The organism is Streptomyces reniochalinae, assembly GCF_003323735.1.
Classification (GTDB): Bacteria; Actinomycetota; Actinomycetes; order Streptomycetales; family Streptomycetaceae; genus Streptomyces; species Streptomyces reniochalinae.
This window is the reverse complement of the sequence record NZ_QOIM01000036.1, coordinates 224329-281418: the sequence shown is the minus strand read 5'-3', so window position 1 is coordinate 281418 and position 57090 is coordinate 224329. Positions and strand designations below refer to the sequence as shown.

Sequence of the window (57090 nt, the reverse complement as noted above, 5' to 3'; positions counted from 1 at the left end):
GTAGGTGAGGCCCGAGTAGTCGCAGGGCCGGCCGGCGCTTGCCGCCTTCCACGCCTCGAATGCCTGCTCGGGGGTGTCCCAGGCGGGGAGCGGGTGTCCGTCCTTGTCGGCGAATCCCATACGGCGTGCGTAGTCGGTCCAGATGGCCTGGTCGCCGCGGGCCTGGCCGGGCGGTTCGACGGCCTTCTCCTGGAGGTGCACCGTGCGGTCCACGTTGGTGAACGTACCGGTCTTCTCCGCCCACAGCGCCGCCGGCAGCACCACGTCCGCCAGCTCGGTGGTCTCCGTGCGGTAGCCGTCGGAGACCACGACGAAGCACTGGTCGCCGGAGAGGATGCGGCGGGTGCGGGCGAGGTCGGTCTGGGACACGGCCGGGTTCGTGCCGGCGATCCACAGGAATCCGATCGACCCCTGCTCGGCGAAGCGGAGGATGGCGTTGGCGTCGGTGGGTGCGGACCAGTGCGGGATCACCAGCGGGTCCACGTTCCACAGGTCGGCCAGCTCGCGCACGTGGTCGGGGTTGTCCCAGTTGCGGAAGCCGGGCAGAGCGGGCCCGCATCCTGCCTCCCGGTTGTTCTCCGCCGAGGGCTGGCCGTTCATTTGAAGGATCCCTGCGCCGGGGCGGCCGAGCATGCCTCGCAGCAGGTGGAGGTTGTTGACCTGGCAGGAGGCCGCGGTGGCCTGGTGGGACTGGTAGAAGCCCATCGAGCAGGTGGAGACCACCCGCTCGCCGGTGCCGAAGATCTCTGCTGCCGCCCGGATGTCGCGCGCGGGCACTCCGCAGATCTCTGCCGCCCACTCAGGGGTCGCGTCCCGGGTGAGGCGGTCGAGCGCGTCGAAGCCCACCGTGTGCGCCCGCACGTAGTCCTCGTTCACCCAGCCGCGAGCGATCAGCTCGTGCACCAGGGCGTTCATCAGCGCGAGGTTGGTGCCGTTGCGGACGGGCAGGTGAACCGTGGCACGTTCGGCCACTTTGGTGCGCCGCGGGTCCACACACACCAGCCGAGGTGGGTCGGCGGCGTCGAGGCGGTCGAGCATACGGGTCCACAGCACACTCTGCGTCTCGGCGACGTTGTGCCCGAACAGGAACAGCGCGTCGCAGCTGTCGACGTCGGTGTAGGAGCCGGGCTGGCCGTCGGAGCCGAAGGACTCCTGGAAGGCGGAGGCAGCGGTGGCCGTGCACAGGCGGGTGTTGCCGTCCATGTGCGGGGTGCCGATCCCCGCCTTCCCGATGACGCAGAGCGTGTAGTACTCCTCTACCATCAGCTGCCCGGAGGTGTAGAAGGCGTGGCTGAGCGGGCCCTTGGTCTCCAGCAGTGACCGGGAGCGCTCCACCACCGCCGCCATGGCCGTTTCCCAGTCGGTCTCCACCAGCCGTCCGCCCTCGCGGATCAGCGGGGTGGTCAGCCGGTCGTGCTGCTGGCCCTGCCATCCGTACAGGCCCTTCGGGCCGAGCCGCCCGTGGTTGACGCGGTCTTCGGCCCGCCCCCGCACACCGACCATCTGCCCGTCCTTGACGGCCACTTCGAGGCCGCACCCGTTCGAGCACAGCAGGCAGGCGCCCCGTACCCACTCCTCCACGTCGGCCTCGGTGACTCCGTCGGCGAGGTACTGGTCCACTCGCCGGGGCCACGAGGTTCCCGAGGTGAAGGGGGTACGCGGCCCCCAGATGTCCACGACACGCTCGCTGCTCATGTTCCACCGTCCCTTTCATCTCGCTGCTGCGAAAGGTCACCATCGACTGCCCGCCTACCGCGCAGCGACCCGTTCGCAGCGCCTTTCGACGGCTGTGCCCGCCCCCTCACCGGTCCTGGTGTGCCTCGTGCTGTGCCGGGGCGGCTTCTTCCTTTCTCGGGAACAGGAGCGCTCTGCCCATGGCGACGGCTACGGCAGCCCATGCGGCGAGGCCGATCCACACCTCCACCCGGGCGATGTCGACCATGAAGTCCATGCCCGTCACACGGCCGTAACTCGCGCTGGCCGCGCCGTACATGCCGAGGGGGAAGACCATGCTCCACAGCGTGGGCTCGTATCCCACCCGCTCCCGCTCGATCAGGTGGCGCCGCACGCCGAACGACAGCAGGAACGGAATCCACCACGTGCCGAAGGCCCACAGCAGGAACGCCAGCCCGGAGATCACCTGCCGGGTCTCCGTCATGACCGGCAGGGAGGCGGGCAGCGCGAGGAGGCCGGCCGCGGCGAGCACGCTGATGGCCGTGGCGCCCATGTAGACCCAGTAGGTCGGGCTCAGCGCGTGCGGGGTGACCGGGTCGTCGAGGAGGCGGACGGTGACGAGGCCGACCAGCATCAGGTACAGCACCACCCCGATCCCCCAGAACGCGACGGCCAGCGGGGCGAAGGCCGCCGTCAGACCGGGTTCGGCCGCGGCGAGGGCGGCGGTCACGCCGGCCAGCGACTGCGTGCCGACCACCCACATGAACCAGCTGCCGTTCGTTCTCGGCAGCACCGGTCTCCGGCGGCGTCCTACCACCATGGCACCGGGGATCGCGTAGGTGAGCACCAGCCAGACCGGAACACTCGCCGCGGCGAGGGCTGCGGTGGCCAGCGTGTGACCGTCGAGAGCCAGCCGGCTGGCCAGCACGTTGGGAGCGGCTACGAGGGAGAAGTAGCCGAACGCCCGCCCGGGATCCCGGGTATCCGCCCGTACCCGCCCGGGAAAGGCGACCGCACGCCATACATAGGCCACCACGAGCAGGACGAAGGCGAGGGCGGCCACGGCCAGGAGGATGTCGGAGAGCACCTGCCAGTCGAAGGCTGCGAGCCCGGTGGAGACGATGCCGGTCGCCATCACCAAGGCGGCGTAGGCCGGGTGCAGGTCCGCGACTCCCCGGCTCAGGCGAGTCCTCATCGGGAGGCCACCACCGACTCCGGTGGTGTCACCCCGGGTGCGGTCTCACCACGGCGCGGCCGACGCGCTGTGCAGGTGCCGACGACGTAGCCCCTCCGGACGTCCGCGAGGGCCCGCGTCCTGGGAAGCACCACAGTCAATGGTCGTCTCCCTGCTGTTCAAAGCGTTGCCACGCGCTCGTAGGCCGGCGCGTGGCGGCAGTCGCTGCGCGGAGTCGGTTCGCTGCCGCATGAGGACATCCCCACAGGCCGGCACAGGTGGAACGCCCCTCTTGTCTACGCGTCGAGGGCGTAAATCCCCAGCGCATCCCTTCGTGTCGTCACCCGTCCGGCCGGTCACCTCGCCGAACGGCCCGCATGTGCCGCGGTCGCGGCGACAGCCGTGCGGATCCAGGTGCACCAGGGCGGATCCAGGTGACACACGCGCGGTCCAGATGCACCGGGGGCGAGGCGACACCAGGGCCGGTCCACGTGGCACACGGGCGGTGCGGGTGACACACGGGCGGACCCAGCGGCCCGGTGGTCCCCGCCAGAGCGCCGGAGCCCCAGCCTGCTCCGTCAGGCCCCGCTCGGAGGGGGAAGAGCGTGCTTCACCTCTGAGGCATCACGACCGCGCTCGCCCGGTCGACGCCGCAGCGGTGCCGGTGCCGTACTGGCACGTGGGGCCGTGGCGAGTTGCTGGTGCCGCTGCTTTCGCGCCTGACACTCAGGACGGCTGGAGCTCGTCGAAGAGGGCGAGGGCTTCGGCCGGGTCCAGGTTCCTGTGCCAGTCCAGTGGCACGCGGAACTGCGCGTACACCTTGACGTGGCCACCGCTGTTCCGCTGGGCGACGAGTGCGCGGTTCACGCCGTACACGGCCACGGAACCGTCGCCGACCAGTTGGCCAAGGCCGTGTACGACGGCACGGAGGTGGACGCCGAGACCTCCTTTTCGACCGGATCGGACTGGATCCTCGATTCCGTCGCGGCCGGACTCACGTGCCCGCCGACGTAACGCGCGGCCCCCGCGCGATGTGAGCGAAGGCGGGGGCGGCGCCTCACGGGCCGCGCGGTTGTGCGCCACGAGCCGCTTCATGGCTCTGACGTCGCCGTCGGGGTGCCGTGTGGGCTTCGAGACCGCCGGCACGCACTCATGGAGACCACTGCTGGTGGGGGCGTGGTGCCGCCCCGACGACGGGGCTCCGGGCGCTGGCAGCTGCCCGGCGGCACGACCGAGCCACCCGCCGAGGGCGGCCGACTTGACACGGCGAGCTGGCCCGGAAGTCCGCCAGGAGAGGTGGAGCCGGAGAAGCGGGAGCTCGCGGGTCGACCACACGCGGCACAATAAGTCCCATGCCAGACGTATCCGTTCGACTCGCAGGCGCCGCCGACCGCCCCGTCGTGGAGCGGCTCTGGCTGATGTTCAGCCATGACATGTCGGAGTTCGTCGGCCGGTTGCCCCACGCCGACGGAACCTTCCGCAGCGACCGGCTCCACAAAGCCTTCTTGGAGCCGGACTGGGCGCCCTACCTCCTCACGAGTGGTGACAGTCCTGCCGGCTTCGCGTTCGTCCGCGGTCTGAGTTCCCCGACGCGGGTGCTGAACAGCTTCTTCGTGGTGCGCGGCGCACGCCGAACGGGCATCGGGCTGCGCGCTGTTCAGGAGGTCGTGGCCATGCACCCGGGCCCGTGGGAGGTCGCGTTCCAGGAGGCCAACGACTCCGCTGTGCGCTTCTGGCGTCGCGTCGCCACGGAGATCGCAGGCGAGGCATGGTCACAGGAACGCAGACCGGTGCCAGGCCGGCCCGACGTGCCTCCTGACGTCTGGATCTCGTTCAACACCCCCGCGCACTGACTGACGACTGAGTCGCGAAGCAGGGGAAACCGCCGAGCACATTCGGGGGCACTCGCCGGCCCGGCCATACCCGGCCGGGCCGCGATGACGGGCTCGGCCGCCAGTCCCGGGACAGCGGTCGAGCCGATGTGTTCCAGTTCCGGGAACAGTCCGGGTGCCGCTGCCCGCACTGCGCCGATCGCGGCAGCGGTCTGCCGGGGCCGGCTCGGGTCGTAGTCGGCCACACGGATGCCACTGGGCTCTGACACGGCCGTCACCGTGGTCAAGGCCCGCCGCGATGTCCAACGGAGTGTGCCCGCGGGGCACGCCAGACGCCGTACCGGGCGCTGATCGCCGGTGAGGCAGCGGGTCGGCGGCTCTTCTGGGTAGGAATCCGCTCCTCGGTGGGAAGAAGGAAGAGGGGCCCGGGTTCCGCCGGGTGCTGGTACCGCCATCGTCCGTCCGTGGCCGTTCCCGTCCGCTCCGTCGCCCCCACAGGGGAACCGTTGCGCTCCACAGGGGGAACCATGCGCATCACGACCGTCCTCGCCTTACTCGTCGCCTTGCTCGGGGGTACCTTCATCGCCTCGCATGCCGCCTCTGCGGCTGCCCTATGCGGCCCCGCGCAAGCGTCCAACGCCACGGGGACCCCCGCAGGAGCTGGAGCGGGCGCCCTCACTCCGGCCCGTACCTTCGCCGTTTCGGGAACTTCGGGTGCTTCGAGCGGCAGCGTCGGCAGTCTGAGCAGCGCGGGCGGCCGCTATGTCACGAGCGGTATGGACGGCATGAGCGGCACGAGCGGGATGACCAGCACGACCAGCGTGGGCGGCATGAACAGCATGGGCGGTACGAGCAGCGCGGGCAGTACGAGTGGTGCCACTGGCGAGGGCTCCAGCAGCGGCTCAGGGGGCGCACGCGGCTGGTCCGCCGGCTCGTGGATCACGTCTGCCGTGGTTGCCGGCGTCGCGCTGCTCTTCCTCGCCGGACCCCGACTCGTCGCCCTGCTGGTGCACCCTCTGCGACGCACGAAGCGCGCACGGCGCCACAGGCAGTGACCCCCAAGGCGCGGATCTGTGTGCCGTCGTTGCCGACGTTCTCGAGGATGGCGGGGAACCACGAGCTCTCTCCGTGAGGCACGGCGTCGAGCGGACGGCGATCATCGGGGGCGTGTGCGTCGCGTGGGAAACGACGAGACCTCCGAACCAGGTGGCTCGAAGGCACGTCAGGTGCAGCGCTGGAGCGGCTGGGGGCTTATGCGGTGGCGTGGCCATGGCCGGGCAGCTCGACGCGCTTGATCTCGCGGACGATGACGAGGTAGCTGACCACGGCCATGGCCGCGCAGGCGCTGACGAAGGCGAGGGCCAGGTCGAAGGAGCCGGTGGCGTCGAGGAGCCAGCCGATGACGAGCGGTGTGACGATGCCGGCGACGGCGCCGAAGGTGTTGAAGACACCGCCGGCCAGGCCCGCGATCTGCTTGGGGGCGACATCGGACATGACAGCCCAGCCGAGCGCGCCCATCCCCTTGCCGAAGAAGGACAGGGACATGATCAGAACGACGAGCCAGGAGGCGGTCACGTAGTTGCAGATGATGATGCTGGTCGACAGCAACAGGCCGGTGACGATGGGGATCTTGCGGGCGGCGGTCAGGCTGACGCCCCGCCGGGCCAGACGGTCGGAGAGCCAGCCGCCCAGGATGCCGCCGACGAATCCGCACAGGGCGGGCAGCGAGGAGACGAACCCGGCTTCGAGGATGCTCATGCCGCGCTCCTGCACCAGGTACACCGGGAACCAGGTCAGGAAGAACCAGGTGATGGTGTTGATGAAGTACTGGCCGATGAAGACGCCGAGGGTGATGCGGTTCCTCAGCAGCGTCCCGATGTGCCGCAGATTCTGCTTGTCCGCCGTGGCTTCCTCGGCTCGCGCCTCCTCCTGGGCGGTGGGGGCGTCCAGGTCGACCAGTGCGCCGCCGGAGGAGATGTGGTCGAGTTCGCTCTTCCGGATGCGGGGGTGGCTGCGGGGAGCGTAGATGACCTTCGTCCACACCAGGGCAAGGACCACTCCGATGCCGCCGATGACCGTGAAGACGTGCTCCCAGCCCATGGCGGTGACGAGCCATCCCATCAGCGGGGCGAAGGCGACGGTGGCGAAGTACTGGGCGGAGTTGAACAAGGCGGAGGCGAAGCCCCGTTCCTTGGTGGGGAACCAGGCGGCGACGATGCGCGAGTTGCCGGGGAACGAGGGTGCTTCGGCGAAGCCGACAGCGAAACGGAGGACGAACAGCAAGGCGACCGCGGCTCCGGTGAAGAAGCCGATGGCGCCCTGCAGCATGGTGAAGACCGACCAGACGAACAGGGCCAGGCCGTAGACCTTCTTCGACCCGAACCGGTCCAGTAGCCAGCCGCCGGGTATCTGGGCGATGAGGTAGGACCAGGAGAAGGCGGAGAAGAGTACGCCCAGCTCGCCGGAGCTGATGTGCAGGTCCTCCTGCATGGAGTCGCCTGCGATGGAGAGGGTGGAGCGGTCCGCGTAATTGATCGTGGTGACGACGAAGAGCATGGCCAGGATCAGGTGTCTGATGTGACCTGTCCTGGCGGTCGCGGTGGGGATGGCGGTCGTCGGCTCGTCCTGCCGGTCGACAGCGGGCATGATCGGATCTCCTAGACCTGGGTGATGCGGCTGCGCCGCCGCGTGTGGTCCGCGCCACACAACCGGTGGCTGAGTTGACCGTAGGGACCCTCACGATGCACGTCCATGTCCAATTTTGTTGGTTGCAATACAGTGCTTGAATGACGCCTTCGTGACGCGCGTATGCCGGGCACATGTCGGGTGGGGATGTTCTGACCGCTCGCCGGAGACCGCGGGAGTGCGGCACATGCTCTTCCTGAATGAGCGCATCCAAAACTTATGTTGGACGTAAATCGTGACCGCGCCTAGCGTCGAACCCGTCGCACATGGCGCACCACGGCCGCTCACCGTTCCACGGCGGCGGAGCGCCAGGAGTACACCCACCTCACCGTGCGTCATCCGGCACCGTACTGCCACGATCCGCACCGGCCCGCACGATTCCGCACCCGCCGACCCCAGGGACACGAAGTGGTGACCACGACGAACACGACCTCTGATGCCGCGCGTACCGAGGGCGAGGCGACACTCGACAGGATCGCCTGGTTGCGTCTGTCCTCGGTGACGCTGCCGCTGGCGACCCCGATCAGCGACGCGAAGGTCTTCACCGGCCGGCAGAGGCCGATGACCGAGGTGGCGTTCCTGTTCGTGGAGCTGGCGACCGAGCAGGGGCACGAAGGTACGGGCTTCAGTTACTCCAAGCGGGCCGGCGGTCCCGGTCAGTTCGCCCACGCCAAGGAGGTCGCCGAGGCGCTGATCGGCGAGGACCCCAGCGACATCGGGAAGATCTGGACCAAGCTCGTGTGGGCCGGTGCCTCCGTGGGCCGCAGCGGCCTGGCCACCCAGGCCATCGCGGCCTTCGATGTCGCCCTGTGGGACCTCAAGGCCAAGCGGGCCGGACTGCCGCTGGCCAAACTGTTGGGCGCCCACCGTGACTCCGTGCGCTGCTACAACACCTCCGGCGGCTTCCTGCACGCCCCCACCGAGCAGGTGCTGGACAACGCCGAGGCGGCCCTGGCCAGCGGAATCGGCGGGATCAAGCTCAAGGTCGGTCACCCCGACGGGAAGTACGACCTCGCCCGCCTGACCGCGGTACGCGAGCACATCGGTGACGAGGTGCCGCTGATGGTCGACGCCAACCAGCAGTGGGACCGGCCCACCGCCCAGCGTATGGGCCGTGCCATGGAGGAGTACGGCCTCGCCTGGATCGAGGAGCCTCTCGACGCCTACGACGCCAAGGGGCACGCCGCCTTGGCGGCCTCTCTCGACACCCCGGTCGCCACCGGCGAGATGCTCGCCAGCGTCGCCGAGCACGTCGAGCTCATCCGCCACGACGCCGCCGACATCATCCAGCCCGACGCGCCTCGCATCGGCGGCATCACACAGTTCCTCAAGCTGGCTGCCCTGGCCGAACACCACCAGTTGCAGCTCGCGCCCCACTTCGCCATGGAAATCCACCTCCATCTCGCCGCGGCCTACCCCATCGAGCCCTGGGTGGAGCACTTCGACTGGCTGGAGCCCCTGTTCAACGAACACCTGGAGATCCGCGACGGTCGGATGCACGTCTCTTCCCGGCCCGGCCTCGGCTTCACCCTCAGCGAGCAGGCTCGCGCCTGGACCGTCGCCACCCACGAGTCCGGCACACGCCCCTGACATGCCGCCGTCGGCCAGGGAGCGACGGCCGGCGCTCGGCGTCACCGAGCCCCGGCGCGGACAAGTCCGGCAACGGGCGGCGGGACCCCTACGCGGGCACCGGGCCTCTCCGGCCCCCGGTCGGACCGCCGGTCCCCCACGCCGTCTCGCGCAACCTCCGTCTCGCGCGGCCCCCGCCTCGCGCAACAGACACACACACTCGCCAACTACAGGAGACGCAGTCCCATGACGTCCTTCACCCCGGCAGAACTCGGCCGCCGTATCGGCTCAGGGCTGCTGTCCTTCCCGGTGACCCACTTCAAGGACGACCTGTCCTTCGACGAGGACACCTACCGCCGGAACATCGTCCGTCTCGGCCGGTACGACGTCGGCGGGCTCTTCGCCGCAGGCGGCACCGGCGAGTTCTTCTCCCTCACACCCGACGAGGTCGAACGGGTCGTCACCGCCGCCACCGACAGCGCCCCCGACGGCACCCCGATCCTGGCCCCGGCCGGCTACGGGACCGCCACCGCGGTCGAGTTCGCTGCCGCGGCCGAACGCTCCGGCGCCGACGGCATCCTGCTCTTCCCTCCCTACCTCACCGAAGCCGGCCAGGAAGGGCTGGCCCAGCACGTCGAGGCGGTGTGCCGCGCCACGTCCCTGGGTGTCGTCATCTACAGCCGCGCCAACGCGGTGTACCGCGCCGACACCGTCGCCCGTCTCGCCGACAGCTGCCCCAACCTGATCGGCTACAAGGACGGCGTCGGCGACATCGACACCGTGACCCGCATCCACGCCCGCCTCGGCGACCGTCTCACCTACATCGGCGGGCTGCCGACCGCTGAAACGTACGCACTGCCGTACCTTCAGCTGGGTGTGACGACCTACTCCTCGGCCATCTTCAACTTCCTGCCCGATTTCGCCCTCGACTTCTACGCGGCCGTACGCGAACTGCGCCAGGTCGATGTGACCCGCATGCTGTCCGACTTCGTGCTGCCCTACACCGAGATCCGCAATCGCCAGGCCGGTTACGCGGTCAGCATCGTCAAGGCCGGCATGGCCGCCACCGGACACGCCGCGGGCCCGGTCCGGCCCCCGCTCACCGACCTCACCCCGCAGGAGTTCGACGAGCTCTCGGCCCTGATCGACAAGCTGCCCGGCACGACAGCCTGACTCTGACCTTGTTCCCACGTGGAGGTGGCGGGCCCGGGTGACCCGGCGCTCTGCTGGGGGGCCGCCGCCGGCCGGGCGCCGCCGGGCACCCGGCCGCGCTCACCGACGAGCGGCCAGCACCGCCGCGAGGCCCTCTTGCAGGTCTTTGACGAAGTGCTCGGGGACCTCCAGCGACGGGAAGTGTCCTCCGGCTTCGGGCGACCTCCATCGGACGATCTGCCGGTACCGCTCCTGTGCCCAGGCGCGCGGCGACTTCTCGATGTCGCGGGGGTACATGGTGATCGCCGAGGGGACGTCGACCCGCAGTTCCGGGTCGAGCGAGTTGTGGCTCTCGTAGTAGATGCGAGCCGACGACGCGCCGGTCCGCGTCAGCCAGTACAGGGTGACGTCGTCGAGAATCCGGTCCCTGGATATCGTCTCGAACGGGCTGTCCTCGGTATCTGTCCACTCGGCGAACTTGTCGAGGATCCAGGCGAGGAGCCCGACGGGCGAGTCGACGAGCGAGTAGCCGATGGTCTGCGGCCGGGTCGCCTGCTGCTTCGCGTATGCCGCGCGGTGGCGCCAGAAATGGCGGGTCTGCTCGGTCCATTCGCGCTCGCCCGTCGTCAGCCCGTCCGTTGTCAAGCCGGGCGGTGCCTCCGCGAACGTGGTGTGGATGCCGAGGACGTGCGCCGGGAACCTGCCGCCGAGAACCGTGGTGATGTTGCCTCCCCAGTCGCCGCCGTGGGCCACGAACTCGCCGTAGCCGAGCCTGTCCATCAGTTCCACCCACGCGCCCGCGATCTTCTCGGTGCCCCACCCGGTCGTGCTCGGTTTGTCGCTGTAGCCGAAGCCCGGGAGCGAGGGGATGACGACGTGGAACGCCGGCGCTTCCGCGTTTTTCGGATCTGCCAGCTCGTCCACTACGTCGATGAACTCGGCGATGCTGCCTGGCCAGCCGTGGGTCAGGATCAGTGGAGTGGCATCCGCGCGCGCCGACCGGCGGTGCAGAAAGTGGATTCCCAGGTCCTCGATGGTCGTGCGGAACTGGCCGATCTTGTTGAGGCGCTCTTCGAACGACCGCCAGTCGTACCCGGTACGCCAGTAGTCCACGACCTCGACCAGGTCGGCGAGAGGAACGCCCTGCCCCCAACGGCGAGGGCCGGGCCCGGCGCGGTGCACCGTCTCCGCCTCGGGCAGCCGCGCCGCGGCCAATCGTGCGCGCAGGTCTTCGAAGTCGGCGTCGGTCGCGTGGGCTTCGAAAGCTTGCACGTCACTGGTGGGGCGGGGCATGAGACCTCCTGGCCGTCGCGGAACCGGTCACGACCCATCGCGAACCGGCTTTGCCGGTTCTAGCAGGTTGTCGAGCCATGCCGCAACCGCCTAAGGTGGTTCCATGCGTGATGGGTTTCCTGACTTCCGCCTCGGCAACGTGCTGGCGACCAGCTTCACGGGGACTCTCTCGGAGCGTCAGGGCAACGCCGTGGAGCGCATCCCCACGCCGCAACGGCTGGTCGACTGGCTGGTGGTCAACGGCCTCGCCGTCGACTCCTGCACCCCTGTCCAACTCGACCTCGCCCGGGAGCTGAGGGAGTCGATTCACGCCGCCGCGACAGCGGCCGCGCTCCAGGAGGCTCTCCCCGCGTCCGCGCTCCAGGTCATCAACGACCGCAGCGCCCAGGGCCGGGCCGCGGCGATCCTGACGGCGGAGGGCGAGCGGCACTGGCGGCTCGGCTCCGCTTCCCGCGTGGAAGACGCCCTCGGCGTGATCGCCGCCGACGCGATCAGCGTCGTCGCGGGCGAACGGGACGGGAAACTGGCCTTGTGCGCCTCACCGACCTGCCGGGCCGCCTTCTTCGACACCAGCCAGAGCCGCACCCGCAAATGGTGTGACATGAACACCTGCGGGAACCGCCAGAAGAAGGCGCGATTCCAGGCGAACCAGCGCAGAGGCGCCAGGCCAGCAGGGTGACCGCAGGCCCTTGGCGGACCGGATCACCGGGTGCCGTCGGCCGACCGCGGCGGGTCGGCGTCCTCCTTCTCGAAGGAGGACAGCGTGGTGTCGTAGTCGGTCGGGACGTCGTACATGGGCGTCATCCAGTGGAAGAAGTTGTCGCCCCGCTCGCGCAGCAGGTGATACAGGCGGTGCGTCAACTCCGTGCGCACACCGCTCAGTTCCGGATGCTCGTACCGGTTGAGGAGTTCGTCCGGGTCGGTTTCGAGATCGTAGAGCTCGTTGTGCGACTCGGGGTTGACGACGAGCTTGTAGCGCCGCGTGCGCAGCATGCGTTGCGGGTACGGGAAGTGGTGGCCGTGGTACTCGGCCAGGTGGTGCTCGTCCCATGCGGGGTGCTCGCCGCGCGCCAGCGGCAGGAGGCTGCGGCTGTCGACGGCCGGGGCGGGGTCGCTGCCGGAGAGCTCCAGGATCGTCGCCGTGAAGTCGGTCAGCGAGACGAACTCGTCGCGCACCTGTCCCGCCGGCGCGCCCGGCACCCGCAGCAGTCCCGGGATGCGGTAGATGTCCTCGTACATGGCCGGGCCCTTGTCGTGCAGCCGGTGGGCGCCGGTGAACTCACCGTGGTCGGCGGTGAAGCACACCGCGGTGCGCTCGTCGAGGCCCAACTCCCGTACACAGTCGAGGATGCGGCCGATCTGTTCGTCGATGAGGGTGACGTAGCCCCAGTAGACGGCGATCAGTTTGCGGCTGTCCTCGATCGGCATGGTGTCGAACGCCCACAGCTTGCTGTAGTTGCTCTGGACGGGCGGCTTGCCCGCGAACGTCTCCCCCACCGACGCCGGCAGCTCGACCAACTCCGGGTCGTACAGGTCGAAGTACGCGTCGGGGAGGATGTACGGCAGGTGGGGGCCGAAGAAGTGGGTGGCGAGGAAGAAGGGGTCGCCGTCTTTGCCGCTCTCGCCCTCGGCGAACCGGTGGAGCATCTCGATGGTGCGGCTGGCCAGATAGTGCTCGAAGGTCGCTTCGACGGGCTGGTGGAGCCGGGCCGCGAGGAGGTTCCCGGGGCTCCCGTTGGGGGTGGTGCCACGCATCCGGTCGCTGATGGCGTAACCGGGGAGGTCGTTTTCTTCGAGGTAGGCCAGGTAGTCGGGGTGGTCGACGGGGTTGTGCCAGCCCGCGAGGTCAGGACCTTCGAAGCCGTAGTCGGCGGCGGTACGCCTCACGCCGCCGTGCCACTTGCCCAGCAGACCGAGGTTGTAGCCCCGGCTGCGCAGTTGCCCGGCGAAGGTGAACTGGTCGTCGGCGAGGTCTTCCAGGTACCCCACGTTGCGCTCGTAGTTGGCGAGGAGTTTGTGCCGGAAAGGCGCGGCTCCGGTGAGCAGGCTGGCCCGGGCGGGCGTGCAGATGGCCGTGGGGGTGTAGCAGCTGTCGAAACGGGTGCCCCGCGCGGCCAGGCGGTCCAGGTTCGGCGTGCGCACGTGCGGGTTGCCGTAGGCGCCGAGGGTGTCGACCCGGTGCTGGTCGGTCATGAGGAAGAGCATGTTGGTACGCACTGCGGTGCCTTTCCGGTCGTTCGAGTGCGGTCCGGTCGAGACCGGGATCACGACGCGGCGGTGGCCGAGGCCGCGTCCGCCACGCCCGGGGCCGGTGCGCCTCGCATCGCATAGCCGGCGAGCAGGGGCGACTCGTGGAAGACGAGAGCGAGCGCGCCGAGCGCCCCGGCCTTGTCGGCCAGGACGGCCGGGACGAAGCGCACACCGCGGTTGACCCGCGCGGCCGTGTAGCGGCGGAAGGCGGCTTCGGCCGGGTCGAGGAAGAGTGGGCCCAGTTCCGCGACCTCACCGCCCAGGACGACGCGCTGCGGGTTCGCCGTGCTGCACGCGGCCGCGAGGGCCCGGCCAACGGCGCGCGCAGCGCGTTCGAGGGCCGCGCACTCCCGCTCCTCGCCGGCTGCCAGCGCCTCGGTGAACCGGCTCCAGCTGCGCCGGCCCGCGGCCCGCAGCAGCGCGGGCACGGACGCGGCCTGCTCCAGGCAGCCGTGCCCCCCGCACCAGCAGCGGGCGCCCTCGGCGTCGACGCTGATGTGGCCGATCTCGCCCGCCGCACCCTGGGCGCCCCGGAAGAGCCGTCCCTGCGCGACGAGTCCGCCGCCGACGCCGTACGACAGCGTCACGTGCAGCGCGTCACCCGCGCCGCGCGCGGCGCCCCAGATGGCCTCGCCGAGCGCGGCCAGGCGCGTGTTGTTGTCGGCGAGCACGGGGACGCCGAGGGATTCGGCGACGCGGTCCGCGACGGACTGCCGGTGCCGGGGCACCCCTGGCGCCATGTCGCCGGCAGGCCCCGCGCTCCCGCCTGTCGTCTCCCCGGGACCCGGCGTGCCGATGCCCACACCGCTGAGACCCGCGAGGTCGATGCCCTCACGTTCGGCGAGGTCGCGGAGCAGGGCGAGGGCGGCGTCGGCCTGCTCGCGGGCGCTGCCGCGCTTCGGCCAGTGGACACCGCCGGAAGCGGTGACCTCGTGCGCCGCGTTGGCGACCGCGATCCTGAGACGCTCGCGGCCCATCTCGATGCCGACAGCCTGCGCCGAGCTCGGGTTGAGCGTGAGCCGGTGCACGGGCCGGCCACGGCCTGCGGGGGCTCCGCCCGTGCAAGCGGGCTCCTCCAGCAGCACGTTGTCGGCGAGGAGCCGGCCCACGATGCCGGACAGGGTGGTACGGGAGAGTCCCGTGGCCGTGGCCACGTCGGCCCTGCTGCTCGGGCCCTTCCGACGGAGGACCTCGAGTACGCGCTCCATGTTTCCGTAGCGCAACTGACGCAGCACGGTGGGGTTCTTGACCACTGCCATGGCACCCATGCTGCCCAGGCCCCCTATTTTCGTCAACACTTCGACACAAGCCTGTGAACTGGTTACCGACCTCTTGATTTTCGACGAGGACTTGACGCTAATGAGGCGCAGCCGTCAAGCAAGGGAGCCCGTCATGCCTGCCGCCACCCCGGCCACGACGCACAACCCACCCGACGCACGCGCCCGGTCCCGCCGCACCTTCCTGCTGTATCTGTGCGGAGCGTTCGGCGGGCTGCTGTCCGGATACGACATGGGCATCGTCGCCGGGGCCCAGCTGTTCCTCACGCGCGACCTCGGTCTGAGCTCCTGGATGCAGGGGGCGTTCGTCAGCTCGCTGATGATCGGCGCCATCGCCGGCTGCTTCGGCGCCGGACCGGCCACCGACCGCTGGGGGCGCCGCCCGGTGATGCTGGCGACCGCGGTGCTCTTCGGCGCGGGTGCGCTGGGCATGGCCCTGGCCACCGGCCCGTGGACACTGATCGCTTTCCGTGTCGCGACCGGAGTCGGTGTCGGCGCCGCCTCCGCGGTGATCCCCAGCTACCTCTCCGAGCTGGCGCCGACGCGTATCCGCGGCCGGGTGTCCACGCTCAACCAGATGATGATCGCGATAGGCATCTTCGTCTCGTACCTGACCTCGTACGCGCTCTCGGGCGCGGGCGCGTGGCGGTGGATGCTCGGCCTCGCCGTCGTGCCCGCGGTGGTGCTCTTCGTCGGGATGTGGCCCCAGCCGGAGACGCCGCGCTGGCTCGTGACGAAGGGCAGGGAGGACGAGGCGCGCACCGTGTTGCTGCGGCTGCACAAGCCCGCCGAGGCCGAGGCCGCGCTCCGCGACATCCACGCCGCCGCGCAGACCGAACGCCACTCGCGCGGCCGCGTACGGGAGCTGTTCGCGACCCGCCAGGTGCGCCGCGGTCTCGGCATCGCGGTCGCCATGGCCGTCATCCAGCAGGTCATCGGCTCCAACACGATCGTGTTCTACGCGCCGACGATCCTCAAGGCGGCCGGGTTCGAGGACTCGGCCGCGCTGCTCAACAGCGTCGGACTCGGCATCCTGTCGATCTGCACGACCTTCGTCACCGGACGTCTTGTCGACCGCGTCGGCCGCAAGCCCCTGCTGCTGACCGGGCTCGTCCTGATGGTGATCAGCATGAGCACCCTGTGCGCGGTCTTCTCGCTCGGCCTGCTCGACCAGACCGCCGGCAAGGTGGCCGCCGTCGCCAGTCTGGCGGTCTTCAAGGTCGCGTACTCGCTGAGCTGGGCACCGCTGCTGTGGGTGATGCTGCCCGAGCTCTTCCCGCTCCGGGTGCGCAGCGTGGGTGTCAGCGTCGGCTCCGGCACCAACTGGGCCGCGAACTTCGCCGTCTCGCTGGTCTTTCCCACCCTCCTCGCGGCAGGCGCGGGTGCTGCGTTCGCCCTCTTCAGCGGCGTCTGCGTGCTGGCCTTCGCGTTCACGGCCGTCTACATCCGGGAGACTGCGGGCCGCTCCCTCGAGGCCCTGGAGCGGGCGGCGAGCTGACAACAGCCTGAGTCCGGACCGGGAGTCGGAGCGCTCGGCTGGTCCCGGGCGGGACAAGACCTGGGCGGTCGTCTCCCCGCCGCCACGCCGGGTGCTGTCCGCGTCCGCGAAGGTGAAGCGGCGTGCGTGCAACCGCGAGGGGGCCGGGAGAAGTCAGAGACGAGAGAAGGAATGGAACGTGCGGGGCATCGGACCCTGAGCTGCCCCGCCACAACCGCCAACGCGCTTTTGGAGAACTTGTGACCGAGCGAACCGGCCTCCGTCAGCATTCCCTCCGTCGGCGGAACGGCCGTATCGCCGTCGCCGCCGCGGCGACCGTGATCGTCGCCGCCGCGGTGCCGCTGGCCTGGGACGGCGTCACCGGTTCGTCGAGCGATCCGGCCGCAGCGCACAGTCAGGCCGGCCCCGCGAAGACCGCGCCGCAAGCCGACTTCGACAACGACGGGAACGCCGATCTGGTGGCACTCAGCGACTTCGCCGACCACCTGGCCGTGAACTACGGCTCCGACGACGCGGGCAGAACCGGGCGACGCCAGTTGATCGGTCAGAAGGTCACCGGCACCCCGTCCAAGAGGGGCGACGGTGTCGGTTTCGGCGAGCACGCCGTGACACGCGACCTGGACGGCGACGGCTACACCGATCTGGTCGCGGACGTCGAGACCTATGGCAATCCCAAGAAGGACGGCGCGCACAGCGGTGCCCTCGTCCTGTGGGGCTCCGACGACGGGCTCGACGCCGGCAGTGGCACGTATCTCGACGATGTGCCCGGCAACTTCAGCGTGGACCAGCCCGGCAAACACACCCTTGTCGGCGGCGACTTCGACGGCGACGGCCACGCCGACCTCGTCGTGCAGGTCGGCGACGGCAAGGGTCTGCTGAAGGGGCCGTTCACCCGCGACGGACGAGCGGCAGCGACCGCCGAGGTGCCCCGGCAGTCGCTGCCTCAGGGCGCGTCGCTGTCCGACACGGTGGCCGGAGACCTGAACGGCGACGGCACCGACGACCTCGTGAGCGTCCACGAGTACGAGGACGACGCCGCGGGCGGCGGAAAGAAGTCCGCCTTCCTCGCGGGAAGCAGGGACGGCTTCGAGAAGCCCGATACCTCAGTCCTTCCCGGCCTGGCCTCCGGCGCCGTCGTCGGTGACGTCGACAAGGACGGTCACGCCGACCTGATGGCGCGCAGGCACCCCGAGGGAGCCGCGGCGGACAGCAACGTCGACGGTCCTGTGGAGGTGTTCTACGGGTCCGACGAGGGGCCGGAGCCGGATGACGCGCGGCATACCGAGATCGACCAGGACACCGAAGGGGTGCCCGGGAGGAAGGCGGACGAGGAGCAGTTCGGAGACGCACTCGACGCCGGCGACTGGGACGGGGACGGCTACGCCGATGTCGCCGTCGGCACCCCCGACCAGTCCGGTGCCGAGAACAAGGACGGACCGTCGGCGGGTGCGGTGACCCTGCTCAAGGGCGGGCCAAAGGGCCTGACCGGCCATGGGGCGCAGCTGCTCGACCGGCCCACGGGCGGCGGTGCGCAGGACGCCGAGGACCGTGAGGCCACGGGCGCCGAGGACGCCGGGGCGCCCGGGGACGGCGACCGGTTCGGGGACGCCGTACGCCTGCTCGACGCGGACGGCGACGGCCGAAGCGACCTGGCCGCCGGCGCCCCAGGACAGGGCGGCTCCGGGGCGGCGTGGGTGGTGCCGAGCACCGGCGGGAAACCGACCGGCCGCGGCGGCTACTCCACCGTGCCGGAGGACTACGGCACCATCCCACGGCACGAGGCTCGAGACGGCGACTTCGCGAACGGCTTCGCGCGGTAGCCCCCTGCCGCGTGGGCGGCCACGAGCGCCTGGCCGAGGCCCGGTTCGGGGCGCTTCCGCCGCGGGCCGCCACAGCACCCCGCAAGGACGGGGCGGCGTCCGGCCCGTCCGCTCGCATACAGTTCCATGAAGTCAATTCCGTCACCGGATGGCCTGAGAAGGAATCAACGGATCATGTCGAGCGAGACCACCGAGACCACCGAGACGTTCGAGTTCCAGGTGGAAGCCCGTCGGCTTCTGCAGATGATGGTGCACTCCATCTACTCGAACAAGGACGTGTTCCTGCGGGAACTCGTCTCCAACGCCTCCGACGCGCTGGACAAACTGCGCCTTCAGGCGCTCCGCGACGACTCCCTCGACGCGGACATCTCCGACCTTCACATCGACATCGAAGCCGACAAGGAGACCCGTACGCTCACCGTGCGGGACAACGGCATCGGCATGTCCCGCGACGAGGTCGTCGAACTCATCGGGACGATCGCGAACTCGGGCACCGCCCAGTTCCTGGAGAAGCTCTCGGACGCGCAGCAGGCCAAGGACGCCGGCGAGAGCGGTGACTCCCCCGCGGCGGAGGAGCTGATCGGGCAGTTCGGCATCGGCTTCTACTCCGGCTTCATGGTCGCCGACGAGGTGACGCTGGTGACCCGTCGCGCGGGCGAGAAGCAGGGCACCCGCTGGAAGTCGGCCGGCGAGGGCAGCTACACGATCGAGACCCTCCAGGACGCCCCGCAGGGCACCGCCGTCACGCTGCACCTCAAGCCGGTGGACACCGAGGACAGGCTCTACGACTACACCTCGCCCTGGAAGATCAGGGAGATCGTCAAGCGGTACTCGGACTTCATCACCTGGCCCATCAGGATGGCCGCCGAGCCGGTGGACGTGCCGGCCGGCCAGGAAGCGGACGGCGAGGAGGGCGAGACCGGACAGAGCGGCGAGGACGAGGCCACCGAGGCCGCCGCACGCGAGCCGGAGACGCTGAACTCCAGGAAGGCCCTGTGGGCCCGCCCGCGCAGCGAGGTCTCCGAGGAGGAGTACCACGAGCTGTACAAGCACCTCAGCCACGACTGGAACGACCCGCTGGAGACGATCCGCCTGGCGGCCGAGGGCACGTTCGAGTACCAGGCGCTGCTCTTCATTCCCTCCCAGGCGCCGCACGACCTGTTCCAGCAGGGTGCCAAGCGGGGCGTGCATCTGTACGTGAAGCGCGTGTTCATCATGGACGACTGCGAGGCGCTGCTGCCGCCTTATCTGCGGTTCGTCAAGGGCGTCGTCGACGCGCAGGACCTCTCGCTCAACGTGTCGCGCGAGATCCTGCAGCAGGATCGCCAGATCCAGCTCATGCACAGGCGTCTGGCGAAGAAGGTGCTCTCCACGGTCAAGGAGATGCGGACCGCCGCGCCGGAGCGGTACGCCACGTTCTGGCGGGAGTTCGGCAGCGTCCTCAAGGAAGGTCTGCTGAGCGACTTCGAGAACCGCGAGACCCTTCTGGAGGTCGCCTCCTTCGCCTCCACTCACGACAAGGACGAGCCCACCACGCTCGCGCAGTACGTGGAGCGGATGAAGGAGGGCCAGGAGCACATCTACTACGTCACGGGGGACTCGCGCTCGGCCGTCGAGAACTCGCCGCACATGGAGGCGTTCCGGGCCCAGGGCATCGAGGTGCTGCTGCTGACCGACCCGGTCGACGAAGTGTGGGTCGAGGCCGTCCCCGACTTCGGCGGCAAGCAGCTTCGCTCCGTATCCAAGGGCGAGGTCGACCTCGGCACCGAGGAGGAGAAGCAGGAGCGGGAGACGGAACGCGAGGAGCGGCAGCGGGAGTTCGCGGACCTGCTGTCGTGGATGACCGAACGGCTGGGCGAGGACCTCAAGGAGGTCCGGCTCTCCGCACGGCTGACCGACTCGCCGGCCTGCATCGTCTCGGACACGCACGATGTGACGCCCGCGCTGGAGCGGATGTACCGGGCGATGGGGCAGGAGGTCCCGCACAGCAAGCGGATTCTGGAGCTCAACCCCCAGCACGCGCTGGTCAAGGGGCTCAACCGGGCCTACGGCGAGCAGACGGACCACACGGAGCTGGGCGAGACCGCCGACCTGCTGCACGGCATGGCGCTGCTGGCGGAGGGCGGTGAGCTGGAGGACCCGTCGGGCTTCGTGAAGGTGCTCGCCGACCGCCTGGAGCGCACCTTGTGAGCGCCCGGGTGGCTGTGTTCCCGCGGACGGCGCTGACCGAGGGGAGCCGAGCGGGGAACACAGCCACCCGGCGCGCGGTCGGGGCGATCGCGGTCTTCCCGCCGTGGGCCGCTGCCGCAGCATCGCTCGCGGCAGAGGGCCCACGGCCCGCGGGGAGGGCCGGCCGCCCTCTCAGGACACCGTGGAGGCGGGTGCCGTCGGCGTCCCGCTGTCCGCGGGTCCGGCGTCGTCGGTGTACTGCGGCGCCTTCAGCAGGCACGCGATGCTCAGCGCGCACATGGCGACGAGCAGCACGATGACCGGGACGATGCTGTCGGTCGCCTGGAACATCAGCGTCGAGACCACGGGTGAGAGGCCGCCGAAGAGTGCGCCCGCCACCTGGTAGGTCACCGAGATGCTGGTGTAACGCGCCTGGGGCCGGAACATCTGGGCCAGCACAGCGGCCACCGGACCGTACGTCGCGGCCATGACCAGCCGCATCGCCGCGAAGACCAGGAAGATCAGCACGGTCGAGCCGGAGGAGACCACCAGGAACTGCGGCGTGGCCAGCACGGCCACCGCGGCCAGGCCCCAGATGACGACGCGGACGCGCCCGAGCTTGTCGCCCAGCCACGCGACGCCCAGGGTGGCGACGAGTTCGACGACGGCCGCGACGCTGAGCGCGTTGAGCACCACCGTCTCCGAGAGCCCCACGCTGGGGTCGGTGGCGTAGGCGGTGATGAACGTGGTCACCAGGTAGTAGCCGCCCACCGCGATCGGGAGCGTGCCGATGCCCAGCAGGATGGGCTTCCAGTTCGTCTTCAGCGCGTACGTCAGCGGCAGGCCCTCGTCCGGTTCGGGCTCCGCCTCGAACACCGGCGACTCCTCCACCTTGAGCCGGATGAGGACGCCGATGACGATGAGCACCGCGGACAGCAGGAAGGGCACACGCCACGCCCACTCCTTGAGCGCGCCGTCGCCGAACGTGGACAGCAGGCTGAACAGGCCGGTGGACAGGAGGGCCCCGGCCGGGTTGCCGAGCTGGGCGAAGCCGCCGTAGAAGGTCTTCTTCCCCTCCGGCGCGTGCTCGACGGCCATCAGGACGGCACCGCCCCATTCGCCGCCGACCGCGACGCCCTGCACGAAGCGGAGCAGGACGAGCAGGATCGGGGCGAGCACGCCGACGCCGGAGTACGTGGGCAGCAGGCCGACGAGGAACGTCGCGGCACCCATCATGGTCAGAGTGATCACGAGCGCGCTGCGCCTGCCGAACCGGTCGCCGATGTGTCCGAAGACGATGCCGCCCAGCGGCCGCGCGAAGAATCCGACCGCGTAGGTGGCGAAGGCCGCGGCGATGCCGGTGAGCCGGTCGGTTCCCTCGGGGAAGAAGACGCTGCCGAAGACGAGGGACGCGGCGGTGGCGTAGACGTAGAAGTCGTACCACTCGATGGTGGTTCCGACGAACGCGGCGATGCCCGCCTTGCGCGCCTTGCGGGATTGAGCGTGTCGCGTCACGGCTGCCCCTCGGTCGACGTGGCTGTGGTGGAGTGCTGGAGCGCGCCGTCGACCCACGTCTGGAGGACATCGATCGCGGCGATGGATCCGGGGTCGACGGTGAGCGGGTCGGCGCCCAGGACGGTGAAGTCGGCCAGTTTGCCCGGGGTGATGCTGCCGATCTCGTGCTCGCGGCCCAGAGTGCGGGCCCCGCCCAGCGTGTGCGCGGCCAGCGCGTCGGCCGCCGGGATCCGCAGGGAGGTCTCGCCCAGCCGGTGCCCGCGCCGGGTGACGCGGGTGACGGCCGCCTGCACCGCCTCCAGCGGCTTCGGCTCGGCGACCGGCGCGTCGGAGCTGAGCGTCACGGGCACCCCGGCCTCCAGGAACTCCCCGAGCGGGTTGAACCGCTCCCCCGGGGTGCCGATCGCCTCGGTGACGCCTTCGCCCCAGTTGTAGTAGTGCTGAGTCTGGTTGACCGGGTGGACGCCCAGCCGGCGCATCCGCTCGATCTGTGCGGGCGTCGGCAGTCCGCAGTGCTCGATCCGGTGCCGGGTGTCAGGGCGGGGGTGACGCTCCTGGGCCGCCTCGACGGCGTCGAGCACCATCTCTATCGCGTCCGGCGACTGGGCGTGGGTGGCCGTCTGGAGCCCCACCGCGTGCGCCCTGGCGATGAGCTCGCGGTACGCCTCCGGCTCGTGGTAGAGCTGCCCGGTGCGGCAGGGGTCGCCGACGTAGCCGTCGGGGAAGTAGGCCGTCCAGCCGCCGAGGGTGCCGTCGGCGTAGAACTTGATGCCCGCGAAGGAGAGCCGGGCGTTGCCGAACGCGCCGTGCATGCCGGTGTCGATCACCTGGTCAAGCAGGTGGCTGAGCAGATACATGCCGACGCGGGTGCGCAAATCGCCGGCGTCGGCCAGCCGCAGGTACGTGTCGAACTCGCGGCGGGTCACCTGGCAGTCGCCGATCGTCGTCACGCCGTGGGCGAGGAACCGCTCCTGGGCGGTGCGCAGTTGCCGCAGGTGCTCGTCGGGTTCGTCCCCGAGGTGGAAGTTCGGGCCGTGGCGGCCGATCTTGACGCCGCCGACGCCGGTGAGGATGTTGCAGGCGGCGTCCGACACCTCGCCGGTCAGCTCCCCTTCGGCGTCACGGAAGAACGTGCCGCCCTCCGGGTCCGGGGTGTCCCGGGTGACGCCGTGCCGGGCCAGGGTGGCGCTGTTGACGACGCCGCCGTGGCCGCTGGCGTTCATCAGGTACACGTCGCGGTCGGTGCTGACCTGGTCGAGCTCCGCCCTGGTGGGGTGGCGGCGCTCGGCCAGGTTGCGGTGCTCGTAGCCGTAGCCGCGCACCGGCCGGCCGGGCGGCAGGGTCTCGGCCGCCGCGCGCAGCAGGGCGACGATGGCGGGGATGTCGGCCGCCTTGTCGGGCCCGCAGTCGACCCAGCTCATCATCTGGCCGTACATCAGGGGGTGGGCGTGCGGGTCGACGAAGCCCGGCACCACGACGGCGCCGCCGAGGTCCACCTCCTCGGCCGTGCGGCCGAGCCGCGCCGCCGCGGCCCGGCACTCCCGGAGAGTGCCGACGGCGCCGAACCTGTTGCCGTGCACGAGGAACGCCTCGGCCCTTTCGGTGTCCGGGTCCACGGTGCGCAAGGTGGCGCCGGTGAACAGGGTGGTGGTCGCGTCCAGGACTGACGTCTCCTGGTGGCGCAGTGCGCGCATGTGTTTCCTCGTGCGGGGTCTCGGGGGCGTGTGCGATGGTCGGCACCGTAGGACCGTCCACCCTGCTCAGCAATGCCATGTGCGCTGCCCTGTGCACGCGTTGCCGCGTTTCTGTCACCCTGGGCTCCCGATTTGCGGCTGATCAGCTTCCTGTACCCGCGTCGACCGTAAACTTGTTCTTCCCCTGGTACGGAATCACTCTGTAAAGATTGGGTCTCGGCACTCATGAGCGAGGATCTGGACGCACGACTCATCGCCGCCCTCCAGCAGGACGGCAGGGCGAGCTACAGCGAGCTGGCCGCCCGGGTGGGTGCACCGCGGACGGCGGTCTCCGCGCGGGTACAGGCACTGCTCGACTCGGGTGCCGTGGGGATCGCCGCCGTGGCGCATCCCCAGCTCCTCGGGCTCACCTCGCTCGCCCACGTCTCCGTCGCCGTGTCGGGGCCCGCCGACGACGTGGTCGACGCGCTGTGCGCGACGGACGCGTCGGTCTTCGTCTCCGCGGTCAGCGGCGCCTACGACCTCGTCGCGGAGCTGCGTGTCGCCAGCGACCGCGAGCTGTACGGCGCACTCGCCCACCTCCGCGCGCAGCCCCGGGTGCGGGCGGTCAACACGCTCCTCTACACCGACGTCGTCACCTCGGTCTTCATGCCGCAGGGACCGCTCCGCAGTGACGTGCACGTCAACGACACCGATCTGCGGCTCATCGAGCTGCTGGAGCGCGACGGCCGCATGTCCTTCGTCGAACTGGCCCGCCGCGTCGGCATGTCACCGAGCGCCGTCCGCGCCCGGGTCAGCAGGCTCGTCGGCAACCGCGCCCTGCACGTCGCCGCCGTGGTGCGGCGCGGCACGGGCAGCGGCAGGCCGGCTCTGGGCGCGGGCCTGAATCTCGGCGGGGACGACGAGCGCGTCACCGCGTTCCTCGCCGCTTCGCCCGGGGTGGAGTTCGTGGCCCGCACCGTCGGCCGCTTCGACCTGGTGCTCACCCTCGGCTCCGACTCGACGACGCGCCTGCACCACGTCACGGAGCAGATCAAGGCGCTCGACGAGGTACGCGGGCTGACCACGTGGGCGCACCTGGAGGTGTTCAAGGAGCACTACTCCCGTGGCATCGCGAGGACGTCGGCATAGGGCACAGGGGGTTCACGGACGGGTTCGCCTGCGGCTCTCCCGGCGCCGCCCGATCCCCCTCGCGGAGCCCGGCACCGTCAGCGCGCTGCTCCGAGTACGGCTTGCGCCGCCTGACGGGCGTGCAGTGCGGCCTCCGTGTTCCCAGTGAAGGTCGCGATGGCCATGGCCCCGTCGAACAGCACAGCCAGTTGTTTCCCGACCTCTTCGGGGTCGACGACGTCGGTCTGTTTCGCCAAGTCGGTGAAGAGCTCCAACAGCTGCCATTTGTGGTGTTGGACCACCTCCACCACCTCGGGCGCGGCGCCCCCCACTTCGCCGAAGGCGCCCGCGAAGACACATCCGTGAAAGCCCGGCTGCCGGAACCAGTCGTCGAGGAAGTCGAAGACCGCGAGAACGTTGTCGCCCGGATCGGCGTACCGGCTCGCGTAGGAGTGGAGAGCCTCACGGGCGGTCAGGTCCCGCTGCTTCAGACAGGCCGTCAACAGCTCGTCCTTGGAGCGGAACATGCGGTAGAGCTGCCGCAGTGGTACGCCGGAGACTTCCCGGACACGCTCCATCGTCACCGCACGGACTCCATGTTCGAAGAACAACTCATCGGCGACGTCGACCACGAGTGAGAAGCTGTCTTCTCGCATGGCTTGTTTTCTCCTCCCGAAAGAAGGCCGGCCCCCTCTAACCTAAGTGAGAATCACGATTCTCGCAGGGGGGAATCACATGGCCGCGCCGACCACTCCACGAGGCGCCTCGTGGCAACTTCCGCTCTGACCCCTCGGGTTGCTCACCGCCGCGCCGCACCCGGCGGCGGTTACCCGCCCCGGGGGCTCATGCGCGAGGCCGGTGTCGCGCGCTGCTTGCTCCGGCGCATGCGGAGCGCCGGGGTCCGCCGTACGCCGGCGGACACACGCGTCACAAGCCGGGGGGCTGTGGCGGATACGAGGGGGGAATTGTGCTGCGCATACACGTGGACGAGACAGCTCTGACCCGAGTGACCGTGGGGTCCGATCCCTTGTGGGAGACCGTCTTGGCCGGGCACCAGTTGGTGGCTCGCGGCCCGAAGACCTTCACCGCCTGGAGGCAGCGAGCGGGCCGGCTGGCGAGTCGTACGGACACCCTGTCCTCCGCCGTCCAGCTGCTGCACGCGCTCGCACCGCCCCGGACGGGGTACTTCCCCGACTTCCTGACGCCCCAAGACGGGCAGCGCGGTCTACAGGCCGGGCTCGAGGCGCTGTGCGCCACACCGCGGGCGCGGCTGCGCCCTGAGCTGGTCAAGGCCTTCGACGGGCGCAGGGCACCGGTGTGGGTGCAGGAACTCGCCGAAGGCCGCAGCGGCCGTGTCCGGCAGGTGGCACAGGCGGTACGCACGGTGCACCGCACGCTCGTCGCCCCCGACTGGGCAGGCACGGACAAGCTGGTGGAGGCCGACCGCGCCGTACGCTCACGGGCACTGCGGGACGGCGGCGTCCACGGGCTGCTGTCCTCACTGCGGCCCCACCTGCGCTGGCAGCCACCGGTACTGGAGATGGACTATCCCGAGTCGCGCGATCTGCATCTGAACGGACGGGGACTGTGCTTGATCCCCTCCCGGTTCTGCTGGGGCAAGCCCGTCGCGCTGGAAGATCCGTCGCTGCCGCAGGTCGTGGTCTATCCCGTGGACCACTCCCCCCTGTTCGCCACGGCGGACCCGCGCGCACTCGGGGCGCTGGTAGGCCGTACGCGGGCCCGGGTCCTGGCCGCCGTCGAAACGGCCTCGACGTGCAGCGACCTGTCCCGGCGCCTCGGTATCGCCCCGTCATCGGTGAGTGAGCACGTCTCCGTGCTCCGCGCGGCGGGCCTCGTGGTCAGCGTGCGTCACGACAACCGCGTCCTGCACACCCTCACCCCCCTCGGCCGCGGCCTCGGACGAGGCGAGTCGCTCCAGTCCACAGCGGAGCGATGACTCGATGCGCGGTGGTCCGCCCCGGCCGTCCGTGGAAGCCCGGGGCAGGTGACGCCGGCCCCAAGGGTCAGGTTTCGGCGGCGCGGGAGGTCTCCGGTGCCGCACGCCGGATGGGCATCATCGTCTCCACCGTGTCCTGCGCGAGATGGTCGAGGATCAGCCGGCTGACCAGGTCCGGCTTCTCCAGGGGCACCAGATGGGAGGCCGCCGGAACGACGGCCAACCGCGCTCCGGGGACCGCACGGTACAAGGCGGTCGTGTGCTCCAGCGTCACCATGTCGTCGTCACCGGCCATGACGAGGGTGGGCGCGGCGATCCGGGCCACCTCCTCGGGGGCGAGCGTCGGCTGGGTGCGCCACATGTCGGTGAGCTTGGTGACCACCGTCGCCCAGTGACCCTCACCGTCCGGTGTGACCCGCTCGTACAGTTCACGCAAGAGAGCAAGGTCCGGGCTGTCCGGCGCCATCGCGTCCAGCATCGCCGGTCGCTCGAAGCACTCGGGTCCTGGACGGTAGTTGGCGCCGATCACGACCACCTTGCGCACCAGGTCGGGCCGGTCGATGGCGACGAGAAGCCCGACGACGCCGCCGTCGCTCCAGCCGACGAGGTGCGCGGGACCTTCGACGACCGTTTCGAGGAAGGCCACGGTGTCGTCGGCCATGTCCCGATACGACAGCGGCCCCGCGACGTCGGGGGTGTGGCCGTGCGCCCGACGCTCGGGGAGAAAAGCGCGGTACTCGGCGGCGAGGGCGGTGCGCATGGCTCCCCACGTCTCGTTGGTGCAGAAGCCGCCGTGCAGCAGGAGCAACGGGTCGCCGTTCCCCTCGGTCTCGTACCAGGTTCTGACGCCCGGGAGGTCCGCGTATGCACCCATCGGTCAGCGCCTCTCGTGACTGTCCGCTCCCCGGCCAGTCTCCGCCGCGCTCCGCACCGGCGCAACACCGAGGCGGAGGCCCTGTTCATGGCGGCTGCGCTCACCTCGCGGTCTCACGTCGTCGTCCCCGCGCACCGACGGGACGCGGGGACGACGACGTATCTCGGCTACTCTCCTCCGCCACCGTCGGAGTCGTCTCCCCCGGAGGAACCTGAGTCGTCACCGGACCCTGACCGTCTTTTCCGACCATCTTCCGTCATGACGACAGCCTTCCTCCCCGGGCGCTCGTGTACGCGCGGCCCCTCCCGGCTTCCCGAGGACGAGACACGTGGCCCGCCTCGCGGAGCGCACACACGATGACCGGCTGGGAGGTGCCCCGGCCTGTGCCGTTCGCCCACGGGCGGCTCAGCCGCCGTTCAGAAGTGACCGAGCAGGTACTGCAAGCCCAGGCTGGTCGCGGACACCACCAGCCACAGCAGGCCGCCCAGCAGCAGCGGGGCGGGGCCGGCGCGCCGCAGTTTGGCCGGTTCGGTGGACAGGCCGATGGCGGAGAGCGCGACAGTGATGAGGAAGACGGCGAGTGTGCTGAGCGGCTCGTGCGCCGCCTGGGGCACGAGCCCCGCGGTGTTGACCGCGGCCAGGGCGATGAAGCCGACCAGGAACCAGGGGATGAGACGGCCGACGCGGATCCGCCGGGGCTCGGTCCTGTCCGCCTCCGCCGCGTTCGCTGTGGCCGCCGTGCGGCGGCGGACCAGCGCCGCCAGCCCCAGGCAGATGGGGATGATGAGCAGGGTGCGGGCCAGCTTCACGACGACGGCGTAGTCCGCCGCGGGACCGCCGAAGGTGGTGGCCGCGGCGACCACGGAGGACATGTCGTTGACCGCCGTACCGGCGAAGAGCCCGAAGGCGTGCTGGCTCATGTCCAGCAGGTGGCCGAGGAACGGGAAGGTCAAGACCGCGGCGACGTTGAAGACGAAGATGGTGGAGACCGCGTAGGCCACCTCCGCCTCCATCGCGCCGATGACGGGCGTCACCGCGGCGATGGCCGAGGCTCCGCAGATCCCGGTGCCGACCCCGATCAGGGTGCGCAGGTCACGGACGATGCCCAGGCGCCGCCCGAGCCAGTACGCCGCGGCCAGGCACGCCGCGAGGGTCACCAGCATCACCGGAAGTGACCCCAGCCCCACCTTCATGATCTGCCCCAGCGACAGTTGTGCGCCCAGTACCACGACCGCGGTCTGTAGCACGCCGCGGCCGGCGAAAGCGATGCCCGGCCGCAGCACGGCCTGCGGCCTGACCGCCACCGCCACCAGCACGCCCAGCACGATCCCGCTCACCGGCCCGCCGACCACCGGCATCAGCCTGCCCAGCACGGTGGCCACGGCCGCGATGGCGACGGCGAGGGCGAGGCCGGGCAGGCGGGAGAGGACCGCACCGCTCACGCCCCGGCCTGAGGGGCGACTCGTGTCCGGTGCCTGGGCGGGCGCGCCCGTGTCCTCGGCGGCGGTCGCGGAACCGGGCGGGGCCGGCCTCGGGGAGCCGTGGGCGGGAGGTGAGACGTCGCTGTCGTCAGTCATGATCCACACTCTCCGGGCCGGCGCGGACCGGCTGTAGCCCCCGATCGCACAGCAGGTCATAGCGGCACGCTATGAGTGAGTCATACGCTGGTGCTGTGACAGCCGACTCGGCGGAACCCCCCGCCGCTCCCACGCCCGGCGCCGCGCCGGTGCCCTCCCGTACCCCCGACCTGGAGTCGCTGCGGCTGCTCGTCCTCGTCGCCGAGCTGGGCAGTCTCGGTCGGGCCGCCGAGCGGCTCCGGATCGCGCAGCCGTCGGCCAGCCGCCGCCTGTCCACCCTGGAGCGGGCGCTCGGCCTGGTGCTGGTCGACCGCACCCGCCGAGGCTCGCGGCTCACGGCGTCGGGACAGATCGTCGCGGGCCACGCCCGGCGTGTCCTGGACGAGGTGGAGGCCCTGCTCACCGGTTCCGACGCGCTGCGCGACCGGCGGGAGGCCGAGCTGCGGGTGGCGGCGAGTCTGACGATCGCCGAGTACCTGCTGCCCGCCTGGATCAGCGAGCTGCGCGGCCGCAGGCCCGAGCTGTACATAGGGCTCCAGGTCACCAACAGCGAGCACGTCCCCGGACTGGTCGAGTCGGGCGAGGCCGACGTCGGCTTCGTCGAGGGCCCGCATCTGTCGCAGGTGATGTCGACGCGGCAGGTAGCCGAGGACCGGTTGGTCGTCGTGGTCGACCCCGGCCATCCGTGGGCCCGCCGCCGGCAGCCGCCGGACGCGCGGGAGCTGTCCACCACGCCGCTGGTGCTGCGTGAACGCGGTTCAGGTACCCGCCAGACGTTGGACCGCGCGCTGCACCTTGCCGGGTGCGGCCGTGCCCGCGCGCTGCTGGAGCTGGGCTCCACGGCCGCCGTCCGGGGCGCGGTGATCGCCGGTACAGGACCGGCGGTGCTGAGCGAGCTCGCCGTGCGCGGAGACGTCGCCGAGGGTCGCCTGGTCGGAATAGACGTGGCGGGGGTGGACCTCACGCGTGCGCTGCGTGCGGTCTGGCCGATGGGACGGCGGCTGGTGGGCCCGGCGGCGGAGCTGGTGGCGGTGGCCAGGGGAGACGACCGCGCGGGGCGCGGGGGCGTACGTCGCGGAAGGGCGGCGCCGCGCGGTGACCACCCGTCGCGGGCAGGCGGCGGTGCGGGGTGAACGGGCCTCGCGGAAGGCGGCCGCGTACGGTGTTCGGCCCTCGTACGCGCTGCGGCCGGGCCCGGAACCGAGGCGGTCGGCGGCGAGTGGGGGCTCTCGGCGCAGCCGGCGCGATCCGGCTCGGCTACCCGCACGACATGCTCGTCCCAGACATGCAGGTAGAGCAGATCGATGTAGTCGGTCTTCAGCTGTCGCAGACGGCCTCCACCGAGGCGAACAGGCTCTTGCGGTGAGGGCCCCGGAGTTCGGGTCGCCGGGGCGGCGCAGCGTCGTGTACTTCGTCGCCAGCACCAGGCCCTCGCGCCTGTCGCGGGCGCATCGGCCCAGCAGGCGCTCGGAGGTGCCGTTGGTGTAGGCGTGCCGCGTGGGGCGCGCGCGGACGACCAGGTGTTGACCGGCCTCATCGCCGAGTCCACGGCCCACGACGAGGAGTTCGCGCTGCTGTGGACCGAGCGGGACGTCAAGGTCAACGGCCGTGGAAGCAAGGCCATGCTCCACCCCGACGTCGGTGCGCTCGCGGTGCGCTTCGAAGTGCTCACGCCACTGGAGGACCCGGACCAGCGGTTGATGATCTGCCGTGCCGCAAACGAGGAGACCCAGGCAGCGCTGGACCGGCTGTGCGGGGGATGACGCCGGACCGTCCGCCCGTCCACGGAGCCGGCCGGGGACCAGGACCGGACGGCACCCAGGACCATCCGTCGCGGCGGGCCGGGACCGCTCAGCTGTGCCGGACCGCGCCGACGCGTGAGGTGTCCAGCCCGCTGTCGGCGAACTTGCGGGCCACGGTGCGCAGGACGGCGCCCATGCCCTTGCCCGCAGGGGTGACGGCACGGGACCTGGCGCGGGCGCACAGCACGCGCCGTACGGGAGCGGGGCTGTCTCCGCCCAGCGCCAGGAGGCGCACATCGCTGCGGCGGCTGGTGAGCGCCAGGCGCGGGGCGAGGGCGATGCCCAGCCCGGCGGCCACCATGGCCTGGGCCTCCTGGTAGTCGTGCGACTCGTAGGCGATGCGCGGCGCGAAACCTGCCTGGTGGCAGCTGCGGCGCAGCACGTCGGCGACGGGGTGGTTGTCGGCACGGATGATCCACTCGGCGTCGGCGAGTTCGGCGAGGTGGACCTGCGGGTGTGCGCGCAGCGGTGAGTCGGCGGGCACGACCAGCACGGTGGGGTCGTCGAGCAGGTGGGTGAGGGCGAGCGCCTCGTCCTCCACCCGGTTCCACTCGTACTCCCACAGCAGCGCCAGCTCCGCCTCGCCGGTGTGCAGCATCTCGCGCAGCTGGGCCAGTACACCGGCCCGCACGATCGTCCGCACCCCGGGGTGGCGCCGCCGGAAGCGGGTCAGCGCCAAAGGCAGCAGCGAGGCGCTGGCGGTGGGGAAGGATCCCAGCCGGAGCGTGCCGCGCTCCAGATGCGCGAAGGCTTCCAGATCGGCCTCTCCCGCGCGTAGTTCCCGGCGTATGGCCCGGCCGCGCTCGGCCAGTGCCGCGCCCGCTCCGGTGGGGCGTACCCCGCGCGGCAGCCGTTCGAGGAGCGGCTGTCCCGACTCCCGCTCCAGCAGCGAGACCTGCTGCGAGGCGGCGGAGGTGGTCATGCTCATCGCCTCGGCGGCAGCGGTCAGCGAGCCCCGGTCGACGGCCTCGGTCAGCAGGAGCAGTCGGCGTACGTTCAGCATGGCCGTGAGTTTAGCTGTGCTGAACCCACCTGCAGAAAGTTGGCATTGTGGCCAACCCGTGCCTCTGCGAAGGTCTTGGCACCGCCCGGGCCACCCGGGTGCACTGCCCGGGCTTCACCCGGGAGCACCATCCGTGAGACACAGGAAGAAGCTCCGAAGACGTGCACACTCCCGCGACTCTCGTGCGTGGCGGCACCAGCAAGTGCTGGCTGTTCAGCCAGGTTCACGTCCCCACCGACCGCGACACCCTGGAGAAACTGCTGGTGGGAGCCTACGGCTCGACCGACCCCGTCGAGCTGGACGGGGTCGGAGGGGCCACCCCGACCACGTCCAAGGCGGCGGTCGTCGCCGCGTCGCCGCAGGAGGGGGTGCACGTCGACTACCTCTTCGCCCAGGTGGGCATCGGCACCGGCACCGTCGAGTGGGGCAGCAACTGCGGCAACTGCGCCACCGGGGTCGCCCTGTACGCAGTCGCGAAGGGGCTGGTTCCCGTCTCGGGTGATGAGACCCGGGTCGTGATGCGGAACAGCAACACGGGGGCCGTCCTCGAAGGTCTGGTGGACACCACGGGCGGCCGGGTCAGGAAGTTCGGCGAGCAGACCGTGCCGGGCACCCGCGCGGGAGGCGTCGCGGTCGGCCTCACCTTCCTCGACCCGGCCGGGCGTGCGACGGGTTCCCTGCTGCCCACCGGGGCAGCCGCCGAGGATCTGAGCGTGGGCTCCGGTGCCCCGCTGCGGGTCAGCATGGTCGACGCCGGGGCGCCCGTCGTCCTGGTCGACGGCGAACGCTCGGGACGTACCGGCGCCATGAGTCTGCACGAGGTGGAGGCCGAGGTGCCATGGCTGCGGGCCGTCCGGCACACCGCCGCACCGCTCATGGGCCTTGCCTCTCCCGGCTCCGAACCGGTGGACGCCGTGCCCAAGGTCGGCCTCGTCCACCGTCCCGTGCCCTACACCACGACGCTCGGCGAGTACGTCGGCGCGGAGGAGTACGACGTCTCCGTCCGCATGCTCACGATGAACTCCCCGCACCCGGCCATCGGCCTCACCTCCGCCGTCGCCGTGGCCACGGCCGGTCTCCTCGACGGTTCCGTGGTCGCAGCCGCCTCGACCGGGCGGGGAGGCGAGTGGCTGCGGATCGGCACCGCCGCGGGCGTGGTGGCCGTCCGCTGCGCCGGCGCGGGCCCGGGCGGCCCGGCACGTGTCACCGTGCAGCGCGCGGCACGCCTGCTCGCCGACGCGACGATCTACGTACCCGGTGAGGTCGCCGCGGTCCACTGAGACGGCGCTGAGCCACCGCACTTTCCGCACCGACGATCTCCGTACCGAAGATCTCCGTACCGAGGACAAAGATGTCTCCTGAAGTGATCTCCATAGGCGCCCTGCTCGTCATGTTCGTCGTCGGCACGGTGCTGCCGATCAACCTCGGCATCCTCGCCTTCGTCGCCACCTTCGCGGTGGGCACCGCCTCGCTGGGGCTCACCGAGGACCAGATCTTCGAGGGCTTTCCCGCCGACCTGTTCGTGACCATCGTCGGCGTCACCTACCTGTTCTCCATCGCGCGCCGCAACGGCACCATCGACCTGCTCGTCGCCTACGGGGTGCGCCTGGTGCGCGGGAAGGTGGCGCTGCTTCCGTGGGTTCTCTTCCTCGTCGCGGCGCTCCTGACGGCCTTCGGTACGTTCACGCCCGCCGCCGTCGCGATTCTCGTGCCGATCGGCATGAACTTCGCCCACCGGTACCACATCAACCCCCTGGTGACGGGGATGATGGTGATCAGCGGCGCGCACGCGGGCGCGTTCTCCCCCATCGCCGTGTCCGGTGCGCTCGTGCTCGGCATGGTCGAGGACACCCGGCTGCATCTCGCCCCGGCGACCCTGTTCGCCGCCAGCTTCGCGATCAACTTCGTCCTGTCGCTGCTCACCTTCCTCCTGCTGCGCAACCGGAGGGCGCCGCTGGCGGAACCGGACGAGGCGGGCACACCCGCCGCCGACTCCTCCGAGCAGGCGGGGACGAACTGGCGTCAGTGGCTCACCATCGCCTGTCTCGCGGCCCTGGTCACCGGGGCGCTCGCCTTCGACCTGGAGATCGGCTTCCTGGCCCTCGGCGCGGGCGCGCTCCTCGCCCTCGTCGACATGAAGCGGCAGGAGAAGGCCGTGGAGGGCATCAGTTGGTCCACCATGCTCCTGGTCGCGGGCATGATGACCTACATCGCGATGCTGGAGAGAGCGGGGGTGATCGAGGACATCTCCCGGTCCGCGGCCGGGATGGGCACCCCGCTGCTCGTCGCACTGCTGCTCTGCTTCACGGTGGCGATCACCTCGGCTTTCGCCTCCTCGACGGCGATCCTCACCGCGATCATCCCGATCGCCGTGCCGCTGCTGCTCTCCAGCCACCTCAGCGTCGCCGGGTTCATCGCCGCTCTGGCGGTGTGCACGACGATCGTCGACACCTCCCCCTTCTCCACCAACGGCGCGCTCGTTTTGAGCAACGCCCGTGGTGTCGACGCCCGCCGGTTCTACCGGCAGGTGATCGGCTACACCGGAGGCATCGTGGCCTTCGGCCCGATCGTCGCCTGGGGAGCGCTGGTCCTGCCCTGGTCCTGACCGCGCCCCGGCTTCCCCGGCGTGCTCTCGGTCACGACCGGTCCGCTCAACCGCCGCGGCGAGCCCCTGCGCCCACTCCCCCGGCCGGGGGGGGGTGGGCGCAGGGGTTCGGACCTCCGTGTCAGGGAATCGGCGGGACCGTGGGGCCCTCCTGCGCGAGCAGGTCACGCGCGAACTGCTCCCACTGCGCGTAGCGGTCGGGGTACGCCGATACCTGGACCGCCTGGCAGACGTCGCCGGGCGGCATGGTCTCCCAGCCCTCGATCTGGATCAGCCCGGGGTTGGTGCCGAAGTCGGCCACTCCGTAGAACGACTTCGACGAGGTGGGGACGTCGGTGATCTGCTCGGGCGTGCCCCACCCGGTGCTCGGGCGCTGCTGGAAGATGCCGAGGGAGTCGTGGTCGACGGGCGTGAGGTAGTTGACGAACTTGGACTCCTGCATGGCCGTCATCAACGCGATGACCTGGCCCTGTTCCGGGATGCCCGCTCCCTTTCCGACGCCGATGACCGTGCGCGCGTTGGCCAGCTCCTCGGGGCCGAGGTCGGCGGCGGTTGTGAAGGTCTGGTGCAGCTCGGCCTCGGAGGCCTGACCGAGCGCCTTGGCGGTGGCTCTGTCGACCGAGCCGGTACGGGGCAGCCCGTGCCGCTCCTGGAACTTCTTCAGGCCCACGCCGCTTCCTCGGGCGGACGCCTCCGCGGCGGACCCCGAGGCCGAGGTGTGGGGGGTGGACGACGCCTGGGCCGTACCCGGCACGGCGAGCAGCGTGCCCGCGGCGACGAGAGAGGCGGCCAGGACGGCGGGGCGGGTGAGGTGGGTGCTCAACGCCGGCTCCTTGAGAGGTGGTCGTCGCGTCCCCCGCCCCTTCCTCGGTTCTCCGCACAGGTCTCCTGTGCGGAGAAGCGCGTACGGGACGTGCTGCCGGGACACGACGTGGTGGGAGGTTCGGTGTGCGGCAGCCCGAACAGAGTCATGGCGAGGACATGACAGCCGCAACGGCTGAAAGCCCAGGCTTACGCCGCTCCCGGGCCGCACGCGCCGCTGCGCAGCAGGGCGCGGCCCTCCGCGGTCGCGACGTGGAGGGACCGCCCCGCCCTGCGCGCCGTCGTGACCAGGCCCGCCGCACGCAACACCTTCACATGCTGGCTCACCGCCGGGTGCGTGACCCCCAGCAGACGGGCCAACTCCACCGTGGAAGCGCCGGTGCGGGCCGCGCTCAGAACGGCGGCCCGGGTGTGCCCGATGAGCTGCCCCAGGGCCGCGTCCGTGTCCGGGCGAGCGGACGGCTGCGGCCGCGACCAGTCCCTCTCGTGGTCGATCGGATACACCAGGACGGGCGGCAGCGCGCCGTCCGTGAGCGTGACAGGGGTGGGCCAGCAGAAGAACGAGGGCTGGAGGAGGAGACCCCGGCCGTTCAGCCACAGGTCGTGCTCGACGGGATAGTCGGCCTCCAGCACCGGCGGGCGCCAGCGGAACCTGGGCCCGAGCCCTGCCAGCAGCCCGTCGACGGCACCGTCGAGGAGGCCGTGCACCCGCAGGACGCGGTCGGCGTCGATGTGTGCGCGCACGCGCTGCCAGAAGGGGGCCATCACCTGCCGGTGGTACGCACCCAGCACCTGCCCCAACCGGTGGAGAGCGGCGCCGTCTCCGTCGGCCAGCGCGGTCGTCCACCCCGGGAGCCGCCGCGTGGCGGCCACCCGCGTCAGGTCGGCACGCAGGCGCGGGCGGGGTGTGCGGACGAGGGTGTCCACCGCTGCCTGGAGGGACTCGCGGTCGCCGTACGTGGGCGTGAGGAAGTCCGGCGAACAGCCCTGGGGTGGCAGGAGCGGCGTCAGCAGGCGGCTGCTCTCCGGCAGCCGGGGCCGCGCCCAGCGGCGCCACTCGCCGAACTCCCGTGTACCGTCCGCGCGTTGGAGCGTCTGCACGCTGTTGCTGATCTCCCACAGGTAGTCGGGCCCGGAGGCGACCCGCACCCGCGCCAGATCCTCGGACGTGAAGTACACCCGCAGCATGGCCCACCTTCTCCCCGTGTCCGTACCTCCCGCGGCGCGGTGCCTGAGCCGCCGCGCCGCAGAGGCTCAGGCGACCGTCGCGGGGCCATCGCTGTCAAGAGTCCGAAGCCCGAACTGAGGGCTTCCCGCGCCGATCGCCCGCCGCCCCCCGGCCGGTACGCTCGCGTGACGCTCTCTCTCCGGCGCCGGGGGCTGCTCGGGAAGCCCCTCGTCAGCCGGGTCGTACTCCGGCCACCGGCTGTCCCGCTTCCGCGGTAGAGACTGGGGTGAGGCACGCGCCGGTGCGGACGCCGGCCCGGGCAGCGGGGCGGGCCGCTGAGTCCGCGCGGCGTCCACGCGCCCCGGCCAGCCGACCGGGGCGGTGGCGACTCCCCCGGTCAGCGGTGTCAGCCGTGCATCGCCACGTGGTGGAAAGCGGCGAGCGCGTCGTCGATGGGGTGGGGCCGCGGCCTGCCCGAGGGATCGAGCGCGTTCCACCTCTGCGAGTTCACCGCGAGGGCCAACTGCCGCTTCCCGTCGGCACGGGTCATGGCCAGTGCCCCACCGCCCCAGACCGTGCCGCCGTGCCCCCAGAAGGTGCCGTTCCCCGACGTCTCAGCCGGATGCAGGCCGAGCCCGTAGTCGATCGTCTTCCCCTCCTGGGAGACGACAGGGACCGTGCGGCGCATCTCCTCCAGCGACGACGGGGTGACGATCTCGCCGGACATCAGCAGGCCGAAGAAGCGGTTGAGGTCCGTGACGGTCGATATCAGCGAAGCGGTCGGCCCCACCCACGACATGTCGAAGACGCTGTAGTCGCGCGGCGGGTCGATCATGCCGAACCACGCCTCGTAGAGCCGCGAGTGCGGCCCGTGCACGTACGGGCCTGCGGGGAATCCGGTATGCCCGAGCCCGGCCCGCTCGATCACGTTCCGGGCGATGCACCGCTCCGCCGTGGTGCCCGTCACCTGCTCCAGCAGCACGCCGAGGAGCAGGTAGTTGGTGTTGGAATACACGCCCGGTGTGCTGCCGGGGGCGCCGACAGCAGGCGCGGTGACCCCCCATTCGATCAGGTCGGTGGCGCGGAAACGCGTGAACCTGTGGTCGTCCAGGCTCTGGGGCCCGGTCTCCGCAAGGGCGGGGAAGGCCCTGAGGGAAGGGTAGGCGTAGGGAAGGTATTCGGCGAGGCCGCTGGTGTGGTTGAGCAGCATCCGGACGGTGATCGCCTCACCCCGCGCTCCGGGGACCAACCGCGGAAGGTACCGGCCGATCGGGGTGTCGAGACCGATCCGGCCGCTCTCGACCTGCTGGAGGACCGCGGCGGCGGTGAAGGTCTTGGTGATGCTGCCGACGCGGTGCCGCATGTCGGCGGTGACGGGGCGAGCCGTGGCGACATCGGCCACCCCGGCGGCGCCGCGCCACACCCGGTCGCCGTCGCGCACCTCGGCGAACAGGCCCGGCATACCGGCGCGGTGGACGTTGTCGAGGGCCTTGTCGAGGGCGCCGCCGAGGGCCTTGTCGAGGGTGGTACCGAGGGCGTTGCCGGGCTCGGCGGGATCCGGTGCGTTCCTCACAACGTGCGTCCTTTCGTCGTTCCCGAGGTGGACTCCGCAGGGTCACCTGGCCCCGGGCCACAGGGGCACGAGCGGCACGCGGGATCGCCTGCCGAACACCTCGGCCCACTCATGTCCTCATTATGCACGCGGTGCGTGCAACACCAAGTGCAAAGGGTAGACTGAGACCCGGCGATGAGACGCGACGAGGTTCGACGACGGGAGCGGGATGGCAGGCAGAAGGCGCTGGTCGACCGAGGAGATCCTCAACGCGGCGGCGGAGCTGCTGCGCACGAGCGACGCCGAGTCGTTCAGCGTGCGCAGACTCGCCGCGACGCTCGGGACCGACTCCTCGAGCCTCTACCGGCATTTCCGCAGCAAGACCGAGCTGTTGCGGGCGGTCGCCGACCGCATCCTCGCGACCGCCATGGACGGCTACCGCCCCGAGGGCGACTGGAAGCAGCGCATCACAGCGCTGGCCCTCCGCGTGCGAGAGGCCTTCGGCCGCCAGCCCCAACTCGCCGCCGTCTGGGGGCGCTACGCATCGGGCGGCGCCGGATCCCGGCTGGTCATGGAAGAGGTGCTGGGGGCACTGCGGGCGTCGGGGCTGCCGGATGAGGAGATCCCCTCGCGCTACCACCGGATCGCGGTCCTCATCGCCGCGTTGATCGCCTCCGAGGCCGGAGCCGGCTCCCTCACCGCAGAGGAACACGAACAGGGCATGGAGCACTTCCGCGTCGCGGTACTGGGCGCCGACCCCGAACGCTTCCCGGCCCTGGCGCACTTCGCCCGCGACATCCGCCCCCTCGGGGCGGACCGCCGCGCCGCGTTCGAAGAGATCCTCGCCGCCCACCTCGCCGACATCGAGAGCGCCGCGCTTTCGAGCTAACCGAACAGTCCGGGAACCGGTCGTCTACCGGTCGGTCGTGGCCTTCCCGAGAAGTGAAGTGAGAATCGGCTCGGCATGTGTCCACAGCAGGGCGCCGCCGATCCCCGGTACGACACGGTGATGCGCGCCGGGGACACGGGTGGCAAGCAGTGCCCCGTTGTCGGGCGAGTGGCCGGTGTCCCGTTCGCCGTACCAGATATCGGCCGGGACAGCGATCCGCTCCAGGGCGAGCGGCCACCGCCCCATGGCCAGGACCGTGTCGCGGGCATAGCCAGCGGCGCCTTGGCCGAAACCCTCCTCCAGGGCCCTGCGGTAGGCATGCGCGAAATCAGGATCCCGATACACGGCCAGGTCGCACCCAGGGCTCCCGGCCATGATCATGTCCCACATGGCATGCGCGGTGAAGCCGCCGAAGAACTCCTCGGCGCCGGCCGGGTCGCACGCGGTCCGCTCGACCAGGCCACGCAGCTCCGCCGCCAGAGAAGCAGCGTGCTCCGGCGCGGCGACCTCGTCGGCGCCGGAGACGACAGCCAGTGCCGAGGCGACTCCCTCCGCGGCGCAGGCGAGAGCGAACGGCGCGCCTTGTGAGTTGCCGACCACAGCCGGGTGCCCCAGCCCCCGCAGCACGCAGAGGCGCCGAACGTCCTCGGCGAAGTCGGAGAGAGTGCGGCCGGGCGCAGGTGTTGAGGCGCCGAGTCCGGGGCGGTCCACACAGACGAGACGCACTCCGAGCGCTTCCACGACCCCCGCACCGAAGCCGAGCCACCGGCTCGTCGCCGCACCCGGGCACAACACGACGGGCACCCCGTCCGACGGCCCCCACTCGGCCCAAGCGAGCAACCGTCCATCGGGCAGACGGCTCTCACCGAGCCGGGCAGGATCGTCGACGTACACGGTCATGACCCCCATCATGGCCGTGGACGCGACGTCTCGCACCCGACTTCCAGCGCGGCACAGCTCAGGGCGCGCGGGGCCTGATGCGGCACCATACGGAGGTACCGGCGCGGCCTGCGCTCGGTACGGGGCGTGCGCTACGGATTCGGTGTGGGGCGTCGTCGGCCGTGGCCCGGAGAGCCGTCGTCGGCCCCGTCTCGGGTCACGGGGGCCGCGGCTTCGTGCCGGGCGGTGCGCCTGGCACCATTGCGCAGACCGAGAGCGGAAACCGCCGCTCCCAGCAGCACCATGACCACCGGGACCACGAGAGAGGTGCGGTAGGCGTCCAGTACCGCGTCCGGTGAGCCGTCGCCGCCGAGCGCGGCGATCCCGTACACCGCGGTCACCGTGGAGATCCCGACCGCCGAGCCGAACTGGGTGAATGTGTACAGCAGTCCGCTCGCCAGGCCGTGTTCCTCTTCGGTCACGCTGTCGGTCGCCGCGATGGTAAGCGGACCGTAGGCGAGGGCGAAGGCAGTACCCGCGATGATCAGGCTCGGGAACATCGCCGCGTATGACCAGTCCCTGTCGACCGGCAGGAAGAGCCCGTAGGCCACGATCGCCAGCAGGAAGCCACCGAAGACCACCCGGCTGTTGCCGTAGCGGTTCACCAGCCGCGGGGTGAGGGCGGGCGCCAGTACGACGTCGCAGCCCATGGAGAGCAGCGCGATCGCCGTGCGCAGGGAGGACCAGCCGCGCAGCTCCTGAAGGTAGAGCGTGACGACGAACTGGAAGCCGAAGAACGCGCCCACAAAGAGCAGCGCGCCGACGTCGGCCCGCACCATCGCGGCCCTGCGGAAGATCCCCAGTCGGACGAGCGGCGCCTTGGCGCGCCGTTCGATCACGGTGAACGCCGCCACCAGCGCCATCCCGGCGGCGAGCGCGCCGAGGGTCAGCCCGAGCCCTTCGCCGCGGTGTTCGAGCCTGACGATGCCGTAGGCGAGCAGCAGCATCGCCGCGGCGGCGCTGGCCGCGCCGAACAAGTCGTGACCGCGCGGCGCGGGCTCGGGGCGGGGCTCGGCAGGCAGCAGCCTGAGCGCCGCGAGCAGGATGGCTCCCGCCAGGAACACGGGAGCGAAGAACACCCAGCGCCAGCCGAGTTCGGTCAGCAGTCCGCCGATGACGAGACCCAGCGAGAAGCCGCCGGCGCCGACGCCGGCGAAGACGAGCAGGGCCTGGTCACGCTGCGGTCCCTCCGGGTACGAGGTCGTGATGATCGACATGGCGGCGGGGGTCATGAAGGCCGCCGCCACTCCGGTGACGAACCGGGCCACGACCAGCACCCAACCGTTGATCGCGAAACCACCCAGCATGGAGAAGACGAGAAAGACGCCCAGCCAGGTGAGGAACATCCGCCGCCTGCCCAGCAGATCGGCGGCGCGGCCTCCGAGCAGGGTGAAACCGGCGTAGCCGAGGACGTAGCCACTCATCACCCACGCCGCTGACGCGGTGGTCAGGCCGAGGTCGGCGCGGATGGTGGGGACGGCGACGGCCAGCATGGCGACGTCGCTGCCCTCGAGGAAGATCGTGCCGCACAGGACGAGCAGCAGGGGCCAGGATCGTCCCGTCTTGCCGGCCGTCGGGACGGTGGGCACAGGCCCGCTCTTCACCGGTCGAGTCGCTTGGTCACTTCCAGGCCATCGGCGACGGACGCGGTCCGTCGCGGAAGCCGCACGGGCCCGGCCACCTCGCCCATGCCCACGCCTCGAACCATCCGCCCCGTATCCCACGCCTTCGTCATGGCCGCGACCGTACCGAGCAACAAGCAACCGGGCCACACCTTTTGTCCGTGCCCCAGGGCCCGCCTGGTGGTGTGCCGAGGCCGTGGGAGAGCCCCGCGTCCTGTCGTCGGCCGGCAGCTCAGCATGCCGCCATGCGGCTGCGTCCGGTGCGAGCGCGCACCCCGGAATCCGCGGCGGGAGCCGTCGACGCGCAGCCGGCGCAGGCGCAACACGCGCTCGCGGGGTACGCCGCACGGCCAGGCCCCGCCGTCCACTACGGTCGCGGGGTGCGACTCCTGCTCATGTCCGACACCCACCTGCCCAAGCGGGCCAAGCGGCTGCCCGAGCAGCTGCTGGCCGAGGTCCCGCGCGCCGATGTCGTCCTGCACGCGGGCGACTGGGTGGACACGGCCACCCTCGACCTGCTGGAGTCGCGTGCGCGCCGGCTGATCGGTGTGTACGGCAACAATGACGGCGCCGAGCTGCGGGCCCGGCTGCCGGAAGTGGCGTACGCGCGGCTGGAGGGGCTGCGCTTCGGCGTCGTCCACGAGACCGGTGGGGCGCGGGGCCGGGAGCGCCGGTGCGCCGCCGGCTTCCCCGACCTGGACGTCCTGGTCTTCGGACACAGCCACATTCCGTGGGACACCACGACGGAGGACGGACGGCTGCGTCTGCTCAACCCTGGCTCGCCGACGGACCGGCGGCGCCAGCCGCACTGCACGTACATGACCGTCGAGGTGCGGGCCGGGCACGTGGCCGCCGTGGAGTTGCATCAGCTTCCCCCGCGCCGATGAGGGTCTCGCCGATGAGGCCGCGCCGATGAGGGCCCTCGCGTCTCTTACCTCAGAGGTAATGGCGCCGGATCAGGGACCCGCTTAACGTCTCCCCCATGGCAACCGCAGCACCCCCACGGGTCGGACCTCTGCTACGCGCGTGGCGCCGGCGACGGCGGCTGAGTCAACTCGAGCTGTCTGTGCGCGCACAGACCTCGGCACGGCACCTCAGCTTCGTCGAGACCGGCCGCTCGCAGCCCAGCAGCTCCATGGTGCTGCGCCTGGCCGAAGAGCTGGACGTGCCGCTGCGCATGCGCAACCAACTCCTGCTGGCTGCCGGTTACGCGCCGGCGTATACGGAGAGCCCGCTCGACGCGCCACGTATGACAGCCGTACGTACAGCCGTGCGGCAGGTGCTGGAAGGCCACGAGCCGTACCCCGCGACCGTCGTCGACCGGGCCTGGAACATCGTGGACAGCAACGCGAGCCTCGCCCTGTTCACCGGCAAGGTGGCACCCGAGCTGCTGAACCAGCCGGCCAACGCACTCCGCGTCTCACTGCACCCGGACGGCCTGGCACCGCACATCGCCAACCTCGGGCAGTGGCGAGCCCACCTGCTGGGCCGCCTGCGCCGCCAGATCGCCACCGGCCTCGATGACACCCTGCGTGAGTTGCACGACGAGCTGGTGGCCTACCCCTGCACCGAGCCGGAGCCCGACGTCGAGTTCCCCGGTCCCGCGGACATCTTCGTGCCACTGCGGCTCCGCCACGGCGGTGGCGAACTCGCCTTCTTCAGCACCGTCGCCACGTTCGGCACCCCACTGGAGGTGACGACCGCCGAGCTCGCCATCGAATCGTTCTTCCCGGCGGACGCCGCGACGGCAGCGGCGCTCCGTGGCCCGACCCCTCCTCAGTGAACGGAATCCCATGACCGCGGACACCCGCACCCTCGTGAACCAGCTCCTGCGACGCATCGGCGAGGGCGACCCCGAGCGCATCGCCGAGCTGTACGCCGAGCACGCCGACTGGAAGCTCAGCCGGCCGGAGTCCCGGCATGGCAGGGACATCCTCCCGTGGATCCGCCCACGCTCCAGCCGGGCCGATGTCGCCGACCACTTCCGCTCGCTGGCCGAGGAACACGCACCCGAGCGGGCCGACACCCGGACCGAACGCACCCTGGTGGACGGAAACGACGCCGTCGTACTGGGTGAGATCCGCCAGACCGCCCGCGGCACGGACTCCTACCGCGCCAGGTTCGCCCCGCACCCGACCGTGGCGCACGGCCTGATCACCCGCCACCGCGTCTGCGAGGACAGCCTGGCCGTCCTCGATGCCTTCGACGCAGGGGTGGCACCATGACGACGCCTCGACCCGCCGAGCTCGCCGCCGCCATGCCCTACGCCTCCCGGCTCGGCATCACCCTCGACGAGGCCGCCCCTCAGCGCGTCACCGGCAGCCTCGCGTGGGAGGCGGACCTGTGCACGGTCGGCGGGGCACTGCACGGCGGCGCGCTGATGTCCCTGGCCGACGCTGCGGGCGCCGCCTGCGCCTACCTCAACCTGCCGCCGGGTGCGAGCACCTCGACGATCGAGTCGAAGACGAACTTCTTCCGTGCGGTACGGGGCGGCACCGTCCACGCCACGTCCCGCCCGCTGCACATGGGCCGCACGCTCGTCGTCGTGCAGACCGATCTGCACGACGACGAACACCGCCTGGTCGCCCAGACCACCCAGACCCAGACGGTCCTGCCTGCGAGCTGACACGCCCGGCCCGGCCCATCTACGTACCGCCGTGAGGTGGGTTCGGGCGGCCGGATGTCTCGGGTGGTTCGGGGGCGTTGAGGCTGAAGCGGAGGCCGAGCATGCGGATGAGGAAGCAGGTCAGGGCGGCGCCCAGTGCGGCCGGCAGACCGTAGACCCCCGTTCGGACGGTGAGGACGGTGAGCGCGGCGCCCACGAGGGCGGGGACGGCGTACAGGCCGCTGCTGAGCACCGAGGGGATCCGGCGGACGAGCGTGTCACGGAGGGTGCCGCCGCCTACCGCGGTGAGCACGCCCAGCAGAATCGCCGGTGCGGGGGCCAGCCCGAAATCGAGGGCTTTGCCCGCGCCGATGACGGCGAACGCGCTCAGTCCGACCGCGTCGAGGATGTTGATCGGTGTCTCCAGCCGGTGCAGGTGCTTGCTGAGGGCGAAGGCGATCAGGCCGCCTGCGGCGGCGAGCGTGTAGTACCGCCAGTCGCGGAGGGTGGCGGGTGGCAGCGAGTCGAGAAGGACATCGCGCAGGACGCCTCCGCCCAGCGCTGTCATCATGCCGAGGACGATCACTCCGACCACGTCCAGGCGTGCGGCGCGCACCGCTGTCAGCGCTCCGTTGAGCCCGAAAGCGAACGTGCCGGCCAGGTCCAGGGCGAGCAGGGGCGGTGGTTCGGAACTCATACAGACCGCATACCCGGTGAGGGCTCGCGTCGCGGCGGGCGTACTGCACATGCCGACCTCGAATGCGGCAATCGGGTGCGGTCGGCCACCACACAGGCGGTGGGCCCCGCCGAGCTGTGTTCCCGCCTGCTGTCGGAGACCAGGGACGGGGGGCGCGACGTCCGGAAGAGCGGGCGGCTCACACGTGCGCGGCAACAAGTGCTCGGCACACGGACGAGGCAACGCGTACGAGACGACAACTATGTGGCGCCGCGTTGTACGAGCTGCTCGATGCCCGGCGGCTCCCCCGGTGCCCGCGTTATCTTACTCGGGCAAAGATTCGTTTCAGACGACCAGCCCGGCGTCACCGCTACCGCCCGCGGCAACTCGTCACTTCGTCGTGGCTCCGGGGGATGGGCCACCTCGTCGGCCCGGCAGGCAGGGCGGCGACACAGGCAAGGAGCTGCACATGGGCGCGCCGGACGCGCAGGACCCGCAAGACACGCAGGACCCACGCGACACGGCACGGAAGCTGCGGGCGATCAGCGACGAGTTGTCGGACCGTTTCTACGAGCGGGACGACGTGGTGCGGACGCTGGTGGTGACGCTGCTGGCCGGGCAGCACTCGTTGGTGCTCGGCCCGCCGGGAACGGCCAAGTCCGAGATGGCCCGGGAGCTCACGGGCAGGATCGAGGGGGCGTCCTACTGGGAGATCCTCCTGTCCAAGTTCACTTCCCCGACGCGGATGTTCGGGCCCATCGACGTCGCCGCGCTGACCCGGGGCGAGTACCGTCAGGTCTACGACGGCCGGGCCACGACCGCGCACGTCGCGTTCATAGACGAGATATTCAAGTGCTCAGCGGCGGCGCTGAACGAGACGTTGGGCTACCTGAACGAGCGGATCTACCATCCCGAGAACGGCGGCGCACCGGTCTCCTGTCCCTTGATCGGGGCCATCACGGCGAGCAACGAGCTGCCCAGCGGGGAGGATCTGGCCGCGATCTACGACCGGCTGCTGGTGCGGATCGAGGTCGGTTACCTGTCGGACCCCTCGAACTTCGCCGCGCTGGTCCGCTCCGCCGTCAGCCGCCCGGCACCACCGGCGCGTACGACGGTCGGGTTGGCCGCGCTGCGACAGGCCGTGGCGGAAGCCGTTCCGGCGGTCGAGGTACCCGACGTGATCGTGGACGCGGTGTGTACGCTGCGGGCCGCGCTGCGCCACAAGGAGCTGGTCGCCTCCGACCGCCGCTGGCGCCAGTCGGTCGGCCTTCTCCAGGCGTCCGCGTATCTCGACGGACGTCCGGCGGTCGCCGAGACCGACCTGTCGGTGCTCACCCACGTGCTGTGGGACTCCCCCGCCCAACGCCCGACGGTCGAGCGCGAGGTGCTCCAGCTGGTCAATCCGGACGCCAAGGAGGCGCTGGACCTGGCCGACACCATGGACGAGCTGGAGGCCCAGCTCGATGCCATGGCCGGACAGTCTCGTGAGGCGCTGAGCGAGTGGGTCATTACGAAGGCCCACAACAAGCTCGCCACGGCCGGGAGGAGGCTGGAGAAGCTGCGCGAGGAGGCGGCGGGCGCCGGGCGTTCCACCGCTGCCATCGACCGGGTCACCGGGCGCCAGCGCGCGGTCCGCGTCCGGGTTCTCACCGAGGCCCTCGGGATGGACGCGAGCATGGTGCAGTCCCAGCTCTGAACACCGGGAGGCAGCCGCGATGGACACGGCACGGCAGGGACTCGACGCGCTGACCGGCCGGTCCGCGAAGTGGCTGGGGCTGTCCGCCGCCGCACCCGAGCGGCACACCTCGGCCCTGGTCGCGGACCGGTTCGACCTGCTCGCCTGGCGCGACACCTGCGCGCAGTCGGCCGCACTGCGCGAACTGGCCGAGGAGCTGGCCGGCCACCACGAGCGCACCGACGAGCTGCTGGCCGACGTGTTCCTGGCCGCCTACCAGCTCGATCCGCGGTTGCGTGAGCGCGCCACGATGCACCCTTCCCACCTGGTCAACCACCGGATCATCGGCGAGCTGGCGGAGTCGCCTGAGTGGGCCGAGCTGCGCCGGGAGACGTGCGGCGATCCCTACGTCTCCGCCGTGGCCGTACTCGCCCAGGCCCCGGTCCTGCGCCTGATGCTGGAGCGTTCCGGTCAGGCGCGGGCACGATCGGAGCGTGCGAGGAGGACCCAGCGGGACGCCGCCGGTGCGGCGAAGGCCGTGGCCGAGGCGCTCCGACGAGCCGCGGAGCAGGCGGACGGGGACGGCACGGTTCCAAGCGCGGCCGCCGACGCCGTGGACGAGGCGATCGAGACCGCCGAGGCCGCGGAGGCCGACGCGCAGCGGGCCGCCCATCACGCCGACCGCAGCCTCACGGCGGCGGCCCCCGGTATCGGTTCCGCGGCGCGGAGCGCGGCGGCGGAGGCGGCCGCGACCGTGCGGGAGGAGACCGCGCTGGTGCGGGCATGGGGCGTCGGCGCCGGCGAGTTGGAGCGGGTGTCGTTCGACGAGCGTGCCCGCCTCGCCGACCGGCTGCGCACCAGCCGCCTCGCGCAGTGGGCCGAGCTGATCGGCCGTTTCCGGCAGATGGCCGGCGGTGAACGCGCCCGCAAGGTGGAGAGCGCCACTGGTCAGCTCGTCGGCGTCACGCTCGGCGACGACCTTTCCCGGGTCATCCCCTCCGAGTTGGCCAACCTGGGCGTGCCCGAGCTGCGCGCGGTGTTCGCCGCGCGCTACGCAGCAGGGGAGCTGATGCTCTACGACAGCCAGGACGAGGAGACCGCGGGCCGGGGCGCCGTCATCGCGTGTGTGGACACCTCGCACTCCATGTACGAGGCGGGTCCCGGCGGAGTCACCCGGGAGGCGTGGGCCAAGGCCTGCGCGCTGGCGCTGCTGGATCAGGCCCGCCACGCCGAGCGCGACTTCGTCGGCATTCTGTTCTCCGCCGCCGACAAGCTCCGGGTCCACCGCTTCCCGGCCGACCGGCCCGCCGGGATCGCGCAGGTGCTCGACTTCGCGGAGGCCTTCCTCGGCGGCGGCACCAGCTACGAGAGACCCCTGAGCGCGGCCAGTGAGCTGCTGGAGGAGGAGTACAACGACTCCGCACGCAAGCGCGGCGACATCGTCATGCTCACCGACGACGAGTGCGAGGTCACCGAGGGGTGGATGCGCGGCTGGAACGAGGCCAAGCGGCTGCTGGGCTTCCGTGTCTTCGGCGTGGCGATCGGCGCGCCGGACGCCGCCGGAGCCGGCTCGGTCCTCGAGGCCCTGTGCGACAACCTCCGTTCCGTCGAGGACCTCACCGACGTCCACGCCGCCGCCGACCTCTTCCGCGTGATCTGACCCGGCTGCTCTCCCCCGGCCCCCGGCCCGGCCCCGGCCTCCAGCGGCCTGTGCCGACCCACCCCTCGGCGAGTTACTTAGGTTAGGCTAACCTGCATGCATGAGCGTTGGTGAACACGCCGCCGATGCCCCGCGACCACGCGGGCACGGTCTGGCAGCCGAAGGTGTGACCGTGGCGTACGACGATGTCGATGTCGTGCACGAGGCCGCCCTCACCCTCCGTCCCGGCCGCGTCACCGCGCTCGTCGGCCCGAACGGGAGCGGGAAGTCGACGCTGCTGCGTACCCTCGCGCGCCTACAGCGCGCACGCAGCTGCACGCTGACCCTCGACGGGGAAACGGACGGCCTGGCCCTCACCTCGCGCGAGTTCGCACGCCGCGTCGCGCTGCTCACGCAGGGCCGCCCCACGCCCAGCGGCCTCACCGTCCGCGACCTCGTCGAGTTCGGCCGCTACCCCTACCGGGGCCGCTGGGGCGGACAGGACCCCGACGGGAGCGCCGCTGTGGACCGCGCACTGCGCATGACGGGCGTCGAGGACCTGGCTCGGCGGGGGGCCGAGCACCTGTCGGGCGGTCAGCTACAGCGCGTATGGCTCGCGAGCTGCCTCGCCCAGCAGACGGGTGTGCTTCTTCTCGACGAGCCGACGACCTATCTCGACCTGAGATACCAGGTCGAACTCCTCGACCTGATCCGCGACCTGGCCGACGACCACGCGATCTCGGTGGGTGTCGTCCTGCACGACCTCGACCAGGCGGCAGCCGTCGCCGACCGGATCGCCCTGCTCCACGCGGGGCGGGTCACCGCCGAAGGTGTCCCGGCCGACGTCCTGACGCCGCAGCGCCTGACCGAGGCGTACGGCATCCGCGTCGACGTCGACACCGACCCCCTGACCGGCCGGCTGCGGACCCGCGCCGTCGGCCGGCACCACATGCGAAGCGAAAGGCTCAGCACCATCCCATGAGACGCCCTGTGATCACCGCGTTCGCCGCCGCCACAGCGGCCGTCGTCCTGGCCGGCTGCGGGACGACCGAGTCCGCCTCCACCGGTGCGGACGCGAAATCCGGCCGCATCGCCCTCACCGACGCGACCGGTGCCAAAGTCACTCTCGACGGTCCTGCCAAGAAGGTCGTCGGCACCGAGTGGAACGTCGTCGAGAACCTCCTCTCGCTCGGCGTCGAGCCCGTAGGCGTCGCCGACGTCAAGGGCTACAAGACGTGGAACACCGCGGCTGAGCTGACCAACAGCCCCAAGGACATCGGCACGCGCGGTGAGCCGAGCATGGACACGATCGCCTCCCTCGCCCCTGACCTCGTCGTGGCCACCACCGATCTGCCCGACTCCGCCGTCAAGCAGCTGCGGAAGATCGCCCCGGTCGTGGAGGTGCGCTCCGCCGACGCGTCCGACCAGCTCGGACAGATGAACGAGAACCTGGACCTCATCGCCGAGGCCACCGGCCGGGAGAAGCGGGCCGGCACCGTCAAGAAGCGGTTCGCGGCGAAGCTCGCCGCAGGCCGGAAGGCCCTTGAGGACGCCGGACAGGACGGGACGGAGGTCGCCTTCGCCGACGGCTACGTCGCCTCCAACCAGGTCACGATCCGCCCCTACACCCGGCGGTCCCTCATCGGAGCCGTCAACGAGAAACTGGGCCTGAAGAACGCCTGGAAGGCCAAGGGCGACAAGAACTACGGGCTCGCCAGCACCGACGTGGAAGGGCTCACGGACCTCGGGGACGTCCAGTTCGCCTACATCGCCGACGAGCAGGACAGCCGCGACCCGTTCGCCAAGGACCTGGCAGGCAACAGAACCTGGAAGTCGCTGCCCTTCGTGAAGGCCGGCGACCTGCACCGGCTGCCGACCGGCATCTGGATGTTCGGCGGCCACGCCTCGATGGGGGCCTACGCCGACGCCCTCGTCGACGCCCTCGAGAAGTAGCGCCATGGCCGCCACCGCAACAGCCTCCAGCACCACCACGGCCGGGTCCAGGCCGGCCACGACGGGCGCGGTCGCGGTGACGGCCGCACTCGTGCTCCTGGTCGCCGTCCTCGCCGTCGTCGACCTCACCCAGGGCACGGCCGCCGTCGGCCCGCGCGAGGTGGTCAAGGCGCTCACCGGGCGCGCCGGGCAGTCGGACGCCGCCGTCGTCGTCGCCTCGCGCCTGCCGCGGATGGCCGCAGGGCTTCTGGTCGGCGTCGGTCTCGGCGCCGCGGGCGCCGCGTTGCAGGCCGTGAGCCGCAACGTGCTCGCCTCCCCCGACACCCTCGCCGTGAACGCCGGCGCGTACCTGGGCCTCGGGCTGCTCGCGGCCACCGGCGTGTCGGTACCGTTCCTGGCCTCCTCCGCTGTGGCCTTCGCCGGTGGTCTCGTCGCGGCCGCCGTCGTGCTGGGTCTGTCGGGCCCCGGCACGGGAACGGTACGGCTCGTGCTGGCGGGCAGCGCCCTCGCGCTCGGCGTCACCTCCGTGACCGAGGGCCTGCTGCTGCTCTTCCCCGAACGGACGGAGGGCCTCTACCAGTGGAGCCACGGCGCCATCGCCCAGAACGGGGCGGACGGTGTGGCACAGATGGCACCCGTCGCCCTGCTCGGGCTCGTCGGGCTGCTGCTCCTCGCCCGCCGCGTCGACGTGCTGGGCCTGGGGGACGACGCCGCTCGCGGCCTCGGCGTCCGGGTCAAGAGCACCCGCTTCACGGTGGTCGCACTGGCCGCGCTGCTGTCCGCGGCGGCCGTGACACTCGCCGGTCCGATCGGATTCGTCGGGCTGTGCGCCCCGGCGCTCGTGCGTCCGCTCGGGCGTCTTCACCGGCCCTTCACCCGGGCGCGGCTGACCATCCCCGTGGCCGGTCTGGCCGGCGCGGCGCTCGTCCTCGGCTCCGACGTGCTGTTGCGGGCAGTGGCCGGCTCCCAGCCCGCGGTCGCGGTACCCACGGGCGCGGTCACCAGCGTGGTCGGTGCCGTCTTCCTCGTCACGATGGCCCTGCGCATGCGGGACACAGGCGGCGCGGCCGAGGCCGACAGGCTGCGCACACCGAGCAGGACCGCGTTCGTGACGACCGTAGTCGTACTCGTGGCCGTGCTGGTCGGCGTGACGGTCGCCGCCGTGCTGCTCGGCGACGCCAAACTGCTGCTCGGAGACGTCGCGAACTGGGTGCGGGGGCAGGCGGGCCAGGCCACCGGGTTCGTCCTCGACACCCGGGTACCGCGGGTGCTCGCCGCGCTCCTGGCGGGGGCCGCACTCGCGTTGGCCGGCACGCTGGTGCAGGCCGTGACCCGCAACCCCCTCGCGGAACCCGGCGTGCTCGGTGTCTCCGGCGGGGCGGCGCTGGGCGCCGTTCTCGTCGTCACGACGGTGCACGGGGCCGGCTCGTGGGGCATCGCCGGCGCCGCGTTCGCCGGCGCCTCGGCCACCGCGCTGCTCGTCTTCGGCCTCGCCGCGCGCGGCGGGTTCCAGCACAACCGTCTCGTCCTGGTGGGCATCGGAGTGGCATCCGGAACGACCGCGCTCACCAGCCTGCTCGTCGTCCTGACCGATCCCTTCAACGCGACGAAGGCGCTGACCTGGCTGTCGGGGTCGACCTACGGGCGCACCGCGACCGACGTGCTGCCCCTCGCCGTCGTCCTCACCGCCGGCGCGGCCGTGGCGGTCGCACGACGCAAGGAACTCGACCTCGTCTCACTCGACGAGGACACCCCGAGGCTCCTGGGCCTCTCCCTGGCGCGGAGCAGGCTCGGCTTCCTCGCGGCCGCCGTCTTGCTGAGCGCCACCGCCGTCGCGGCCGCCGGAACCATCGGCTTCGTAGGGCTGGTGGCACCCCACGCGTCCCGCGCCCTGGTGGGGCGCCGGCATGTGCGGAGTGTGCCGGTGGCCATGCTCCTGGGCGCCGTCCTCGTCGCCGTGGCGGACCTGCTGGGCCGTACGGTCATCGCCCCCGCGCAGCTCGGCGCCGGCCTCATGACGGCCGTCGTCGGAACCCCCTACTTCCTCCATCTCCTCGTCCGCAGCCGACGGTAGGAAGCGACAGGAGCGGCCGGCCGCCGAAGGCAGCCGAACCCCACCATCCGTCCACGACCTGTCCGGGCGGCGCAGCGCCGCCTCCCGCAGACCCACACCTGGAGTCCGCACGTGCCCAGCCCCATACCGGCCACCGATACCGGCTACGCCACCGCCGCTGACACCATCGATGCGAACGGCACCGGCAGCGCGGTCGGCGGCGAGCGGCCGCCACAGACCGCGGACCGCACCGGCTTCGTGCCGGTCGACTCCGCCGGGGAGCTGCGCGAGATCCTCGGGCAGCCGCACCCGGTGGTGGTCGACAAGGTGCACCAGCGGCTCACCGACGCCGACCTGGGCATACTGGCGCGTTCACCCTTCGGCATCCTCGCCACCTCCGACGCGGCCGGCAACTGCGACGCCTCACCGCGAGGCGGTCAGGCCGGGTTCGCCCGGGCACTGGACCGCGGCACGCTGGCGCTGCCCGATCTCCCCGGCAACCGCCGGGGAGACAGCTTCCACAACATCCTGGAGAACCCGCACGCCGGTCTGGTCTTCCTCGTCCCCGGCTCCGCCGAGGTACTGCGCGTCAACGGCCGCGCCCGCGTCCTCAAGGACGCGCCGTTCTTCGACGCGATGGCCGTCAAGGGCCGACGCCCCCGGCTCGCGCTGCTGGTCGAGATCGACGAGATCTACCTGCACTGCCCGCAGTCGCTCAACCGCTCCCAGGTGTGGGACGCGAAGAACACGCGGGCAAGGCGCGGATGACGCGCACCGGGGCCGGCCGGCGGGCCGCTGTGTGCTCGGGGCGAGCGGCCCCTCGCGCGGGGGCGCGCGTTCAGCTGCCGTACTTCTCGCGCATCTCCGCGAGGAACTCGGGGGACGGCGTTCCGGGTGTCGACACGTCGATCACCTGTCCGTTGGGGTCTTCGACCAACATGCTGCGCTGCCCGTAGAAGGTGTCGCGCGGCGGTTCGACGATTCTCGTGCCGGCCGCCACCGCCCGTGCGTACACCGCTTCCACGTCGTCCACCACGAAGGTCAGGACGGCACCCTGGGCTCTGCCCCGGTACGCCACCGGGACCAACTCGTGCTCACGGCGCCAGATCCCCAGTTCGTTCAGCGGGTTGTCGGGCGCTTGCAGGTTGACGAACCAGTCGCTGTCGAACGCCACCGTGAAACCGAGGAGATCGACGAAGAAGTCCCGTGTTCCGGCCAGATCGTCGGAGAGGATGTTGGCAAAGGCTCGGTTGATGGTCATGAACCCTCCCTATCAGGAACTTGCCACAGCAATCACGCCTGCACTCTACGTGCGCTCGTTCGGTGCGTCGCGGAAGATCCCGCGGCCGTTGCCCTCGCTCTCCTGTGGCCGGCCGCCGATCGCCGACCGGCCCCGGACGAACCGGCGAAGAGGTGACGTGACACAGATCGCTAGCACCTCGAAGGCCGCGCTGGTCAGTGCTCTTCGAAGACCGGGGTGACTTCCAGGGTCCCCTCGGACGCGTTGCTCACTGGCAGGTTGACGACGACGGGGGCTGTGGCGGAGTGCGTCTCGTTGGGAGGGGTCACCACGAGCGCGGTGCCGTGCACACCCGAGCCGCCGGTGTCGTTGACCGGATAGACGACGCTGGCGGTGGCCGTCTTCCCCGCTGTGAGGGTGAACGCCGTCCCCACCTCTTGCTTGTTGCGGTCCACCGATTGCGTGCCGTAGTTGGTCTTGAGATCGACGCCCGGGAATCCGGACATCCGGCAATCACCACCGGTGTTCGCGAACGTGATGAGGATCGAGCCCACCCCCTCGCGGGCCTCGCCCTGGTCCTTCGCCGAGATACGCAGATCCGAGGTGCGACACGTCGACATCTTCGAAGGCGAAGGGGGACCGTGCCCGCCGCTGCCGGACGACGACCGGGATTCGCCGGAGGAGTCGTCCGTCCCGCTGCTCTTCCCGCTCTGCGACGGCGGCGGTGAGGTGTTCTCCTTGTTCGAGGCGCTCTCGGCGGGATCGCCCGGCACGGGCGCCGCTCCTCCGCTCATCTTCTTGGGGCCCTCGTCGTGGGAACCGCACCCCGTCAGTGAGGCCACAGCCAGTCCCACACCGACGACCGCGGCGAGGCATGCCCGCGTGCCGCACCTCCGCCGGACACCCCCGGCCCGTTCGGCCCGCCCGCCCGCGCTCTCCCCCGGACGCTGTTCTCCCACCACCGTCACTCCCTGGTCACCCTCTCTCCCACGCGCCCTACGGCGCCGGACTCCGGCCGGCGTCCCGCCCCTTGGACAGTCAGATGGTCCGGAGCGCGAAAAGGTTCACGAAGTGGGCCGTGCGCTTCGAACCGCATGCCTGGACGAGCGCCCCGGCGCCCCTGACCGGAACCAGCCCGCTGCGGTCAGCGCAGCCTGACGGAACCCCCGTCGGCCATGACGGTCTGCCCCGTCATGTACCGGGCGTCGTCGCTCGCGAGGAAGGCCACGATGGGGGCGACGTCACGGTCAGGGTCTCCGAAGCGCCCCAGGGGCACGGCGACGCGCGTGCCGCACAAGGGGCACGTCACCGGCAGCTGCACGACCGGAGCCCTGCCCGCCGCGCCTATGGCGGGGGCAGCTCACGCGCATACGGGCAGCAGGCGCGAGCGCGGACAGCAGGGTCCCGACTCGTGAGTGCGCAGCACATCGGCGTACCGGCTATACGCCGCGGGGGCCGTCCGGGCGGGCGACGGCCCCCGGGCCGAGAGGGAGATCCCCGGGCGCGGTGGCTGGTGTGAGGTGACAGGCGATCAGCCGCGCGGGGGCCGCCCGGCTCATCGAGGCGGCGGAGTGGACCGAGGAGAAGACCCAGCAGTTCCTCAGGCTGCTGGCCGAGTTCAACCACGGCATCGAACAGCTCGAAGGCCCTGCCTAGGTCGTGTCTTCAAAGTCCCGCCTGCCTGGCGGCGCCTGGCACGCACGCTCGCGGCGTTGTCGTCGGTCGCCGCTTCCCCCAGGGCTCGGCTTCGCTCGCCCCGGGAGGTGCCCCCACGCAGGGACTCCCTCCTCCGCCTTGCGAGCGCACGCACCAGACACCGCCAGGCCCGCCCTCCGGGCGGACGCCGCTACTTTGAAGACACTCCCTAGGCCCCTGGCTCAGGCAGGGCCCGTCACGGGGTGGGCAGGCCGCCCGGGCGGGCGGGGCGGCCGAAGCGGACCGGCACGCCGGGCGAGTACAGCACGCTCACCGGCGGCCCCGCGGGTGGAGGAACCCCGGCCGCGGCCACCAACTCGTCCCGGCACTCCAGGAGCTCAGCGCGGTGCAGCGGCCAGCGCGGGTGGGCGTTGGGCATGTACACCGGCCGGCCGAAGAAGCTGTTGTGCATGCCCCAGCGGGCGGTCAGGAAGTGTTCGAGGGCGCTCGGCTCCCCGATCCGCTCACCGACCCGCACCCTGATCCGGCAACCGAGCCCGCGTGGCCCTGGCCGGCGCCGGCTGCTGACATAGCTGACGGTGTCCGCGTCACGCCGGACCGACATCCTCGCCCAGACGTACGGCAGCCGGAAAGCGAGGCGCGCGACGGCCACCGGCAGCAGCCGCGAGGCCTCCAGCGAGCGGAAGACCACGCCGCGCCGGCCCTGCCGGTCCACCGAGTAGAGGCGGACGTTGGTCTCGGGAAAGGTGCCGAAGTACGGAACACCCGGCAGCCCGAACCAGCCGACCCGGTGCATGCGGAACGCCACCAGACCGACGTAGGCGCGCCCGTCGTGGGTGTCGGGGACGGTCCCGGCAGGAAGCAGCGGCGCCACATCCGCCGGATCGACGGCCCAGTGCAGGAACGACAGGTCGAGCCAGGACTGGGTGGAGAGCGCGACCCGGACCTCGCGCGTCGGCTCGGGCGTGATCATCTCCACGGGAGCGCGTTCCATGGCGCCAGCCTGGCACACGCCCACACGAGCGTCGGCCCGGGCGCCCGGGCGCCGGCGTTGCCTGTCTCAACTGTTCGTGCGGACCACTTCGGCGGATTCCGCCGGCGCGACGGCAGCCTGTTGTGCGGCGGTGCGCCGACGAGTGAGGCGGCGGGCGAGTGGCTCGGTCCAGCGGGCGGTCAGCGGCCCGATGATGACGAGAATGAGGACGTAGGCGGTGGCCAGCGGACCGATGCGGGGCTCGACCCCTACGGCGAGGCCCGCGATGACGATGGAGAACTCCCCGCGGGCCACCAGTGTGCCCCCGGCGCGCCAGCGGCCCGCGGTCTTGATTCCGGCGCGGCGAGCCGCGTACCAGCCGGTCGCGATCTTCGTCAGCGCCGTGACGACGGCGAGGATGAGAGCGGGCACGAGGACGGGCGGGATGTCGGCCGGGTTGGTCGAGAGGCCGAAGAAGACGAAGAAGACGGCGGCGAAGAGGTCACGCAGTGGCGTGAGGAGGCTGCTGGCGCCCTCGGCGACCTCTCCGGACAGGGCGATGCCGACGAGGAACGCGCCGACGGCGGCGGACACCTGGAGTTCCTGTGCGATGCCGGCGACCAGGAGGGTGAGTCCGAGGACGACGAGGAGGAGCATCTCGGCGTTGTCGGAGGAGACCGCCTTGCTGATCAGGCGGCCGTGACGCAGGGCCAGGTAGAGAACAGCGGCGACCGTGCCCAGGGAGATCAGCAGGGTCAGGGATCCGCCGGCCAGGCTGACTCCGGCGAGCAGCGCGGTGAGGATCGGCAGGTAGACCGCCATGGCCAGGTCCTCGATGACCAGGACGCCGAGAATGACAGGGGTCTCGCGGTTGCCGAGGCGTCCGAGGTCGCCGAGGACCTTCGCGATGACGCCGGAGGAGGAGATCCAGGTGACTCCGGCCAGCGCCACGGCGCCGACCGCTCCCCAGCCGAGGATCAGCGCGGCGAGGGCACCGGGAAGCGCGTTCAGTACGAAGTCGACCGCTCCGGAGGGATACTGCGTCTTGAGGTTGGTGACGAGGTCGGAGGCGCTGTACTCCAGCCCGAGCAGGAGCAG

The 57090-nt window shown here is 71.2% G+C and carries 49 protein-coding genes and 3 pseudogenes (2 of these 52 cut by a window edge); 24 read left to right on the top strand and 28 right to left on the bottom strand.

Annotated features, from left to right (window positions below; genetic code table 11):
* From DQ392_RS17450 to DQ392_RS17440, 3 genes and pseudogenes are all read right to left on the bottom strand, one after another.
* A protein-coding gene (locus DQ392_RS17450) for a molybdopterin oxidoreductase family protein (protein ID WP_114016539.1) crosses the window boundary here: on the bottom strand, positions 1-1695 show its 5' portion. Its footprint begins 675 nt before the window's first position; the window shows 1695 of its 2370 coding nt (coding positions 1-1695); the start codon lies at positions 1693-1695; its stop codon lies beyond the left edge, outside the window.
* A 106-nt stretch (positions 1696-1801) separates the two neighbouring features.
* Positions 1802-2869 (bottom strand): tellurite resistance/C4-dicarboxylate transporter family protein, encoded by a 1068-nt coding sequence (locus DQ392_RS17445; RefSeq protein WP_114016538.1) that lies wholly within the window; start codon positions 2867-2869, stop codon positions 1802-1804.
* A gap of 723 nt (positions 2870-3592) precedes the next feature.
* Positions 3593-3757: pseudogene (locus DQ392_RS17440) on the bottom strand (FAD-dependent monooxygenase); the annotation flags it as partial.
* Positions 3758-4200: 443 nt separating this feature from the next.
* Between DQ392_RS17440 and DQ392_RS17430 the strand changes: the two are divergent.
* A complete protein-coding gene (locus DQ392_RS17430; RefSeq protein WP_114016537.1) occupies positions 4201-4701 on the top strand; it encodes a GNAT family N-acetyltransferase in 501 nt (166 codons plus the stop codon).
* 95 nt (positions 4702-4796) lie between these two features.
* On the opposite strand, the pseudogene DQ392_RS17425 reads toward DQ392_RS17430, so the two are convergent.
* The 3 genes and pseudogenes from DQ392_RS17425 to DQ392_RS17415 form a co-directional block, all read right to left on the bottom strand.
* Positions 4797-5135, bottom strand: a pseudogene (locus DQ392_RS17425) (GrpB family protein); the annotation flags it as partial.
* Positions 5136-5440: 305 nt separating this feature from the next.
* Positions 5441-5623 carry a hypothetical protein gene (locus tag DQ392_RS17420; protein WP_114016536.1) on the bottom strand — a complete coding sequence of 61 codons (183 nt, stop codon included), beginning with the start codon at positions 5621-5623 and terminating at the stop codon, positions 5441-5443.
* Between the two features lie 308 nt (positions 5624-5931).
* Positions 5932-7326, bottom strand: coding sequence for an MFS transporter (locus DQ392_RS17415; protein ID WP_114016535.1), 1395 nt, complete (start codon positions 7324-7326; stop codon positions 5932-5934).
* A gap of 447 nt (positions 7327-7773) precedes the next feature.
* Here DQ392_RS17415 and DQ392_RS17410 point away from each other — a divergent pair, with 447 nt between their 5' ends.
* Positions 7774-8955, top strand: coding sequence for an L-talarate/galactarate dehydratase (locus DQ392_RS17410; RefSeq protein WP_114016534.1), 1182 nt, complete (start codon positions 7774-7776; stop codon positions 8953-8955).
* Positions 8956-9180: 225 nt separating this feature from the next.
* Positions 9181-10107 carry a 5-dehydro-4-deoxyglucarate dehydratase gene (gene kdgD / locus DQ392_RS17405; RefSeq protein WP_114016533.1) on the top strand — a complete coding sequence of 309 codons (927 nt, stop codon included), beginning with the start codon at positions 9181-9183 and terminating at the stop codon, positions 10105-10107.
* A 99-nt stretch (positions 10108-10206) separates the two neighbouring features.
* Here kdgD and DQ392_RS17400 read toward each other — a convergent pair whose 3' ends face one another.
* The gene (locus tag DQ392_RS17400) at positions 10207-11379 is read right to left on the bottom strand and encodes an epoxide hydrolase family protein (RefSeq protein WP_114016532.1); all 1173 of its coding nucleotides are present in this window, start codon (positions 11377-11379) and stop codon (positions 10207-10209) included.
* 103 nt (positions 11380-11482) lie between these two features.
* On the opposite strand from DQ392_RS17400, the gene DQ392_RS17395 reads away from it, so the two are divergent.
* The gene (locus DQ392_RS17395; protein WP_114016531.1) at positions 11483-12058 is read left to right on the top strand and encodes a CGNR zinc finger domain-containing protein; all 576 of its coding nucleotides are present in this window, start codon (positions 11483-11485) and stop codon (positions 12056-12058) included.
* 23 nt (positions 12059-12081) lie between these two features.
* Here the strand turns inward: DQ392_RS17395 and DQ392_RS17390 are convergent, their stop codons facing one another.
* Positions 12082-13584 (bottom strand): sulfatase family protein, encoded by a 1503-nt coding sequence (locus tag DQ392_RS17390; protein WP_114016610.1) that lies wholly within the window; start codon positions 13582-13584, stop codon positions 12082-12084.
* 59 nt (positions 13585-13643) lie between these two features.
* The gene (locus DQ392_RS17385) at positions 13644-14888 is read right to left on the bottom strand and encodes an ROK family transcriptional regulator (RefSeq protein WP_181856464.1); all 1245 of its coding nucleotides are present in this window, start codon (positions 14886-14888) and stop codon (positions 13644-13646) included.
* Positions 14889-15021: 133 nt separating this feature from the next.
* Here DQ392_RS17385 and DQ392_RS17380 point away from each other — a divergent pair, with 133 nt between their 5' ends.
* From DQ392_RS17380 to htpG, 3 genes are all read left to right on the top strand, one after another.
* Positions 15022-16404 carry a sugar porter family MFS transporter gene (locus DQ392_RS17380; RefSeq protein ID WP_181856463.1) on the top strand — a complete coding sequence of 461 codons (1383 nt, stop codon included), beginning with the start codon at positions 15022-15024 and terminating at the stop codon, positions 16402-16404.
* A 239-nt stretch (positions 16405-16643) separates the two neighbouring features.
* Positions 16644-18224: an FG-GAP and VCBS repeat-containing protein gene (locus DQ392_RS17375; protein ID WP_114016528.1), complete on the top strand. Its 1581-nt coding sequence runs from the start codon at positions 16644-16646 to the stop codon at positions 18222-18224.
* Positions 18225-18398: 174 nt separating this feature from the next.
* Positions 18399-20414 carry a molecular chaperone HtpG gene (gene htpG / locus DQ392_RS17370; protein ID WP_114016527.1) on the top strand — a complete coding sequence of 672 codons (2016 nt, stop codon included), beginning with the start codon at positions 18399-18401 and terminating at the stop codon, positions 20412-20414.
* 171 nt (positions 20415-20585) lie between these two features.
* On the opposite strand, the gene DQ392_RS17365 is transcribed toward htpG, so the two are convergent.
* Positions 20586-21908, bottom strand: coding sequence for an MFS transporter (locus DQ392_RS17365; protein WP_114016526.1), 1323 nt, complete (start codon positions 21906-21908; stop codon positions 20586-20588).
* Positions 21905-23602, bottom strand: a complete 1698-nt coding sequence (locus DQ392_RS17360) for an amidohydrolase (protein ID WP_114016525.1) — start codon at positions 23600-23602, stop codon at positions 21905-21907. Before DQ392_RS17360 ends, DQ392_RS17365 begins: the two co-directional genes overlap by 4 nt.
* A 225-nt stretch (positions 23603-23827) precedes the next feature.
* Between DQ392_RS17360 and DQ392_RS17355 the strand changes: the two genes are divergently transcribed.
* Positions 23828-24733, top strand: a complete 906-nt coding sequence (locus tag DQ392_RS17355) for an Lrp/AsnC family transcriptional regulator (RefSeq protein WP_114016524.1) — start codon at positions 23828-23830, stop codon at positions 24731-24733.
* Positions 24734-24810: 77 nt separating this feature from the next.
* On the opposite strand, the gene DQ392_RS17350 is transcribed toward DQ392_RS17355, so the two are convergent.
* Positions 24811-25368, bottom strand: coding sequence for a TetR/AcrR family transcriptional regulator (locus DQ392_RS17350; RefSeq protein ID WP_114016523.1), 558 nt, complete (start codon positions 25366-25368; stop codon positions 24811-24813).
* 311 nt (positions 25369-25679) lie between these two features.
* On the opposite strand from DQ392_RS17350, the gene DQ392_RS17345 reads away from it, so the two are divergent.
* Positions 25680-26669: an ArsR/SmtB family transcription factor gene (locus DQ392_RS17345; protein WP_114016522.1), complete on the top strand. Its 990-nt coding sequence runs from the start codon at positions 25680-25682 to the stop codon at positions 26667-26669.
* Between the two features lie 67 nt (positions 26670-26736).
* Here DQ392_RS17345 and DQ392_RS17340 read toward each other — a convergent pair whose 3' ends face one another.
* Together DQ392_RS17340 and DQ392_RS17335 are read right to left on the bottom strand one after the other, a co-directional pair.
* Positions 26737-27543: an alpha/beta fold hydrolase gene (locus DQ392_RS17340; RefSeq protein WP_114016521.1), complete on the bottom strand. Its 807-nt coding sequence runs from the start codon at positions 27541-27543 to the stop codon at positions 26737-26739.
* A gap of 416 nt (positions 27544-27959) precedes the next feature.
* Positions 27960-29120 carry a YeiH family protein gene (locus DQ392_RS17335; RefSeq protein WP_114016520.1) on the bottom strand — a complete coding sequence of 387 codons (1161 nt, stop codon included), beginning with the start codon at positions 29118-29120 and terminating at the stop codon, positions 27960-27962.
* 95 nt (positions 29121-29215) lie between these two features.
* Here DQ392_RS17335 and DQ392_RS17330 point away from each other — a divergent pair, with 95 nt between their 5' ends.
* Positions 29216-30253: a LysR family transcriptional regulator gene (locus DQ392_RS17330; RefSeq protein ID WP_245981587.1), complete on the top strand. Its 1038-nt coding sequence runs from the start codon at positions 29216-29218 to the stop codon at positions 30251-30253.
* Positions 30254-30396: 143 nt separating this feature from the next.
* Here DQ392_RS17330 and DQ392_RS35970 read toward each other — a convergent pair.
* Positions 30397-30619, bottom strand: a pseudogene (locus tag DQ392_RS35970) (aldo/keto reductase); the annotation flags it as partial.
* Between DQ392_RS35970 and DQ392_RS17320 the strand changes: the two are divergent.
* Complete coding sequence (locus DQ392_RS17320; RefSeq protein WP_181856462.1) at positions 30611-30883, top strand: MmyB family transcriptional regulator; 273 nt, start codon at positions 30611-30613, stop codon at positions 30881-30883. The pseudogene DQ392_RS35970 and the gene DQ392_RS17320 sit on opposite strands and share 9 nt — an antisense overlap.
* 88 nt (positions 30884-30971) lie before the next feature.
* On the opposite strand, the gene DQ392_RS17315 is transcribed toward DQ392_RS17320, so the two are convergent.
* Positions 30972-31925: a LysR family transcriptional regulator gene (locus tag DQ392_RS17315; protein ID WP_114016518.1), complete on the bottom strand. Its 954-nt coding sequence runs from the start codon at positions 31923-31925 to the stop codon at positions 30972-30974.
* Between the two features lie 161 nt (positions 31926-32086).
* On the opposite strand from DQ392_RS17315, the gene DQ392_RS17310 reads away from it, so the two are divergent.
* Positions 32087-33205 (top strand): PrpF domain-containing protein, encoded by a 1119-nt coding sequence (locus tag DQ392_RS17310; protein ID WP_114016517.1) that lies wholly within the window; start codon positions 32087-32089, stop codon positions 33203-33205.
* 71 nt (positions 33206-33276) lie between these two features.
* Positions 33277-34530 carry an SLC13 family permease gene (locus DQ392_RS17305; RefSeq protein ID WP_181856461.1) on the top strand — a complete coding sequence of 418 codons (1254 nt, stop codon included), beginning with the start codon at positions 33277-33279 and terminating at the stop codon, positions 34528-34530.
* Between the two features lie 121 nt (positions 34531-34651).
* Here DQ392_RS17305 and DQ392_RS17300 read toward each other — a convergent pair whose 3' ends face one another.
* The 3 genes from DQ392_RS17300 to DQ392_RS17290 form a co-directional block, all read right to left on the bottom strand.
* Positions 34652-35353, bottom strand: coding sequence for a peptidoglycan-binding domain-containing protein (locus DQ392_RS17300; RefSeq protein ID WP_114016515.1), 702 nt, complete (start codon positions 35351-35353; stop codon positions 34652-34654).
* A 188-nt stretch (positions 35354-35541) separates the two neighbouring features.
* The gene (locus DQ392_RS17295) at positions 35542-36540 is read right to left on the bottom strand and encodes an ArsR/SmtB family transcription factor (RefSeq protein WP_114016514.1); all 999 of its coding nucleotides are present in this window, start codon (positions 36538-36540) and stop codon (positions 35542-35544) included.
* A 386-nt stretch (positions 36541-36926) separates the two neighbouring features.
* Complete coding sequence (locus DQ392_RS17290) at positions 36927-37982, bottom strand: serine hydrolase domain-containing protein (protein WP_114016609.1); 1056 nt, start codon at positions 37980-37982, stop codon at positions 36927-36929.
* A 319-nt stretch (positions 37983-38301) separates the two neighbouring features.
* Here DQ392_RS17290 and DQ392_RS17285 point away from each other — a divergent pair, with 319 nt between their 5' ends.
* A complete protein-coding gene (locus DQ392_RS17285) occupies positions 38302-38961 on the top strand; it encodes a TetR/AcrR family transcriptional regulator (protein ID WP_114016513.1) in 660 nt (219 codons plus the stop codon).
* 24 nt (positions 38962-38985) lie between these two features.
* Here DQ392_RS17285 and DQ392_RS17280 read toward each other — a convergent pair whose 3' ends face one another.
* From DQ392_RS17280 to DQ392_RS35865, 3 genes are all read right to left on the bottom strand, one after another.
* The gene (locus DQ392_RS17280) at positions 38986-39861 is read right to left on the bottom strand and encodes an alpha/beta fold hydrolase (RefSeq protein WP_220182632.1); all 876 of its coding nucleotides are present in this window, start codon (positions 39859-39861) and stop codon (positions 38986-38988) included.
* Positions 39862-39992: 131 nt separating this feature from the next.
* Positions 39993-41489: an MFS transporter gene (locus DQ392_RS17275; RefSeq protein ID WP_245981585.1), complete on the bottom strand. Its 1497-nt coding sequence runs from the start codon at positions 41487-41489 to the stop codon at positions 39993-39995.
* Between the two features lie 11 nt (positions 41490-41500).
* Entirely contained in the window at positions 41501-41635 is a 135-nt protein-coding gene (locus DQ392_RS35865) for a hypothetical protein (RefSeq protein ID WP_281273007.1), read from the bottom strand.
* A 267-nt stretch (positions 41636-41902) separates the two neighbouring features.
* Here DQ392_RS35865 and DQ392_RS17270 point away from each other — a divergent pair, with 267 nt between their 5' ends.
* From DQ392_RS17270 to DQ392_RS17255, 4 genes are all read left to right on the top strand, one after another.
* Positions 41903-42409 (top strand): metallophosphoesterase family protein, encoded by a 507-nt coding sequence (locus tag DQ392_RS17270; protein WP_114016606.1) that lies wholly within the window; start codon positions 41903-41905, stop codon positions 42407-42409.
* Positions 42410-42504: 95 nt separating this feature from the next.
* Positions 42505-43305 (top strand): helix-turn-helix domain-containing protein, encoded by an 801-nt coding sequence (locus tag DQ392_RS17265; protein ID WP_114016512.1) that lies wholly within the window; start codon positions 42505-42507, stop codon positions 43303-43305.
* A gap of 10 nt (positions 43306-43315) precedes the next feature.
* A complete protein-coding gene (locus tag DQ392_RS17260; RefSeq protein ID WP_114016511.1) occupies positions 43316-43747 on the top strand; it encodes a nuclear transport factor 2 family protein in 432 nt (143 codons plus the stop codon).
* A complete protein-coding gene (locus DQ392_RS17255) occupies positions 43744-44148 on the top strand; it encodes a PaaI family thioesterase (RefSeq protein ID WP_114016510.1) in 405 nt (134 codons plus the stop codon). The genes DQ392_RS17260 and DQ392_RS17255 overlap by 4 nt, the downstream gene beginning before the upstream one ends.
* 19 nt (positions 44149-44167) lie before the next feature.
* On the opposite strand, the gene DQ392_RS17250 is transcribed toward DQ392_RS17255, so the two are convergent.
* Positions 44168-44824 (bottom strand): trimeric intracellular cation channel family protein, encoded by a 657-nt coding sequence (locus DQ392_RS17250; RefSeq protein WP_114016509.1) that lies wholly within the window; start codon positions 44822-44824, stop codon positions 44168-44170.
* Positions 44825-45272: 448 nt separating this feature from the next.
* Between DQ392_RS17250 and DQ392_RS17245 the strand changes: the two genes are divergently transcribed.
* From DQ392_RS17245 to DQ392_RS17220, 6 genes are all read left to right on the top strand, one after another.
* Complete coding sequence (locus DQ392_RS17245) at positions 45273-46499, top strand: AAA family ATPase (protein ID WP_114016508.1); 1227 nt, start codon at positions 45273-45275, stop codon at positions 46497-46499.
* A gap of 19 nt (positions 46500-46518) precedes the next feature.
* On the top strand, positions 46519-48138 hold the full coding sequence (locus tag DQ392_RS17240; protein ID WP_114016507.1) for a VWA domain-containing protein: 1620 nt from the start codon (positions 46519-46521) through the stop codon (positions 48136-48138).
* Between the two features lie 100 nt (positions 48139-48238).
* Entirely contained in the window at positions 48239-49099 is an 861-nt protein-coding gene (locus tag DQ392_RS17235; RefSeq protein WP_114016506.1) for an ABC transporter ATP-binding protein, read from the top strand.
* On the top strand, positions 49096-50070 hold the full coding sequence (locus DQ392_RS17230) for an iron-siderophore ABC transporter substrate-binding protein (protein WP_114016505.1): 975 nt from the start codon (positions 49096-49098) through the stop codon (positions 50068-50070). Before DQ392_RS17235 ends, DQ392_RS17230 begins: the two co-directional genes overlap by 4 nt.
* 4 nt (positions 50071-50074) lie before the next feature.
* A complete protein-coding gene (locus DQ392_RS17225; protein ID WP_114016504.1) occupies positions 50075-52144 on the top strand; it encodes an iron ABC transporter permease in 2070 nt (689 codons plus the stop codon).
* 237 nt (positions 52145-52381) lie between these two features.
* Complete coding sequence (locus DQ392_RS17220) at positions 52382-52891, top strand: MSMEG_1061 family FMN-dependent PPOX-type flavoprotein (protein WP_245981617.1); 510 nt, start codon at positions 52382-52384, stop codon at positions 52889-52891.
* 70 nt (positions 52892-52961) lie between these two features.
* Here DQ392_RS17220 and DQ392_RS17215 read toward each other — a convergent pair whose 3' ends face one another.
* The 5 genes from DQ392_RS17215 to DQ392_RS17190 form a co-directional block, all read right to left on the bottom strand.
* Positions 52962-53384, bottom strand: coding sequence for a VOC family protein (locus DQ392_RS17215; RefSeq protein WP_181856460.1), 423 nt, complete (start codon positions 53382-53384; stop codon positions 52962-52964).
* A gap of 194 nt (positions 53385-53578) precedes the next feature.
* A complete protein-coding gene (locus DQ392_RS17210) occupies positions 53579-54205 on the bottom strand; it encodes a DUF4232 domain-containing protein (RefSeq protein WP_147266535.1) in 627 nt (208 codons plus the stop codon).
* 302 nt (positions 54206-54507) lie between these two features.
* Complete coding sequence (locus tag DQ392_RS17205) at positions 54508-54672, bottom strand: SDR family oxidoreductase (RefSeq protein ID WP_342774951.1); 165 nt, start codon at positions 54670-54672, stop codon at positions 54508-54510.
* Between the two features lie 582 nt (positions 54673-55254).
* Entirely contained in the window at positions 55255-56013 is a 759-nt protein-coding gene (locus tag DQ392_RS17195) for a YqjF family protein (protein ID WP_114016502.1), read from the bottom strand.
* Between the two features lie 66 nt (positions 56014-56079).
* Positions 56080-57090, bottom strand: partial view of a cation:proton antiporter gene (locus DQ392_RS17190; RefSeq protein ID WP_114016501.1) — the 3' portion only. 207 nt of this gene lie beyond the right edge of the window; 1011 of the gene's 1218 nt are visible here — the last part of the coding sequence; the start codon falls outside the window, past its right edge; the stop codon is at positions 56080-56082.

Excerpts from the sequence above, each read along its gene's own strand:
- DQ392_RS17240 (WP_114016507.1), top strand. The coding sequence starts at position 46,519 with ATGGACACGGCACGGCAGGGACTCGACGCGCTGACCGGCCGGTCCGCG.
- DQ392_RS17390 (WP_114016610.1), bottom strand. The coding sequence starts at position 13,584 with ATGCTCTTCCTCATGACCGACCAGCACCGGGTCGACACCCTCGGCGCC.
- DQ392_RS17385 (WP_181856464.1), bottom strand. The coding sequence starts at position 14,888 with ATGGCAGTGGTCAAGAACCCCACCGTGCTGCGTCAGTTGCGCTACGGA.
- DQ392_RS17380 (WP_181856463.1), top strand. The coding sequence starts at position 15,022 with ATGCCTGCCGCCACCCCGGCCACGACGCACAACCCACCCGACGCACGC.
- kdgD (WP_114016533.1), top strand. The coding sequence starts at position 9,181 with ATGACGTCCTTCACCCCGGCAGAACTCGGCCGCCGTATCGGCTCAGGG.
- DQ392_RS17445 (WP_114016538.1), bottom strand. The coding sequence starts at position 2,869 with ATGAGGACTCGCCTGAGCCGGGGAGTCGCGGACCTGCACCCGGCCTAC.
- DQ392_RS17295 (WP_114016514.1), bottom strand. The coding sequence starts at position 36,540 with ATGCTGCGGGTGTACTTCACGTCCGAGGATCTGGCGCGGGTGCGGGTC.
- DQ392_RS17215 (WP_181856460.1), bottom strand. The coding sequence starts at position 53,384 with ATGACCATCAACCGAGCCTTTGCCAACATCCTCTCCGACGATCTGGCC.
- DQ392_RS17400 (WP_114016532.1), bottom strand. The coding sequence starts at position 11,379 with ATGCCCCGCCCCACCAGTGACGTGCAAGCTTTCGAAGCCCACGCGACC.
- DQ392_RS17350 (WP_114016523.1), bottom strand. The coding sequence starts at position 25,368 with ATGCGAGAAGACAGCTTCTCACTCGTGGTCGACGTCGCCGATGAGTTG.
- DQ392_RS17260 (WP_114016511.1), top strand. The coding sequence starts at position 43,316 with ATGACCGCGGACACCCGCACCCTCGTGAACCAGCTCCTGCGACGCATC.
- DQ392_RS17395 (WP_114016531.1), top strand. The coding sequence starts at position 11,483 with ATGCGTGATGGGTTTCCTGACTTCCGCCTCGGCAACGTGCTGGCGACC.
- htpG (WP_114016527.1), top strand. The coding sequence starts at position 18,399 with ATGTCGAGCGAGACCACCGAGACCACCGAGACGTTCGAGTTCCAGGTG.
- DQ392_RS17255 (WP_114016510.1), top strand. The coding sequence starts at position 43,744 with ATGACGACGCCTCGACCCGCCGAGCTCGCCGCCGCCATGCCCTACGCC.
- DQ392_RS17265 (WP_114016512.1), top strand. The coding sequence starts at position 42,505 with ATGGCAACCGCAGCACCCCCACGGGTCGGACCTCTGCTACGCGCGTGG.
- DQ392_RS17250 (WP_114016509.1), bottom strand. The coding sequence starts at position 44,824 with ATGAGTTCCGAACCACCGCCCCTGCTCGCCCTGGACCTGGCCGGCACG.
- DQ392_RS17280 (WP_220182632.1), bottom strand. The coding sequence starts at position 39,861 with ATGACCGTGTACGTCGACGATCCTGCCCGGCTCGGTGAGAGCCGTCTG.
- DQ392_RS17415 (WP_114016535.1), bottom strand. The coding sequence starts at position 7,326 with ATGCCCGCTGTCGACCGGCAGGACGAGCCGACGACCGCCATCCCCACC.
- DQ392_RS17355 (WP_114016524.1), top strand. The coding sequence starts at position 23,828 with ATGAGCGAGGATCTGGACGCACGACTCATCGCCGCCCTCCAGCAGGAC.
- DQ392_RS17290 (WP_114016609.1), bottom strand. The coding sequence starts at position 37,982 with ATGCCGGGCCTGTTCGCCGAGGTGCGCGACGGCGACCGGGTGTGGCGC.
- DQ392_RS17195 (WP_114016502.1), bottom strand. The coding sequence starts at position 56,013 with ATGGAACGCGCTCCCGTGGAGATGATCACGCCCGAGCCGACGCGCGAG.
- DQ392_RS17340 (WP_114016521.1), bottom strand. The coding sequence starts at position 27,543 with ATGGGTGCATACGCGGACCTCCCGGGCGTCAGAACCTGGTACGAGACC.
- DQ392_RS17315 (WP_114016518.1), bottom strand. The coding sequence starts at position 31,925 with ATGCTGAACGTACGCCGACTGCTCCTGCTGACCGAGGCCGTCGACCGG.
- DQ392_RS17305 (WP_181856461.1), top strand. The coding sequence starts at position 33,277 with ATGTCTCCTGAAGTGATCTCCATAGGCGCCCTGCTCGTCATGTTCGTC.
- DQ392_RS17285 (WP_114016513.1), top strand. The coding sequence starts at position 38,302 with ATGGCAGGCAGAAGGCGCTGGTCGACCGAGGAGATCCTCAACGCGGCG.
- DQ392_RS17430 (WP_114016537.1), top strand. The coding sequence starts at position 4,201 with ATGCCAGACGTATCCGTTCGACTCGCAGGCGCCGCCGACCGCCCCGTC.
- DQ392_RS17360 (WP_114016525.1), bottom strand. The coding sequence starts at position 23,602 with ATGCGCGCACTGCGCCACCAGGAGACGTCAGTCCTGGACGCGACCACC.
- DQ392_RS17225 (WP_114016504.1), top strand. The coding sequence starts at position 50,075 with ATGGCCGCCACCGCAACAGCCTCCAGCACCACCACGGCCGGGTCCAGG.
- DQ392_RS17335 (WP_114016520.1), bottom strand. The coding sequence starts at position 29,120 with ATGACTGACGACAGCGACGTCTCACCTCCCGCCCACGGCTCCCCGAGG.
- DQ392_RS17235 (WP_114016506.1), top strand. The coding sequence starts at position 48,239 with ATGAGCGTTGGTGAACACGCCGCCGATGCCCCGCGACCACGCGGGCAC.
- DQ392_RS17245 (WP_114016508.1), top strand. The coding sequence starts at position 45,273 with ATGGGCGCGCCGGACGCGCAGGACCCGCAAGACACGCAGGACCCACGC.
- DQ392_RS17230 (WP_114016505.1), top strand. The coding sequence starts at position 49,096 with ATGAGACGCCCTGTGATCACCGCGTTCGCCGCCGCCACAGCGGCCGTC.
- DQ392_RS35865 (WP_281273007.1), bottom strand. The coding sequence starts at position 41,635 with ATGACGAAGGCGTGGGATACGGGGCGGATGGTTCGAGGCGTGGGCATG.